This is a genomic window from Umezawaea endophytica, from assembly GCF_025061645.1.
GTDB lineage: Bacteria > Actinomycetota > Actinomycetes > Mycobacteriales > Pseudonocardiaceae > Umezawaea > Umezawaea endophytica.
Map to the genome: position 1 here is coordinate 1 of NZ_JANYMP010000025.1, position 56,983 is coordinate 56,983.

The 56,983-nt window shown below is 70.6% G+C and carries 58 protein-coding genes (1 of these 58 cut by a window edge); 41 read left to right on the forward strand and 17 right to left on the reverse strand.

Annotation, left to right across the window (positions count from 1 at the left end):
- The first annotated feature begins 413 nt into the window (after window positions 1-413).
- Complete coding sequence (locus tag NZH93_RS37395) at window positions 414-560, forward strand: hypothetical protein (RefSeq protein ID WP_259628022.1); 147 nt, start codon at window positions 414-416, stop codon at window positions 558-560.
- Between the two features lie 149 nt (window positions 561-709).
- Here NZH93_RS37395 and NZH93_RS37400 read toward each other — a convergent pair whose 3' ends face one another.
- Entirely contained in the window at window positions 710-1,309 is a 600-nt protein-coding gene (locus tag NZH93_RS37400; protein ID WP_259628023.1) for a hypothetical protein, read from the reverse strand.
- 263 nt (window positions 1,310-1,572) lie between these two features.
- On the opposite strand from NZH93_RS37400, the gene NZH93_RS37405 reads away from it, so the two are divergent.
- From NZH93_RS37405 to smc, 4 genes are all read left to right on the forward strand, one after another.
- Window positions 1,573-1,869: an acylphosphatase gene (locus NZH93_RS37405; protein ID WP_259628024.1), complete on the forward strand. Its 297-nt coding sequence runs from the start codon at window positions 1,573-1,575 to the stop codon at window positions 1,867-1,869.
- A gap of 51 nt (window positions 1,870-1,920) precedes the next feature.
- Complete coding sequence (locus NZH93_RS37410) at window positions 1,921-2,409, forward strand: sigma-70 family RNA polymerase sigma factor (RefSeq protein WP_259628025.1); 489 nt, start codon at window positions 1,921-1,923, stop codon at window positions 2,407-2,409.
- Window positions 2,406-3,101 carry an anti-sigma factor family protein gene (locus tag NZH93_RS37415; protein WP_259628026.1) on the forward strand — a complete coding sequence of 232 codons (696 nt, stop codon included), beginning with the start codon at window positions 2,406-2,408 and terminating at the stop codon, window positions 3,099-3,101. The genes NZH93_RS37410 and NZH93_RS37415 overlap by 4 nt, the downstream gene beginning before the upstream one ends.
- Window positions 3,102-3,207: 106 nt before the next feature.
- The gene (smc, locus tag NZH93_RS37420; protein WP_259628027.1) at window positions 3,208-7,011 is read left to right on the forward strand and encodes a chromosome segregation protein SMC; all 3,804 of its coding nucleotides are present in this window, start codon (window positions 3,208-3,210) and stop codon (window positions 7,009-7,011) included.
- A gap of 30 nt (window positions 7,012-7,041) precedes the next feature.
- Here smc and NZH93_RS37425 read toward each other — a convergent pair whose 3' ends face one another.
- From NZH93_RS37425 to NZH93_RS37460, 8 genes are all read right to left on the reverse strand, one after another.
- Complete coding sequence (locus NZH93_RS37425) at window positions 7,042-7,326, reverse strand: hypothetical protein (protein ID WP_259628028.1); 285 nt, start codon at window positions 7,324-7,326, stop codon at window positions 7,042-7,044.
- Between the two features lie 188 nt (window positions 7,327-7,514).
- Window positions 7,515-8,252 (reverse strand): lysophospholipid acyltransferase family protein, encoded by a 738-nt coding sequence (locus NZH93_RS37430; RefSeq protein WP_259628029.1) that lies wholly within the window; start codon window positions 8,250-8,252, stop codon window positions 7,515-7,517.
- A 23-nt stretch (window positions 8,253-8,275) separates the two neighbouring features.
- Window positions 8,276-8,614 carry a hypothetical protein gene (locus NZH93_RS37435; protein WP_106188068.1) on the reverse strand — a complete coding sequence of 113 codons (339 nt, stop codon included), beginning with the start codon at window positions 8,612-8,614 and terminating at the stop codon, window positions 8,276-8,278.
- A gap of 48 nt (window positions 8,615-8,662) precedes the next feature.
- The gene (locus tag NZH93_RS37440; RefSeq protein WP_259628030.1) at window positions 8,663-9,466 is read right to left on the reverse strand and encodes an ESX secretion-associated protein EspG; all 804 of its coding nucleotides are present in this window, start codon (window positions 9,464-9,466) and stop codon (window positions 8,663-8,665) included.
- Window positions 9,467-9,492: 26 nt separating this feature from the next.
- A complete protein-coding gene (locus tag NZH93_RS37445) occupies window positions 9,493-10,809 on the reverse strand; it encodes a hypothetical protein (RefSeq protein ID WP_259628031.1) in 1,317 nt (438 codons plus the stop codon).
- A gap of 3 nt (window positions 10,810-10,812) precedes the next feature.
- Complete coding sequence (locus tag NZH93_RS37450) at window positions 10,813-11,415, reverse strand: DUF3558 domain-containing protein (protein WP_259628032.1); 603 nt, start codon at window positions 11,413-11,415, stop codon at window positions 10,813-10,815.
- A 5-nt stretch (window positions 11,416-11,420) separates the two neighbouring features.
- Complete coding sequence (locus tag NZH93_RS37455; protein ID WP_259628033.1) at window positions 11,421-11,837, reverse strand: hypothetical protein; 417 nt, start codon at window positions 11,835-11,837, stop codon at window positions 11,421-11,423.
- Window positions 11,838-11,919: 82 nt separating this feature from the next.
- The gene (locus tag NZH93_RS37460; RefSeq protein ID WP_259628034.1) at window positions 11,920-12,495 is read right to left on the reverse strand and encodes a maleylpyruvate isomerase N-terminal domain-containing protein; all 576 of its coding nucleotides are present in this window, start codon (window positions 12,493-12,495) and stop codon (window positions 11,920-11,922) included.
- 50 nt (window positions 12,496-12,545) lie between these two features.
- Here NZH93_RS37460 and NZH93_RS37465 point away from each other — a divergent pair, with 50 nt between their 5' ends.
- Entirely contained in the window at window positions 12,546-13,478 is a 933-nt protein-coding gene (locus tag NZH93_RS37465; protein WP_259628035.1) for a GNAT family N-acetyltransferase, read from the forward strand.
- On the opposite strand, the gene NZH93_RS37470 is transcribed toward NZH93_RS37465, so the two are convergent.
- On the reverse strand, window positions 13,464-15,005 hold the full coding sequence (locus tag NZH93_RS37470; RefSeq protein WP_259628036.1) for a sodium:solute symporter: 1,542 nt from the start codon (window positions 15,003-15,005) through the stop codon (window positions 13,464-13,466). The two genes, NZH93_RS37465 and NZH93_RS37470, sit on opposite strands and share 15 nt — an antisense overlap.
- A complete protein-coding gene (locus NZH93_RS37475) occupies window positions 14,992-16,140 on the reverse strand; it encodes an anhydro-N-acetylmuramic acid kinase (RefSeq protein ID WP_259628037.1) in 1,149 nt (382 codons plus the stop codon). Before NZH93_RS37475 ends, NZH93_RS37470 begins: the two co-directional genes overlap by 14 nt.
- Window positions 16,141-16,247: 107 nt before the next feature.
- Between NZH93_RS37475 and ftsY the strand changes: the two genes are divergently transcribed.
- Entirely contained in the window at window positions 16,248-17,534 is a 1,287-nt protein-coding gene (gene ftsY, locus NZH93_RS37480) for a signal recognition particle-docking protein FtsY (RefSeq protein WP_259628038.1), read from the forward strand.
- 42 nt (window positions 17,535-17,576) lie between these two features.
- Window positions 17,577-18,077, forward strand: a complete 501-nt coding sequence (locus NZH93_RS37485) for an FBP domain-containing protein (protein ID WP_259628039.1) — start codon at window positions 17,577-17,579, stop codon at window positions 18,075-18,077.
- A 16-nt stretch (window positions 18,078-18,093) separates the two neighbouring features.
- Here NZH93_RS37485 and rfbH read toward each other — a convergent pair whose 3' ends face one another.
- A complete protein-coding gene (rfbH, locus tag NZH93_RS37490; RefSeq protein ID WP_259628040.1) occupies window positions 18,094-19,413 on the reverse strand; it encodes a lipopolysaccharide biosynthesis protein RfbH in 1,320 nt (439 codons plus the stop codon).
- Window positions 19,410-20,519, reverse strand: coding sequence for a nucleotide disphospho-sugar-binding domain-containing protein (locus tag NZH93_RS37495; protein ID WP_259628041.1), 1,110 nt, complete (start codon window positions 20,517-20,519; stop codon window positions 19,410-19,412). Before NZH93_RS37495 ends, rfbH begins: the two co-directional genes overlap by 4 nt.
- A gap of 287 nt (window positions 20,520-20,806) precedes the next feature.
- Here NZH93_RS37495 and NZH93_RS37500 point away from each other — a divergent pair, with 287 nt between their 5' ends.
- Together NZH93_RS37500 and NZH93_RS37505 are read left to right on the forward strand one after the other, a co-directional pair.
- Window positions 20,807-20,938, forward strand: coding sequence for a hypothetical protein (locus tag NZH93_RS37500; protein ID WP_259628042.1), 132 nt, complete (start codon window positions 20,807-20,809; stop codon window positions 20,936-20,938).
- A complete protein-coding gene (locus tag NZH93_RS37505; protein WP_259628043.1) occupies window positions 20,931-21,566 on the forward strand; it encodes a CHAT domain-containing protein in 636 nt (211 codons plus the stop codon). Before NZH93_RS37500 ends, NZH93_RS37505 begins: the two co-directional genes overlap by 8 nt.
- Here the strand turns inward: NZH93_RS37505 and NZH93_RS37510 are convergent.
- Window positions 21,556-22,311, reverse strand: a complete 756-nt coding sequence (locus NZH93_RS37510; protein ID WP_259628044.1) for an IclR family transcriptional regulator — start codon at window positions 22,309-22,311, stop codon at window positions 21,556-21,558. The two genes, NZH93_RS37505 and NZH93_RS37510, sit on opposite strands and share 11 nt — an antisense overlap.
- Window positions 22,312-22,422: 111 nt before the next feature.
- On the opposite strand from NZH93_RS37510, the gene aceB reads away from it, so the two are divergent.
- The gene (gene aceB / locus NZH93_RS37515) at window positions 22,423-23,970 is read left to right on the forward strand and encodes a malate synthase A (protein WP_259628045.1); all 1,548 of its coding nucleotides are present in this window, start codon (window positions 22,423-22,425) and stop codon (window positions 23,968-23,970) included.
- A gap of 1 nt (window position 23,971) precedes the next feature.
- A complete protein-coding gene (locus tag NZH93_RS37520) occupies window positions 23,972-25,201 on the forward strand; it encodes a DUF6986 family protein (RefSeq protein WP_259628046.1) in 1,230 nt (409 codons plus the stop codon).
- Here the strand turns inward: NZH93_RS37520 and NZH93_RS37525 are convergent.
- The 3 genes from NZH93_RS37525 to uraD form a co-directional block, all read right to left on the reverse strand.
- A complete protein-coding gene (locus NZH93_RS37525; protein WP_259628047.1) occupies window positions 25,198-25,503 on the reverse strand; it encodes an STAS domain-containing protein in 306 nt (101 codons plus the stop codon). The two genes, NZH93_RS37520 and NZH93_RS37525, sit on opposite strands and share 4 nt — an antisense overlap.
- Before the next feature lie 151 nt (window positions 25,504-25,654).
- Window positions 25,655-26,533 carry a factor-independent urate hydroxylase gene (gene pucL / locus NZH93_RS37530; protein WP_259628048.1) on the reverse strand — a complete coding sequence of 293 codons (879 nt, stop codon included), beginning with the start codon at window positions 26,531-26,533 and terminating at the stop codon, window positions 25,655-25,657.
- A gap of 29 nt (window positions 26,534-26,562) precedes the next feature.
- Entirely contained in the window at window positions 26,563-27,042 is a 480-nt protein-coding gene (gene uraD, locus NZH93_RS37535) for a 2-oxo-4-hydroxy-4-carboxy-5-ureidoimidazoline decarboxylase (RefSeq protein WP_259628049.1), read from the reverse strand.
- Window positions 27,043-27,191: 149 nt separating this feature from the next.
- Here uraD and NZH93_RS37540 point away from each other — a divergent pair, with 149 nt between their 5' ends.
- The 29 genes from NZH93_RS37540 to dprA form a co-directional block, all read left to right on the forward strand.
- Window positions 27,192-27,989 carry a hydroxypyruvate isomerase family protein gene (locus NZH93_RS37540; RefSeq protein ID WP_259628166.1) on the forward strand — a complete coding sequence of 266 codons (798 nt, stop codon included), beginning with the start codon at window positions 27,192-27,194 and terminating at the stop codon, window positions 27,987-27,989.
- The gene (locus NZH93_RS37545; RefSeq protein WP_259628050.1) at window positions 27,986-28,864 is read left to right on the forward strand and encodes a 2-hydroxy-3-oxopropionate reductase; all 879 of its coding nucleotides are present in this window, start codon (window positions 27,986-27,988) and stop codon (window positions 28,862-28,864) included. Before NZH93_RS37540 ends, NZH93_RS37545 begins: the two co-directional genes overlap by 4 nt.
- Window positions 28,864-30,579 carry a glyoxylate carboligase gene (gene gcl, locus NZH93_RS37550; protein WP_259628051.1) on the forward strand — a complete coding sequence of 572 codons (1,716 nt, stop codon included), beginning with the start codon at window positions 28,864-28,866 and terminating at the stop codon, window positions 30,577-30,579. Before NZH93_RS37545 ends, gcl begins: the two co-directional genes overlap by 1 nt.
- The gene (locus NZH93_RS37555) at window positions 30,576-31,583 is read left to right on the forward strand and encodes a glycerate kinase (RefSeq protein ID WP_259628052.1); all 1,008 of its coding nucleotides are present in this window, start codon (window positions 30,576-30,578) and stop codon (window positions 31,581-31,583) included. Before gcl ends, NZH93_RS37555 begins: the two co-directional genes overlap by 4 nt.
- Before the next feature lie 5 nt (window positions 31,584-31,588).
- A complete protein-coding gene (allB, locus tag NZH93_RS37560; RefSeq protein ID WP_259628053.1) occupies window positions 31,589-32,893 on the forward strand; it encodes an allantoinase AllB in 1,305 nt (434 codons plus the stop codon).
- A complete protein-coding gene (alc, locus tag NZH93_RS37565) occupies window positions 32,890-33,930 on the forward strand; it encodes an allantoicase (RefSeq protein ID WP_259628054.1) in 1,041 nt (346 codons plus the stop codon). Before allB ends, alc begins: the two co-directional genes overlap by 4 nt.
- 167 nt (window positions 33,931-34,097) lie before the next feature.
- A complete protein-coding gene (locus tag NZH93_RS37570) occupies window positions 34,098-35,663 on the forward strand; it encodes an alpha/beta fold hydrolase (RefSeq protein WP_259628055.1) in 1,566 nt (521 codons plus the stop codon).
- Between the two features lie 99 nt (window positions 35,664-35,762).
- Window positions 35,763-36,290, forward strand: a complete 528-nt coding sequence (locus NZH93_RS37575) for a sugar O-acetyltransferase (protein ID WP_276024816.1) — start codon at window positions 35,763-35,765, stop codon at window positions 36,288-36,290.
- Between the two features lie 256 nt (window positions 36,291-36,546).
- A complete protein-coding gene (locus NZH93_RS37580; protein ID WP_259628057.1) occupies window positions 36,547-37,887 on the forward strand; it encodes an ammonium transporter in 1,341 nt (446 codons plus the stop codon).
- Window positions 37,884-38,222 carry a P-II family nitrogen regulator gene (locus tag NZH93_RS37585; RefSeq protein WP_259628058.1) on the forward strand — a complete coding sequence of 113 codons (339 nt, stop codon included), beginning with the start codon at window positions 37,884-37,886 and terminating at the stop codon, window positions 38,220-38,222. Before NZH93_RS37580 ends, NZH93_RS37585 begins: the two co-directional genes overlap by 4 nt.
- Window positions 38,223-38,303: 81 nt before the next feature.
- Window positions 38,304-40,673 carry a [protein-PII] uridylyltransferase gene (locus NZH93_RS37590; protein WP_259628059.1) on the forward strand — a complete coding sequence of 790 codons (2,370 nt, stop codon included), beginning with the start codon at window positions 38,304-38,306 and terminating at the stop codon, window positions 40,671-40,673.
- Between the two features lie 196 nt (window positions 40,674-40,869).
- Window positions 40,870-41,412: an AAA family ATPase gene (locus NZH93_RS37595; protein WP_259628060.1), complete on the forward strand. Its 543-nt coding sequence runs from the start codon at window positions 40,870-40,872 to the stop codon at window positions 41,410-41,412.
- A 59-nt stretch (window positions 41,413-41,471) separates the two neighbouring features.
- Complete coding sequence (ffh, locus tag NZH93_RS37600) at window positions 41,472-43,016, forward strand: signal recognition particle protein (protein ID WP_259628061.1); 1,545 nt, start codon at window positions 41,472-41,474, stop codon at window positions 43,014-43,016.
- 13 nt (window positions 43,017-43,029) lie between these two features.
- Window positions 43,030-44,100, forward strand: coding sequence for an amidohydrolase family protein (locus tag NZH93_RS37605; protein WP_259628062.1), 1,071 nt, complete (start codon window positions 43,030-43,032; stop codon window positions 44,098-44,100).
- Between the two features lie 353 nt (window positions 44,101-44,453).
- Entirely contained in the window at window positions 44,454-45,170 is a 717-nt protein-coding gene (locus tag NZH93_RS37610) for a CPBP family intramembrane glutamic endopeptidase (RefSeq protein ID WP_259628063.1), read from the forward strand.
- A gap of 15 nt (window positions 45,171-45,185) precedes the next feature.
- Window positions 45,186-45,965, forward strand: a complete 780-nt coding sequence (locus NZH93_RS37615) for a CPBP family intramembrane glutamic endopeptidase (protein ID WP_372506974.1) — start codon at window positions 45,186-45,188, stop codon at window positions 45,963-45,965.
- Window positions 45,962-46,726 (forward strand): LamB/YcsF family protein, encoded by a 765-nt coding sequence (locus NZH93_RS37620; protein ID WP_259628064.1) that lies wholly within the window; start codon window positions 45,962-45,964, stop codon window positions 46,724-46,726. The genes NZH93_RS37615 and NZH93_RS37620 overlap by 4 nt, the downstream gene beginning before the upstream one ends.
- A gap of 155 nt (window positions 46,727-46,881) precedes the next feature.
- Window positions 46,882-47,319 (forward strand): 30S ribosomal protein S16, encoded by a 438-nt coding sequence (rpsP, locus tag NZH93_RS37625; protein WP_259628065.1) that lies wholly within the window; start codon window positions 46,882-46,884, stop codon window positions 47,317-47,319.
- Window positions 47,316-47,555 (forward strand): RNA-binding protein, encoded by a 240-nt coding sequence (locus NZH93_RS37630; RefSeq protein ID WP_025360511.1) that lies wholly within the window; start codon window positions 47,316-47,318, stop codon window positions 47,553-47,555. Before rpsP ends, NZH93_RS37630 begins: the two co-directional genes overlap by 4 nt.
- Before the next feature lie 26 nt (window positions 47,556-47,581).
- On the forward strand, window positions 47,582-48,100 hold the full coding sequence (gene rimM, locus NZH93_RS37635; protein WP_259628066.1) for a ribosome maturation factor RimM: 519 nt from the start codon (window positions 47,582-47,584) through the stop codon (window positions 48,098-48,100).
- On the forward strand, window positions 48,090-48,842 hold the full coding sequence (gene trmD, locus NZH93_RS37640) for a tRNA (guanosine(37)-N1)-methyltransferase TrmD (protein WP_259628067.1): 753 nt from the start codon (window positions 48,090-48,092) through the stop codon (window positions 48,840-48,842). The genes rimM and trmD overlap by 11 nt, the downstream gene beginning before the upstream one ends.
- Window positions 48,843-49,010: 168 nt before the next feature.
- Window positions 49,011-49,370, forward strand: a complete 360-nt coding sequence (gene rplS / locus NZH93_RS37645) for a 50S ribosomal protein L19 (protein WP_259628068.1) — start codon at window positions 49,011-49,013, stop codon at window positions 49,368-49,370.
- Between the two features lie 34 nt (window positions 49,371-49,404).
- On the forward strand, window positions 49,405-50,343 hold the full coding sequence (gene lepB, locus NZH93_RS37650) for a signal peptidase I (protein ID WP_259628069.1): 939 nt from the start codon (window positions 49,405-49,407) through the stop codon (window positions 50,341-50,343).
- A 37-nt stretch (window positions 50,344-50,380) separates the two neighbouring features.
- Window positions 50,381-51,295, forward strand: coding sequence for a signal peptidase I (gene lepB, locus NZH93_RS37655; protein ID WP_259628070.1), 915 nt, complete (start codon window positions 50,381-50,383; stop codon window positions 51,293-51,295).
- 9 nt (window positions 51,296-51,304) lie between these two features.
- Window positions 51,305-52,099: a ribonuclease HII gene (locus NZH93_RS37660; protein WP_259628071.1), complete on the forward strand. Its 795-nt coding sequence runs from the start codon at window positions 51,305-51,307 to the stop codon at window positions 52,097-52,099.
- Window positions 52,099-52,422: a DUF2469 domain-containing protein gene (locus NZH93_RS37665; RefSeq protein ID WP_259628072.1), complete on the forward strand. Its 324-nt coding sequence runs from the start codon at window positions 52,099-52,101 to the stop codon at window positions 52,420-52,422. The genes NZH93_RS37660 and NZH93_RS37665 overlap by 1 nt, the downstream gene beginning before the upstream one ends.
- 229 nt (window positions 52,423-52,651) lie before the next feature.
- Window positions 52,652-53,011, forward strand: a complete 360-nt coding sequence (locus tag NZH93_RS37670; protein ID WP_259628073.1) for a YraN family protein — start codon at window positions 52,652-52,654, stop codon at window positions 53,009-53,011.
- Complete coding sequence (locus tag NZH93_RS37675) at window positions 53,011-54,534, forward strand: YifB family Mg chelatase-like AAA ATPase (RefSeq protein ID WP_259628074.1); 1,524 nt, start codon at window positions 53,011-53,013, stop codon at window positions 54,532-54,534. Before NZH93_RS37670 ends, NZH93_RS37675 begins: the two co-directional genes overlap by 1 nt.
- Before the next feature lie 1,405 nt (window positions 54,535-55,939).
- Window positions 55,940-56,983, forward strand: the 5' portion of a protein-coding gene (dprA, locus tag NZH93_RS37680; RefSeq protein WP_259628075.1) for a DNA-processing protein DprA. The gene runs 111 nt beyond the window's last position; 1,044 of the gene's 1,155 nt are visible here — the first part of the coding sequence; it begins with the start codon at window positions 55,940-55,942; the stop codon falls past the right edge of the window.

Genomic DNA, 56,983 nt, shown 5'->3' on the forward strand with positions numbered 1-56,983 from the left:
AACCCGCGCACCCCCAGCACCACCCTCAGGGCTTCCCAGGCTCCCCAGAACCAGACGGCACACTCACAGACGTAACCGGAGGCACCACCGAACTGGACCCAGGCGCACTGCTAACCGGCTCAGACGGCGGCACACTGGGCGGCACCTTCGTCGTCTGCTGCTCACTCGACGGCACAACCGTCTGCGTCACCACAACATCCGCACTGGGCTCCCCATCCGCAGGCCCAGCCACATTCCGAGCCTGATCAGACCGAGCCTTGCCCGGCACGGTGACCACCACCGTAGCCGTACTCCCATCAGGCGCGATGCTCAACGACGTACTGGTGGTGGCGGGCTGATCCGCCTCCACCTCAGCCTTGGCCTTGGGCGGCCCAGCCTCAGGCTCACCACCAGCGGCCAACATCGACGCGAACGTGGCACAAACGGTGGCCACCAACACCCCACCCGCAGCCAACAACACCACCGAAGAGATCTTCTTCTCCGACGCCGCCTCCGCCGCCTCCGCCTGCTCCGCGCGCTCCGACGCCAACTCCGCAGGCTCCGGCGACAACCCCGACTGATCTTGCTCGAACACGCCATCTCCCTGTGGGAAACCCGGACGGATGGTTCCGTGTTCGATTCATCGGCGGAAAGCGCTGGTAACCGCACCTTCCGGGCAACTTCTCACACCTTCGTGTGTCACCCCACTACAGAACCGTCACCAAACCCCTCAACCCTCGTTCGACGAGGCCGGAGGAGACGTAGTGGTCGTGGTGGTCACCTCAGTGGTCGTCGTAACCGGCGGCGGCGGAGTAGTGGTCACCACCGGCGGCGCAGTAGTCGTAGTCGTATAAACCGGCGGCACCACAGGCGACTCAGGCGTCGTGTCATCAACCGTCGTAGTAGTGGTAGTCCCATCCGGCTTGGTAACCGTAGTAACCCTCGTCTTCCGAGGCGTAGTAGTCGTCGTAGGCGGCACCTCCGCAGACGACAACCCCTCCACCTCAGCCTTCCCAGACCCCGACGTGGTCGTGTTCGTAAGCACAGGCGCACTACGCAGAGTGCTCTTCGAGACCACATCCTCCAACGGATTCCCACCCGCAGGCGCAGCCTCATCCTGCGCCCCCGACGTAAGCGCAGCCACCGTCGCGAAGAGCGTCGCCACCACAACACCAGCAGACGCCATCACCACCCGCGGCGCGACACGCGGCTTCACACCGTCCTCAACCGGCCTGTCACCAACCGACCTGTCGCCACCAGACCTGTCGCCAAGCAACCCGTCCTCGAACGACCTGTCGTCAACCGGCGCCTCGTACTGCCCGTCGTTCACACCGTCTCCTGTTTCATCGCTCTCGGCGGTCGGGGGGCGGACCCGCGCTCAGCGCGGACCCTTTGGGGTGAACGAGCGGGCGGTTGACTCGTCACGATCCGGGGTGGGGTTGGTCCACTAGGTGGACCGGGGTCTCGACCCGGTGAGGGGGAGACGGTGTGGCGGGGCCGCGTCAGGGGATTGATCACTCCAACGGGCGCTCACGGTCGCGCACCGTACCACCATCGGGTGAACTTAGGGGTGTCGTATCTCCGGCCGGCAGGATGGTCGCCGTGTCTTCAGCAGAACCGGACGTCCGGTTGACGGCGTGGGTGCGGGGTCAGGTCCAAGGCGTGGGATTCCGGTGGTGGACCCGCGCCCGTGCCCTCGAACTCGGTCTGGTGGGTTCGGCGTCCAACCTGAGGGACGGCCGCGTCGAGGTGAACGCCGAGGGCCCGGAGGCCACGTGCAGGCAGCTCCTGGTCGCGCTGCGTTCAGGAGATTCACCCGGACGGGTGGACGCTGTGGTAGAACGTTGGTCCGATCCGAGGGGAAACCTGGTGGGTTTCGTAGAGCGTTGAACGAGTTCTGCTCCAACGGCGTAGTAAGTCGATGTGGAGCCCGGTGAAGATGTGGTCAGGCAGTTGTACGGTCGCTGGCGCGGACCGTTGCACGGCTATGTCCTCCGAATGGTCGGCGGCGACTACCAGCACGCCGAGGACATCGTCCAGGAGACGCTGTTCCGCGCCTGGCGCCACTCCGACGAGCTGAGCCCCGAGCAGGCCGGTCCCTGGCTGTACACGGTGGCGCGCAACCTCGTGGTGTCCGGCTACCGCCGCCGGGTCGCCCGTGCCACGGAGATCCCGATCGAACCCGCCGACCTCCCGCCGGTGGCCGACGAGGTGGACCACGTGTTGCAGAGCTGGCAGGTCGCCGAAGCCCTCCGCGCGCTCAGCGCCGACCACCGCAGCGTCGTCATCGAGCTGTACTACCGCCGCCGCACCGTGACCGAGGCCGCCAAGGCGCTCGGCATCCCGCCCGGCACGGTGAAGTCCCGCAGCTTCTACGCCCTCCGCGCCCTGCGCGACGCGCTCGCCGAAAGAGGGGTGACCGAGTCGTGAGCTGCTTCCAGATCACGTCGCTGGGCGCCTACCTGCTCGGTGCGCTGGACCCGGCTGAGCGCTCGGTGTTCGAACGGCACCTCAACACCTGCCAGGTGTGCCGCGAGGAGCTGATCCGGCTCGCCCCGCTGCCCGGCCTGCTCGGCCAGGTGAACCTCGCCGACCTGGAGCAACCGTTCGACGACCCGGACCCCTACGACAACCAGCCGCTGCCGCCGCTCGCCGTGGTGCGCCCGGTGCCCGATCCGGGGCCGAAGAGGTCCCGCAGGCCGTTGGTGCTGGTCGGCGCCGGTCTGGTGCTCGTGCTGCTGGTGCTCGGCGGGATGTTCCTGCCCCGCGTGGTCGGGGGTGACGCGGTGCGCGCGGAGTCGACGCCGACCTCCACCGCGCCCCCGCCGCCGACGTGGTCGGCGATGGACGGCAAGACCGGCGTCGGCGCGTCCGCGGCGATGGTGAGCCACGGCTGGGGCACCGAGCTGCGGCTGAAGCTGACCGACGTGAAGCCGGGACTGCGCTGCATGGTCGTGCTCTACGCCAAGACCGGCACCAAGGAGATCGGCGGCTGGTGGGGCACCGGCGGCACGGAGGGCGAGGTCATCCCCGGCTCGTCGTCGTTCGACGTGGACGGCATCGACCACCTGGAGGTCGTGGCCGACCAGCAGGTGCTCGTGACCCTTCGACCACCCGGCTGATCATCGATCCGCTGGTCAGGGGCCACGCCTCCCACGTCCGCCGCGCGCCCACCGGTAGTCTCCACCGGATAAGTTCCGAACCAGGACGCGGGAAGGCCGAGCGCACGTGCACCTGAAGAGCCTGACGCTGAAGGGTTTCAAGTCCTTCGCTTCGGCCACGACGCTGCGCTTCGAACCCGGTATCACCTGCGTCGTCGGTCCGAACGGGTCCGGCAAGTCGAACGTGCTGGACGCCCTCAAGTGGGTCATGGGCACCCAGGGCGCGAAGGACCTGCGCGGCGGCAAGATGGAGGACGTCATCTTCGCCGGCACGTCCGGCCGCGCCCCGCTGGGCCGCGCCGAGGTGACGCTGACGATCGACAACGCCGACGGCGCGCTGCCCATCGACTACTCCGAGGTGTCGATCACCCGGCGGATGTTCCGCGAGGGCGCGACCGAGTACGAGATCAACGGCAGCTCGTGCAGGCTCATGGACGTCCAGGAGCTGCTGTCGGACTCCGGCATCGGCCGCGAGATGCACGTCATCGTCGGCCAGGGCCAGCTCGCCGCGATCCTGGAGTCCAAGCCGGAGGAGCGCCGCGCCTTCATCGAGGAGGCCGCGGGCGTCCTCAAGCACCGCAAGCGCAAGGAGAAGGCGCTGCGGAAGCTGGAGGCGATGCAGGCCAACCTGACGCGCCTCACCGACCTCACCGCCGAACTCCGCCGCCAGCTCAAGCCGCTGGGCAAGCAGGCCGAGATCGCCCGTCGCGCCCAGACCGTCCAGTCGGAGCTGCGCGACGCCAGGATGCGCCTGCTCGCCGACGACCTCGTGACCCAGCGGTCCCAGCTCGCCCGCGAGGAGCAGGACGAGGCCACGGCCCGCGCCCGCCGCGCCGAGGTCGAGGCCGCGTTGCAGGTCGCGACCGTCCAGCAGAACGAGCTGGAGGAACTGGTCGCCGCGGACGCGCCGAAGCTGTCCCGCGCCCAGGACACCTGGTACCGGCTGTCCGCGCTGGAGGAACGGCTCCGCGGCACCGTGCGCCTCGCGTCGGAACGCGCCCGGCACCTGTCGGCGTCGGTCGAGGCCCCCCGCGGCGGTCGTGACCCCGACGAGCTGGAAGCCGAGGCGGAGCAGACCGCCGAGATGGAGGCGGAACTCCAGGAAGGCGTCACGGAGGCCCGGATCGGGCTGGCCGAGGCGCTCGAGATCCGCGGCGAGCTGGAACGCATGGTGTCCGCCGCCGAGAAGGCGCACCTCGCCGCCGTGCGCGCCATCGCCGACCGCCGTGAAGGCCTGGCCCGGCTGTCCGGCCAGGTGGAGGCGCTGCGCAGCAAGACGAACGCCACGTCCGAGGAGATCGAGCGCATGTCGGTCGCGCTCGGCGAGGCCGTGCAGCGGGCCGAGGTCGTGCAGCTCGAACAGGCCGAGCAGGAGGCCACCACCGGCACCGAGGACGAGGGCGACCTCGGGCTCGACGACCGCCACCGGCACGCCGTGGAGGCGAACGAGGCGGCCAAGAACCGGGTCGAGGAGCTGGTCAAGGCCGAGCGGACCGCCGAGCGTGACATCGCGTCGTGGCGGGCCCGCGTGGACGCCCTGTCGCTCGGGCTGACCCGCAAGGACGGCGCGGGCGCGCTGCTCGCCGCCGGATCGCGGCTGCCGGGCCTGCTGGGGTCCGTGGCCGCGCTGCTGACCGTGTCGCCGGGCGCCGAGGTGGCGCTGGCCGCCGCGCTCGGGCCGATCGCGGACGCGGTCGCCGTCGCCGGTGGGCACGACGCGCTGGAAGCGCTGAAGCTGTTGAAGGAGCACGACTCCGGCCGTGCGGGCGTGCTGGTCGGCGGGGCCAGGTCCACCGTGGACACCCACTCGTGGCCCGTGCTGCCGCCCGGCGCGCGGTGGGCCGTGGAACTGGTGCGCGCGCCGGACGGGCTGCTGCCCGCGCTGCACCGAGCGCTGGACCGCGTGGCCGTCGTGGACGGCCTGGACGCGGCCCGCGACCTCGTGAGCGCCGCGCCGGACGTGCGCGCGGTGACCCGTGAAGGCGACCTGTTCGGCGAGGACTGGGCGATCGGCGGCTCCGGCCGCAGCCAGAGCGTCATCGAGGTGCAGGCCGCGGTCGACGAGGCCGAGGAGAAGCTGGCGGTCGCCGAGCACTCGCTGGAGGGGTCCGCCGCCGCGCTGGACGGCGCGCGCGCCGAGCAGCAGGCCCGCCGCGCCGAAGTCGCCGCGATCAAGGAGGAGCTGAACGAGGCCAAGGTCCGGCGCGCCAGGTCGTCCGAGCGGCTGAACCGGCTCGCGCAGGCCGTGCGCTCCGCCGAGGCCGAGGTCGAGCGGGTCCGCAGCCAGCGCGCCAAGGTCGAACTGGCCCGCGAGGAAGCCCTCGGGCAGCTCGAAGAGCTGGAAGAACGCCTGCTCATCGCCCAGGAGGAGCAGACGCTCGACGACGAGCCGGACACCGCGCAGCGGGACGAGGCCGCCGCCGAGCTGGCGAGCGCCCGGCAGACCGAGATGGACGCGCGGCTCGCGCTGCGCACCGCCGAGGAGCGCGCCCGCGCCGTGCAGGGCAAGGCCGACGCCCTGCGCCGGGCCGCCCGAGCCGAACGCGAAGCCCGTGAACGAGCCCAGCGCGCCCACGCCGCCCGAGCCCACGGCGCGGTCGTCGCGAACGCCGTCGTGCGCGGCGGTGAGATCGCCCTGGACCGCATCGAGGAGTCGCTGCGGCGGGCCGTGCACGAGCGCGACGTCGCCCAGGAGCGGCGCACCAAGCACGAGGCGCTGTTCACCCAGGTGCGCGGCGTCGTGCGGGAGATGTCCGGCGAACTGGAGAAGCTGACCGACGCCGTGCACCGCGACGAGGTGCTGCGCGCGGAGCAGCGGATGCGCATCGAACAGCTCGAGACGAAGATCGCCGACGACTTCGGCATCGGCCTGGAAGACCTGGTCAACGAGTACGGCCCGGACATGATGATCCCGCCGACCGCGCCGGAGATCGCCGAGTACGAGGCGGCGAAGGAACGCGGCGAGCAGGTCACCGCGCCGCAGCCGATGCCGTACGACCGCGACACGCAGGCCCGCCGCGCCAAGCGCGCCGAACGGGACCTGTCGCTGTTGGGCAAGGTCAACCCGCTGGCGCTGGAGGAGTTCGCCGCGCTGGAGGAGCGCTACAAGTTCCTGTCCAACCAGTTGGAGGACATCAAGGCCACCCGCCGCGACCTCCTGACCGTGGTCAAGGACGTCGACGACAAGATCCTCGAGGTGTTCACCGCGGCCTACGAGGACGTGGCCCGCGAGTTCCTCGTGGTGTTCGCGACGCTGTTCCCCGGCGGCGACGGCAGGCTCGTGCTGACCGACCCCGACGACATGCTCACGACGGGCATCGAGATCGAGGCCCGGCCGCCGGGCAAGAAGGTCAAGCGGCTGTCGCTGCTGTCCGGTGGCGAGAAGTCCCTCGCGGCCGTCGCCATGCTCGTCGCCATCTTCCGCGCCCGGCCCTCGCCGTTCTACGTGATGGACGAGGTCGAGGCGGCGCTGGACGACACCAACCTGCACCGGCTGATCGGGCTGTTCGAGCAGCTCCGCGAGAAGTCGCAGCTCCTGATCATCACCCACCAGAAGCCGACGATGGAGATCGCCGACGCGCTCTACGGCGTCTCGATGCGCGGTGACGGCATCAGCCAGGTGATCTCGCAGCGCCTGCGCGGCCGGGGAGCGAAGCCCGCGGTGATCGAGTCGACCGGCGAGGTGCCCGACCGGGACGCCGAAGCCGCTGTGGCCGTCGCCGAGGGCGCCACCTCGGCGGCTGAGGCCGTGGTGGCGAAGCTGGAGGCCGACGCGGCCGCCGCTGACGCTGTCGACGCTGGTGAGGCCGTCGTCGAGCCCGCTGAGGCCGTTCCGGCGGCTGGAACCGCCGACGAATCCCCGGTCGACTGACCGTCGACCGGTGTGAGCCCTGCCGGAGGGCTAGTTGTACCGACGCCTGGACGACGAGCGCTGACGAGGCGCTTCGGACGAGTCGGGCTGCTTCTCGTTCTCGTCGACCACGAAGTTCGACGACGAGTCGGACTCGGGGACGATCGGCGGCTGCTGGAACAAGCCCTCGTACTGGGTGTTCCCGAGTGCGCGGCCCGACGTCGTGCTCTTGTGCGTGCTCGCGGCCTGCTCCTTGGGGAACAGGTCCGGCGCCGTCTCGGAGAACAGGGCGTCGTGGGTGTGCTCGATGATGGGATGACCTTCCTTGCCGGTCACGCGCGAACAGGTCGACTGCGCGTTTCCGACGGATCGGCCCCGCCGGGACATCGGCTAGGGGCTGGCGGGCGCCCGGTCACGTGACCTGGGGTCGCCTCGACAGCCAGTATCGCACGTTTGTGCGAAGCACGTCGTGGAATACCGCGCGCCACGCGGGTGCGCCGCGACACCCGCGTGGCGGGGGAGAGCTAGTCGTCGCGGCCGTTGGCGTCCAGCGCCGCGGCCTCCTCCGGCGTGGGCGCGGTGCCGCCGAGGTGAGCGGGCTGCCACCACAGCTCGTCGTCCTTCGGCTTCTCCGGGTACTCCTGCTGCGCCTGGTCCAGCAGCTCCTGCAACCGCTTGTGCAGCTCGGTGTTGATCGCGTCGTGCTTGTCGCGCGGCTGCGGGTGCAGGGGCTCGCCGATGAGGATCGTGACCGGCACGTGCCGCTTCGTGAGGGTGCGCGGCCTGCCCTTGGTCCACAGCCGCTGCGTGCCCCACAGCGCGACCGGGATCAGCGGGACGCCCGCCGACGCGGCGAGGCGGTTCGCGCCGGACTTCAGCTCCTTGACCGTGAAGGAGCGGCTGATCGTGGCCTCGGGGAAGATCCCGACGACTTCCCCGGACCGGAGCGCGGCCAGCGCCTCCCGGTAGGAGGCGAGGCCCGCGCTCCGGTCGACCGGGATGTGGTGCATCCCCCGCATGAGCGGACCCGCGTAGCGGTTCGCGAAGACCTCCTGCTTCGCCATGAACCGCACCAAGCGCTTGGCGGGCTGCGCGCCGAACCCGGCGAAGATGAAGTCGAGGTAGCTGACGTGGTTGCTCGCCAGCACCGCGCCACCTTCGCGGGGTATGTGGTGCGCACCCACCACGTTGATCCGACAGTCGAGCACTCGGAACATGAGCTTGGCCGCGGCGATCACCGGGGGGTACACGCGATCTGACATGACCTGAACGGTAGCTGGCCCGACTACCCGTCGGTGGCGGTGTCCTCCTTGCCGCGCATGGCGCGTGGCACGCCTGCCAGGTCCTCTTCGTTGCAGAGGAGCTTGAGGTCGTAGTACGGCGAGCCCTTGCGGTCGTCGTAGTCCAGGTGGACGGCGATCACGTCGACCGGCTCACCGAGCCAGTCCTGCGTCTGCCTGAGCCAGGACGCCGCCCGTTCCAACGCGGTGGGCAGATCGTCGTCGCGGAACTCGACCGGGCGGTAGGGGACACCCTGTACCGCGTCCCGCTGATTTGCGGGCAGGGGCAGGTCTACCGCCACCCCGGATTCGTTGAGTTCGAGTTGGATCGTTTTCTCACTCACCTTGGAAGGGTCTCCCAACCGCTCAACGGCTGCAAGCCCGTGCAGGTCTCAGCCGGTCGGAATCGTGGAGGTGAGCTGGCCCAATCGAGACGTCATGGCCCCGAAATCGGCGGGCTGCACGGTGTTCCACGGTTGCCCGTTGCTGGACACCTGGTACTGAAGATAACGCCCGCCCGCCGTGTCGAAGAAGGTCAGCGGTTTGGGGCAGCGCGCCTTCTTGCCGAACCGGTCCCGGCGCGCCGCGTACAACTGGCCACCGCCGATGCGCGGTTCGGCCAGCAGTTTCTTCAACGCCTCCACCTGCTGCTCCTGCGGCGTCGTCGCGTACCGGTTCTGCTGCATGAACCCGTCCGACTCCTGCCGCTGGTGCCGCGGCTGCTTCAGGGCGTCCGCGGGCAACGAGATCAACGACCCCTTGCCCGGCCCGGCCTGCGGCAGCACGGACACCAGCGCCTGCGGCGCCTCCTCCGGCCGCACCGGCTCGAGGACGAAGTGCTTGTCCGGCGTCAGCACGACCCGGACCGCGTCCTGCCCGGACACGGCCACCAGCGCAGTCCGCGCCTCTTCGTCGCCGTTGTTGAAGTACGCGTAGAACTCCGTGCCCGCCTCGGCGATCAACCGCAGCGACCGCCCCAGGTCCGGGTGCACAGCCCGGCCGCGGGCGAGCCCGAGCCGTTCCAGCGTCGCCCAGCCGCTCTCGAACAACGCCAGCGCGCCGCCGAGGTCACCCTCGGCGAGCGCGTCGGAGTCGAAGTCGATCCGCGTGTACAGCGCCCGGTGCAGCTCCGGCAACCCCTCGGCCTGCCAGGCGTTGTAGAGCGCCACCACGGGCAGCACAACTCGGCTGCGCAACACGTTCGTCCCCCGCCAGTCGTTCTCTAGCCGCCGATGACGGGCGGCGCGACCATCGTGCCGTCACCGAAGTACTCGTCGCTGGGTTGCAGGTACTTCGACGAGTGCTCCAGGTCGTCACCGCCCTCACCCCTGGCGCCGTGACCCCCGCCACCCATCGCACCAGCTCCACCGGCCGCACCACGCCCACCGGCGGCCGCGCCACCGGGCCCGAACCCACCGGCCCCGCCCCGCCCGCCTTCACCGGCGGCCGTACCGGCAGCGCCACCGAACTGCCCGGCAGCCGCAGCGGCCCCAGGCCCGAACCCACCCTTGCCCGCACCGATCCCACCGGCACCAGCGCCCGCACCACCACCGAGGCCACCACCCCGACCACCACCGGCCCCACCGCCGCCACCGCCACGGCCGCCACCGGGGTTACCGGGACCGTTCAGCTTGTTGGCGGGGTTGCGCGGATCGTTGGGCCCGAACGGCACGAACCCGGACGGGTTGTCCAGCCCACCGGGCGTGCCGACGGGCGGCCGAACCGGCGTCCCGACCGGCGGCCGGTTGGGGTCGTTCACGTCGGACGGCCGGGTGGTCCCGTCATCGACGTCACTGGGCCGCGTCGTGTCGTCGTTCCCACCGGTGTCGTTACCACCCGTGTCGTTCCCACCGGGCGGCGTGAACGTGCTGACCTGCCCCGTGGTGCTGTTGGGGTTGTTGTTGGTGCTGCTGGTGCTGGTCTGGTTGTTGGTGAAGCTCTCGTTGTTGTTGAACTTGTCGATGCTGCCGTTGGGGTTGTTCACCGTGCCGTCGTCGACCTCGGCCGTGGAGTCCGGCGGAGCCTCGAACGTGGGCATGGTGGACACCGCGTAGTTCGTCCGGTCGGCGTACGCGTTGATCACGCGCATGTTCGCCTCGTCGACGCCCTGGCTCTCCTCGACCGCGTCGTCGTAGTCCGTGTCCCACGGCGTGTAGTCGTTGTACCAGGGCTTGTCCGGCACCTCGACGGGCTGCTGCACCGAGTTCTGGGCCGTGCGGAAGGCTGAGCCGATCTCCGCGACGGCCGACGAGCCGCTGTCCGCGTTGCTGCTGGTCATGTCGGCCCAGGTCGACAGCGGAGAGGTCGAGGACCGCATCGAGTCGCCCGCGGTCCCGCTCCAGGTCGCACCCGAGTCCGTGACGGCCTTGTTGATCAAGGTACCGATGTCCGCCTGCATCGTGGACACCTTCGCCCACGCTTCGTTCCCCGCGTCGATCGCCTGGGGGTTGCCGTTCTTGAACCACCCGTAGACGGCCTTCGCGCTCACGCACATGCCGACCGGACCGGAGAAGAAGTTGCCCACATCGGACGACGCCATCAGTTACCCCTTCAGGTTCTGGATGACCAGGGCGGCCACCTTCTCGGTCTGGCCACAGGGATCGTTGTACTCGGGAAGAGCCTTGTTCTCGGTGATCAGTTGAACGGAGATCGCGTCCTTGCTGGACGTTCCGACAGCCGTCGCGCAAGCGCCCTTGGCGTTCGTCTGGTCCGAGTTGACGGCCGCGTACCCGGCGACCTTTGTCTCCTCGACGACCGGCGTCTTGCTGCTCCTCAGGCCCTCGATGATCGACTCCAGCGTGTTCCCGCTGCTGGCGATGACGACCTCGTAGGTGACGCCCTCGATCACCTTCTGGGCGCGGAAGTCGCAGCTCGGTCCCAGCGCGCTCTTTCCGGGCTCAGGGGTCTTGAAGGTGCCCAGCGTGGAGAGCTGAGCCGAGGTCAGCGCTTCGCAGGGCTTGCCGGAGAACTTGCTCGTGTCGAGTTCGACGCCTTCGAACGAACTGCTCGGACTGGTGGCCGTGCCGGAACTCCCGGACTGGCCACCCGTCTCCGGGGTGGGACGTCCGGTGTTGGAGTCGGAGCAGCCCGAAACGAGGCCGATCGACGCGACCGTCGCCAGCAGTACCAGGGTGGTGCGCCTCAACAGATTCATCCCTCTGGTTTAAAAGAGTCGTGTGCAGCGCCGTCGGTCTGGCTGTAGTTCTGCATCGAGGTCTTGATGTTCGCGATGGTCTCGGTCAGGGCTTCGCGGGCCTTCTTGTTCGCCCAGCCGTAGCCGCCTTGCTCCCCGCCCGCGGACTGGCGGATCGCCTCGGTGGCCACGCCGCTGTAGGGGTCCTGGCCGGGGGACTTGGCCGAAGCGATCGTGTACGACTCCTGGTAGGCGTCGGTGAGCTTCTCGATGGCCGCCTCCAGCCCCGCGATCAGCTTGGGCGCCTCGTCGAGGTCGACTTGCATGGCCGTCTTGGCCGAGCCCCCGCCGGTGCCGAGACCGGCGCCGATGGCAGCGCCGGCCGCCGCGCCTGCGCCGACCGCGGTGATCGCGTCAAATCCGATGAGTGCCATGACTCCGTGCTCCCCTCACACCCAGTCCTGTAGACGATGATGACATGGCCGCGGTTCCGCGTCCGGTGATTCGACCACTCCTTCAGCCGTCCAGGGGTGCGCAGTGCCACGTCCACTTCTCCCTGCGCGGCGTCCCACCCAGTGGCACCCGGCCGTTCGCCCACAGCAGAGTCGGCCACGGTTCGTGCCCCTCCGGCGCCTCCGGGAACAGCCGTCGCACGGTCCGCTCGACCAGCGCGTCCGACGGGGTGAAGGCCACCCCGAGGCCCGCTGCCGCGTCGCCCGTGTGCACCAGCAGCTCGTCGCACGCCATCGCCACGACCCCGGACGCGTCCGGCGATCCGAAGTCGTGCCACCCGCGGTCGCCCGGAGCGCTGCCGCCCAACGTCCTGGCGAGCACCTCCGCGGCCATCCGCAACGTCCTGACCAGCTCCGACGGCGAGGACGACGGGCGTACGGCCAGGTCCATCGTGGTCAATTCGGCGGTGCCCGCGACGAAGTCGGCGGCGTACCAGAGGAGGCAGTCGGAGATGTGCGCGACGGCCTTCGCGGCGGTCCACTCCATGCCGGGGATCGGGGTCGTCCAGTCCGCTGCGGTCGTCGTGTCCAGGAACGCCGCGCACTCCGCCGCGGCGGCTCGGAGATCGGTCGTGTCCACGCGTGAAAACTCCCTCGCTTCGGTCGGCTCCGAGGGTGACCATTCCAGACATGTACGACACCCGTTTCGCCGATCCCGGCGACCTCAGCGCTGTTCTCGCGCTGCTCGTCCGCCTCCAGGCCGACAGCGCGCACCACATCGGCTACCTCGGTGAAACCCTCGGTGAGCTGACCGAGGAGCTGGCCGAGTTCGAACCCGACTGGCCGTCCTGCACGGTGGTCGCCACCGACGACTCGGGCCGCGTGTGCGGTGTGCTGAGCGTCGAGGTCGACCCCGAGCTGAACCGGGCCTGGTTGCACGGGCCGTTCGTGGACGTGCCGGTCAACCACCCGGCGGGCAGCCGGATCTGGGACCAGACCGCCGACGCGATGTACAAGACCGCGGGTCAGTTGCTCCACGCGGTGCCCGATCGGGAGCTCTTCGGGCACACCGACCACCGGCGGCTGGAGGCGTTCGCGACCAGGCACGGGTTCTCCAAGGGCAAGCCGTCCAGCGTGTTCGTGCTGGACGGCGACGGTTTGAGGGCCCTCCTCCTGCGTGAAGCGGGGTGTCCGCGCACCGGCCCGGCGCGGGAGATGCGGGTGCTGCCGACCGACGCCGCGGTGCACGAGGCGGTGGCCGTGCTGCACGAGCGGTGCTTCCCGCGGACGTACCTGTCCGGCGCGAAGCTGGTGGACGGGTCGACCGACCGGACCGTCGTGGTCGCGATGGACGGCGAGCGGGTGCTCGGGTACGCGACCGGCAAGGCGCAGGCCGAGGAGTACTACGTCGACTTCGTGGCCGTCGAACCGGACCTGCGGGGGCACGGCGTCGGCGCCGCGCTCGTCACCGAACTGGTGTGGAAGCTCGCGGCCGTGCACGGGGCACGACCGCAGGCCGCGGCGTCGATCCTGGCGGGCAACGAGTCGTCGGAGCGGATGTTCGGGCGCCTCGGCTTCCGGCTGCACGTCGAGCTGGTGGCGTACCGGTCAAAGGTCGCGTGACCCGACCGGTGCCCGGTGCCGGAGGGACAGCAGCCCGCCCACCACCAGCGTGGTCAGCACCCCGAGCGGTGTGTACCAGGGGTAGGCCAGCGCCTTCGACGTGCTGCTCGCGGCGCTGAAGTCGATCGTCAGCGCCAGGTCGGGGCCGACGAACTTGACCCCGAGGATGACGAAGGCCATGACGACCACGGTCGAGCCGAAGGCGACGACCGCGTCCGACTGGGTGGCGGCCTTGAAGACCAGGCCGAGGAGGAACGCGCCGAGCAGGGCCCCGTAGGTGAAGCCCGCGATGGACAGGCCCTGCTCGACGATCGGGTTGCCGCGCTTGGTGACCGTGGCGAACAGGCCGGCGCACACGATGAGCAGCCCAGCCCACACGACGGTCCAGATCCGGCCGTGCTTGAACACCTCGGCGTCGGTCAGCTTCCGCCGCACCACGTTCTGGTAGACGTCCGTCACGGTCGAGGACGCGAGCGCGCCGAGCGACGAGCTGAGCGCGGCGGCGAGGATGCCCGCGATGACGAACCCGGACAGGCCCGAGGGCATGTCGTTGACGATGAAGTTGGCGAACAGCTCGTCGTTGTTGTTCAGGCCGAGGTCCTGCACCGGCTTCGCCGCGTTGTAGAACGCCCACAGCATCACGCCGATGAACAGGAACAGCGCGAACTGCACGAACACCACGACGCCGCTGGCGATGAGCGCCTTCTGGCTCGCCCGCACGTCCTTCGTGGCCATCAGCCGCTGCACGATCAACTGGTCGGCCCCGTGCGAGGCCATCGACAGCACCGCGCCGCCGACCAGCGCGGTGAGGATCGCGTACGGGCTGGTCAACGGGCTGGAGCTGACGTCGAGTACCTGGAACTTGTCGGCGTCGACGGCCTTGCCGAACCAGCCGTCGGGCAGCTTGCCGGACAGCACGACGATCACCGCGATCGCGCCGAGGACGTACCAGAGCATCTGGATCGCGTCGACCCACACGACCGCGCGCACGCCGCCGAGGAAGCTGTAGACCACCATCGCGATGCCCAGTACCAGCACGATCGTCCAGTACGACGCCGTCACGCCGTAGCTGGCGAGCACGACCTTGACCGGGATGGCGGTGGCGAACAGCCGCAGCCCGTCCGCGAGCAGCCTGGTCAGCAGGAACGTTACGGAAGCCGTGCTCTGCAGGCCCTTGCCGAACCGCTTCCCGAGGAACCCGTACGCCGTGACGAGGTCGCCCGCGATGTACCGGGGCAGCAGCACGAACGACACCACGATCCGGCCGAGCAGGTAGCCGATGGAGAGCGACAGGAACGTCATCCCGCCCGCTTCCGGCGTCGCCAGGTACGCGATCGTCGGCACGCTCAGCACCGTCAGCGTCGACGTCTCCGCCGACACGACGGACACGCACACGACCCACCACGAGATGCGCTTCTCGCTGACGAAGTAGTCGGTCGACGACTGCTGCCTGCCGCCGATCCACACCCCCAGCAGGGGCATGCCGACCAGGAAGATCGCGATGATGGCGAGGTCAAGGGCGCGCACTGGGGCCTCCTGGAGGGGTGCTGATCCTCAGTCGGGTGACGGGGGTGACCGCCGGGTCCGGCAGGCGGAGCGGATCACGGCCGGGTGTGATGGAGCCGAGCAGGCGCGGGCCGGACGCGCCGGTGGCGCTCGGCGCGTTGGCCGGGACGCCGTGCCAGGTGAGGAAGCCGAGCAGGGCGCTGAGGTAGGCCTCCTTGGCGTCCGACGGCAGGCCGAGCGAGTCGCTCGTGACGAGGTCGACGCCGTCGAGCGCGCGGGTCAGCGCCGACACGACTGCGGGGTTCCGCATGCCGCCGCCGGAGCCGACGACGACCCCCGCGCCCCGGCAGGCGTCGGCGATCGTCCGCGCGGTCAGCTCGACGAGCGTCGCCAGCAGGTCCTCGCCGCCGACCGTGCCGGACACCGCCCGGTGCAGGTGGGCGAGGTCGAACAGCTCCTTGCCGGTCGACTTCGGCGCGGGCAGCGCGTAGTACGGCTCGGCCAGCAGCGCGGCGAGCAGGTCCGAGAGGACCGAGCCCCGCAGCGCCAGTTCGCCGTCCACGTCGTGCGTGCGCCTGCCGTGCGACAGCTCCAGCACGGCGGCGTCGAGCAGGGCGTTCCCCGGTCCGGTGTCGTAGGCGACAGGTGCCGCGCCGGGCGCGACGACGGTGACGTTGGCGATGCCGCCGATGTTGAGCGCGATGGCGGGACGGCCGGTGGACGCGGCCAGGTCGGCCAGCCACAGCGCGTCCAGCGTGCTCGCGAGCGGAGCGCCGTGGCCGCCCGCCGCGACGTCGCGGACCCGCAGGTCGGCCACCACCGGGAGCCCGGTCGCCTCGGCGATCCACGCGGGCTGGCCGAGCTGGAGCGTGCCGAGGCAGCGGCCGTCCTCGACCCAGTGGTGCGCGGTCTGGCCGAGCGAGGCGACCAGGTCTGCGTCGCCCATCGCGAGCGCGGCGGCGGCGAACGCCTGCCCGAGCCGGGTGTCCGCCCGGCACAGCTCCGCGGCCGAACCGGTGCGCAGGTCGTCCGGGAACGGGTGCTCGGCGTGCCCCAGCGGGGTCAGCACCACGGTGTCGCCGTCGAGGCGCAGGTCGGCGAGAGCCACGTCGATGGCGTCCATCGACGTCCCCGAGATCACCCCGATGACCTTCACGTTGTGTGGTCTATTGCACACGGGCCGGGACCGCAAGGTCTGTTCGTGGGTGATTCGCCGACTGCGCCGGTGGTTTGTCGGCGGGTCACACGGGGCACCGTGCGAGGATGGCGCCCGTGTCGACCGAGACCGTGATCTGGATCGTTGTAGCCGTGGTGGCCGTGCTCGCGGTCGCCCTCATCGTCGGTGTGGTGCTGGCCCGCCGCAGGCGGATCAGCCTGACCGACCAGCAGGAGGCCCCGAAGGCGGCCGGGTACCAGGCCGGAGGCGCGATCGCCTTCGCCCCGGCGGAGCACCCCGTGGCCGAACGCACGGAGGTCGACGGCCAACCCGGTGTGGGCGACGACGCCGCGGTGCCGCGCGACTCGGTGAAGCGGCCGCTGGTCGACGTGGTCATCCCCGACGAGGTGGTGATCACCCCGGAACCGGGGTCCGAGCGCGTCGAGGACGAACCCGCGCTGGACGACATCGAGCCCACCTCGGGCAGGCTGGAACGGCTGCGCGGCAGGCTCTCCCGGTCCCGCTCCACGTTCGGCACCGGACTGCTGGGCCTGCTCGGCGCTGGCGACCTGGACGAGGACTCCTGGACCGAGGTCGAGGACACGCTGCTGCTCGCCGACCTCGGCGCGGCCACCACGATGGAGATCGTCGAGAAGCTCCGCGCGGACATCGTCTCGCGCGGCGTGCGCAGCTCCGAGGACGCCCGCGCGCTGCTGCGCGAGGTGCTGGTCGAGAAGCTCCGCCCCGAGTTGGACCGCTCCGTGCGCGCCCTGCCCCACGCGGGCGGCAAGCCCGCCGTCGCGCTGGTCGTCGGCGTCAACGGCGTCGGCAAGACCACCACCACCGGCAAGCTCGCCCGCGTGCTCGTGGCCGACGGCCGCACCGTGCTGCTGGGCGCGGCGGACACGTTCCGCGCCGCCGCCGCCGACCAGCTCCAGACCTGGGGTTCACGGGTCGGCGCGGACACCGTGCGCGGCCCGGAGAACGGCGACCCGGCCTCCGTGGCGTTCGAGGCGGTCAAGCGCGGCATCGAACTCGGCGTGGACACGGTCCTGATCGACACCGCGGGCCGCCTGCACACCAAGACCGGCCTCATGGACGAGCTGGGCAAGGTCAAGCGGGTGGTGGAGAAGCAGTCCGAGGTGGACGAGGTGCTGCTGGTCCTGGACGCCACCACCGGTCAGAACGGCCTCACCCAGGCCCGCGTCTTCGCCGAGGTCGTCGCCATCACCGGCATCGTGCTCACCAAGCTGGACGGCACCGCCAAGGGCGGCATCGTCTTCCAGGTGCAGCGCGAGCTGGGCGTCCCGGTCAAGCTCGTGGGCCTCGGCGAGGGCGCCGACGACCTGGCCCCGTTCGAGCCCGGCGCGTTCGTGGACGCCCTGCTCGGCTAAATCCGGTTGCCCTCAGACCGAACCGGAACGGATGATCGGATCGTGGACGCGCTAGCCGAGAGTGCCATCAGGAGCTCCTTCGTCAACTGCTCGAAGGGCGAGGCGAAACGCCTGACGCTGCCGGGGAGACTGGCCGACGTCGGGTGGTCGGACCTGGACTTCCTCGGCTGGCGCGACCCCAAGGCGGTCAACAACGCCTACGTGGTGCTGCCGAGGGAGGGTGGCCTCGTGGGGCTCGCGCTGTCGTCGGCGGCCCAGCCCAAGGGGCGGGTCAAGCAGTCGATGTGCTCGTTCTGCTGCACGGTGCACGGCCAGGCCGACGTGTCGCTGTTCTCGGCCCGCCGGGTCGGGGCGGCGGGCAAGCTCGGCAACACCGTCGGCACGTACATCTGCGCCGACCTGGCCTGCTGCCAGTACACCCGCGGCAGGCGCAGCGCGTCCGGCCCGAAGCCGACCGAGGCGCTGAGCGTCGACGAGCGGATCCAGCGCACGGTGACGAACCTGAACCGGTTCGTGGACGAGGTCCTCACCGACAACGCGTGAGGACCTCGTCCGCGCCCTACACGGTGGCGAGCGAGCCGACCTTCGAGCGGACGAACTCGCGGATGGACGAGGTCACGTAGTCGACCATCTCGTCGGTCAGCCTCGGGTGCACGCCGAGCCAGAACGTGCGCTCGGTGATGATGTCGCTGTTGGTCAGGTCGCCCACGACGCGGTACTCCGCGCCCTGGTAGGCGGGCTGGCGGGTGAGGTTGCCGCCGAACAGCAGGCGGGTCGCGATCTTGCGGCCTTCGAGGAACGAGATCAGCTCCGCCCGGCGGAACGGCAGTTCGCGGCCGAGCGTCAGCAGGAACCCGAACCAGCTCGGGTCGCTGTCGTGCGTGGCCTCGGGGAGGATCAGGCCCGGCACGTCGGCCAGGCCGTCGCGCAGCCGCCGCCAGTTGTGCCTGCGGGCGGCGGAGAACCGGTCGAGCTTCGCGAGCTGGGTCACGCCGAGCGCGGCCTGCTGGTCGGTCGACTTCAGGTTGTAGCCGATGTGCGTGTACGTGTACTTGTGGTCGTAGCCCTGCGGCAGCGTCCCGAGCTGCCAGCCGAAGCGCTTGTGGCACGTGTTGTCGTGCGCCGGTTCGCACCAGCAGTCGCGGCCCCAGTCGCGGACGGACTCCACGATCTTGCCCAGCTTCAGGTTGCCGGTGGCGACGCAGCCGCCCTCGCCGGTGGTGATGTGGTGCGCCGGGTAGAAGCTGACGGTGGCGAGGTCGCCGAACGTGCCGGTCAGCTTGCCGCGGTAGGTGGAGCCGAGCGCGTCGCAGTTGTCCTCGACGAGCCACAGGCCGTTGTCGCGGGCGATCTGCGCGATCTCCTCGACCTCGTAGGGGTTGCCGAGCGTGTGTGCGAGGACGATCGCCTTGGTCTTGGGGCCGACGGCGGACGCGATGGCCTCGGCGGTGGCGTTGTAGGTGCCCAACCGGACGTCCACGAAGACCGGCACGAGGCCGTTCTGGATGATCGGGTTCACCGTGGTGGGGAACCCGGCGGCGACCGTGACGACCTCGTCGCCGCGCTGGAGCCTGCGCTCGCCGAGGCTGCGGGACGTCAGCGCGGTCACCGCGACCAGGTTCGCCGACGAGCCGGAGTTCACCATGTACGCCTTGCGCAGGTCAAAAACGCGGGCCATCGCGGTCTCGAATTCACGGGTCGACTTCCCCGAAACGATACGCATGTTGAGCGCGGCTTCGACTACCGCGACCCGGTCGTCCTCGTCGAATACCGCGCCACCCGTGAGGACCGGTGTCTCGCCTGGAATAAATTCGGCGGTTTCGGATTTCTCTCGATGGTATTTCCGGACTGTTTCTAAGATTTCCTGCTCGAGGCTCATACGACCGCCCACTCGGTGCGCGGTGCCACCACGGTCTCCAGGTGCTTCACCACGGAGGCGGGGGACAACTGGTCGTCGTTCTCCTGTTGCAGGCGGGCCGCGACGAGCCGCGCGCCGGAGTGCGAGAGCAGCCCGCAGACGGCTTCGCGGATGTTCTCCACGGTCTGCTCGGCCGGGTGCAGCGACACGCCGCCGCCGATGGCCGCGAGCCGGTCGCCGTGCTGGAAGTGCACGCACATCTGGGGCAGCACCACCTGCGGCAGGCCGTGGGCCACACCTGCCAGCAGGCTGCCCGCGCCGCCGTGGGTGATCGACAGGTCGCACGTCGGCAGCAGGTCGTGCAGCGGGACCCCGCGCACCACCCGGACGTTCTCCGGCAGGTCGGCGTCGTGCTCCAGACCCCACCCCGCGGCCACCACGACCTCGGTGTCGATCTCCCGCAACGCCTCGAGCGTCGTGTGCAGCACCTGCGAGTGCCTGCCCCGGATCGGCACGTTGCCCAGGGTCACGGCAACCCGTTTGCCCTGCGGTTTCCTCAGCAGCCAGTCGGGCAGCACGGCCGAGCCGTTGAACGGGATCCAGCTCATCGGCAGCGACTCGGCGGGCGGTTTGCCGACCTGCATGCTGCGCGGGCACACGTCGATCCAGCGGACCGGGGGCGGCGGCGCGCCGTGCAGGCCCCAGTCGCGGTACAGGTAGGCCAGGCGCTGGTGCACCAGCTCGTCCACCTCGGGCGGCAGCGTCAGGCCCCAGCCGTGCCTGATCGTCGGGAGGCCCAGCCGCGCGGCCACGATCGGGCCCGCGTACTCCCAGGAGGTGTGCATCACCACGTCCGGCTGCCAGCGCTCGGCGATCTCGAACAGCCGTCCGACGTTGCGCTCCGCGAGCGGGCCGTAGTAGTCGGCGACGTGCTCGGCCAGCGACTGCACGCCCGCGTCCTGCGGGGGCCGGTGGGCGTGGTCCGCCACGAGTCCTGCCAGCGGGATGTCGTCCCCGAGCGAGACCGCGGAAACACCCGCCGCCGCGGACACGTCCGCCATGGTCTTCGGCATCGCCACGACCACGTGGTGCCCCGCGCTCCTAAGAGCCCACAACAACGGGATCATCGGGTAGAAGTGCCCCTGATTAGGGCAGCTCGTCACTAATACTTTCATCTCAATTGGCCGCCTTCTTCACGTTGCTGACCGCTATATGGCGGAATGGCAAGACCCGTGCCAAAGAATACTTAGCCGATGTGTGGCCGGATACCCCTGACTGGCCCCTAATGACCGAACGAATTGATACGGGTTGCCTTTGTCGAGTGGCGTGATCTCGGGGTGGGGAGAAGGTGGTGAAGATCGGTTTCCACGATCGGGTGAGGCTCGACTTGCCAGGTGCGCGGCCGGGGAGAAGGGTGGAGTCTCGACCGCTCCTGGTCGTGCCGGGGCGGGGTGGTGTGCCGGTGTGGTTCGAGCGACGGGAGTCCGAGGTGGGCGTGGAGGTCATCGCCTCGTACGGGTCCGTCGTCGAACTGGGGCGTGGCTGACGTGCGATTACCCGGCGGTGTCCGGTCCCGTGCCGTGCTCATGGGCACGAGCCTCGCGGCTGATCCGGACCTGGCGGAGTTACCCGAGGTGCGGGGCGACCTGGCGGACCTGGCCACGGCGTTGACCGATGGCGGTCTGCGCTGCTCGGTGCCCGCCGACCGGACCGCGAGGGCGTTGGGCGAGGAGTTGGAGAAGGCCGCGTCGCAGGCCGAGGAGCTGCTGTTCGTGCACTACGCGGGCCACGGCCTGCTGGACGCGCGGGGCAGGCTCTTCCTGGCGGTGCCGGACACCCGGCTCGCGCTGGTGCGCTGGACCGCCCTGCCGTTCCGCGACGTGCGGGACGTCCTGCTGGACGCGCCCGCCCACCGCCGCCTGCTGGTGCTCGACTGCCGCTTCAACGAGCGGGCCGTGGCCGCGCTGGACGACCCGCGGTCGGCGCTCGCCGAGCAACTTGCCATCCGCGGTGTGCCCACGCTCGTCACCACGGGCGCGCCACCACCCGTCAGCCTCACCCGGCACCTGGTCGACGTGCTGCGTGCCGACCGGCGGGAGGACCGGCTGGACGCGCTGCTCCGGGCGCTGCTGCGCTGCGCGGACTCGCCGGACGCGTGGACCGTCAGGAATTAGCGCTCTGGTCGGTCAGCCGCTTCGCGATGGCCAGCACCTCGGGCAGGATCCGGGCGACGGCGTCCTTGGTCAGCCGCCCCTCCGGACCGGACACCGAGACGGCGGACAGGGTCGGGGCGCCGACCAGCGGCACGGCGATGCAGCGCACGCCGAGTTCCTGCTCGCTTTCGTCCAGCGCGTAGCCCTGCTCGGCGATCTGGCCGAGCGAGTCCAGCAGCTCCTGCGTGTCGGTGATCGTGTTCGGCGTGTACGCGGGCAGGCCCGTCCGCTCCAGCAGCGCGAGCACCTCGGCGCGCGGCAACTGCGACAGCATCGCCTTGCCGACGCCGGTGCCGTGCGGCAGCAGCCGTCGGCCGACCTCGGTGAACATCCGCATCGAGTGCCTCGACGGCACCTGCGCCACGTACACGACCTCGTCGCCGTCGAGCACGGCCAGGTTCGCCGTCTCCTCGACCTCGTCCACCAGTTCGGTCAGGTACGGCCTCGCCCACGTGCCGAACTGGCGGCCCGCGCTCTCGCCGAGGCGGATCAGCCGCGAACCCAGGGTGTAGCGGCGGTTGCGGTTCTGCCTCACGTACCCCAGCGTGACAAGGGTGCGGATGAGGCGGTGGATGGTCGGCAGCGGCAGCCCGGTGGTGGCCGCCAGCTCCGACAGGCTCGCCTCACCGCCCGCGTCGGCCAGCCGTTCGAGCAGGTCGAAGGCGCGTTGGAGGGACTGCACCCCGCCTGAGGACTCGCGCGCCATGATCACTCCCGTAGTAGTCCGGGTGGAGTCTAATCGTCATTGCAGTTCCGCTATGCAAAAACTATAGTCCGCGAAGTAGAAAAGTCAGCCCTAGGAACGAGGTGGACCTCCATGCCCGACATCGGTGTCACGGTCATCGGTGACAAGGTCGATCGGGACGAGGAGGTGCTCACCCCGGAGGCGCTCGACTTCGTGGCGGGTCTGCACCGGGCGTTCGCCGCCACGCGCGACGACCTGCTCCGGCGCCGCGCCGAGCGCCGGGCGAGCGGGAAGCTGGACTTCCTGCCGGAGACGGCGAAGGTCCGCGAGTCCGACTGGCGCGTCGCCGACGCCCCGCCCGCGCTGACGGACCGGCGGGTCGAGATCACCGGGCCGACCGAGCGGAAGATGGCGATCAACGCCCTCAACTCCGGCGCCAAGGTGTGGCTCGCCGACCTGGAGGACGCCAACACCCCGCACTGGGAGAACGTGGTCTCCGGTCAGGTCAACCTGTACGACGCCGCGCGCGGCACCATCGAGTTCACCTCGCCCGAGGGCAAGCACTACGCGCTGAAGGACGACGTCGAGCGTCCGGCGATCGTGGTCCGCCCGCGCGGCTGGCACCTCGACGAGCGGCACCTGGAGATCGACGGCCGTCCCGCCGTCGGCGCGCTGGTCGACTTCGGCCTGCACTTCTTCCACAACGCCTCGCTCGGCAAGCCGTACTACTACCTGCCGAAGATGGAGAGCCACCTCGAGGCGCGGCTGTGGAACGACGTGTTCACCGCCGCCGAGGAGCAGCTCGGCGTCCGGCACGGCACCGTCCGCGCGACCGTGCTGATCGAGACCATCCCGGCCGCGTTCGAGATGGAGGAGATCCTCTACGAGCTGCGCGAGCACGCGTCCGGCCTCAACGCGGGCCGCTGGGACTACCTGTTCAGCATCATCAAGTACTTCCGCGACGCGGGCGCCGACTTCGTGCTGCCCGACCGCAACAGCATCACCATGACCGCGCCGTTCATGCGCGCCTACACCGAGCTGCTGGTGCGCACGTGCCACAAGCGCGGGGCGTTCGCGATGGGCGGGATGGCCGCGTTCATCCCGAACCGGCGCGACCCGGAGGTCACCGAGCGGGCGCTGGCGAAGGTCCGCGACGACAAGACCCGCGAGGCGACCGACGGCTTCGACGGCTCGTGGGTCGCGCACCCGGACCTCGTCCCCGTGTGCCGGGAGATCTTCGACGTCCAGTTCGGCAGCAAGTCCAACCAGCTCGACCGGCAGCGCGACGACGTGTCCGTGACGGCCGCGCAGCTCCTCGACTTCAAGGCCACCGGCGGCGAGGCGACCAGGGCGGGCGTCGAGTCCGCCGTGGACGTCGGGTTGCGCTACCTCGTGTCGTGGTTGAGCGGCAACGGCGCGGCCGCCATCCACAACCTGATGGAGGACGCGGCGACCGCCGAGATCTCCCGCTCCCAGTTGTGGCAGTGGGTGCACAACGAGGTCGTGCTCAGCGACGGAACCCCGGTGACCGCGGGCCTGGTGCGGGAGGTGCTGGCGCGCACCAAGGCCTCGTTGTCCGGTGAGCACGTCGACCTGGCGGCCGAGCTGTTCGAGCAGGTCGCGCTGTCCGAGGAGTTCGCCGACTTCCTGACCGTCCCCGCCTACGCCAAGATCCCCTGACGTGGCGCGGACTTCGCTCGACGCGGTGGCGGTCGCGGCCGCCACCGCGCGGCTGTCCGATGTGGACCGGGTGCTGCCGGACGGCCGCCAGCCCGTGCACACCTGCTACGTCCCCGCGTCGAAGGTGACCGGGGACGTCCTCCGCGACTGGGGCGCGCAAGCGCTTGCCGCGCTGGACGAGCACCCCGACGCGCTGGCCGCCGTGCTGCCGGAGGACCTCGCCCCGAGGATCCGGGAGCGGGTGCGGGCCAAGCTCGTCGCCGAGCCCGTCGAGGACCTGCGGATCGACTTCGAGGACGGCTACGGGGCTCCGGCCGACGAGGTGGAGGACGCCGACGCCGAGCGCACCGCGGGGATCGTGGCGGGCTGGCGGGACGACGGCGTGCTGCCGCCGTACGTCGGACTGCGGATGAAGTCGTTCGACACCAGGGTTTTGCGCGAGCGCGGCATCCGGACGCTGGACATCTTCCTGACCGCGCTGGGCGATCCGCCGCCCGGCTTCGTCATCACGTTCCCCAAGGTGACGTCGGTCGACCAGGTCGAGGTGTTCGGCGATGTCCTCGACCTGTTCGGGATCCCGCTGCGGTTCGAGATCCAGGTCGAGACCACCCAGTCGATCGTGGACCCCGAGGGCAGGCTGGCGATCCCGCGGTTCCTCGCGGCCGGTCGCGGTCGGGTGTCCGGGCTGCACTTTGGCACCTACGACTACACGGCGGGCTGCGGGCTCGGCGCCGCGCACCAGCACCTGGCGCACGGCGCGTGCGACTTCGCGCGCAACGTGATGCAGGTGTCGGCGGCCAACGCGGGGGTTCGGGTGTCCGACGGCTCGACCAACGTCCTGCCGGTCGGCGACGCCGTCGCGGAGGGCTGGCGGACGCACTACGGGCTCGTGCGGCGGTCGTTGGCGCACGGCTTCTACCAGGGCTGGGACCTGCACCCGGCGCAGCTCGTCACCCGGTACGCGGCCGTGCACGCGTTCTACCTGGAGGGCGTCGAGGCCGACGCGCGCCGGTTGAAGGCGTACGTGGAACGGGCGGGCGGCACGGCATTTGATGGCGCCTCCGCTGGGAAGATCACGTCGGCGCTCCTCGACGAACCGGCGACCGCTCAAGCGCTGTCGTCCTCGTTCCTGCGCGCGGTGGACTGCGGGGCGCTGGACGAGGCCGAGGTGCTGGGCGTGACGGGGCTCCGGGTCGAGGACCTGGAGGCGTTGGCGAGCCGGAAGGCCTAGTGGCGGGTGAGCGCCCGGCTCACCGGGGCGCTGGGCACGACGCGCAGGGCCATCTCGCGGTCGGCGCAGACGGCCTGGGCGTAGCGGACGAGGTCGCGCGCGGCCTGGTCGCAGGCGAACACGGAGGAGAGGTCCAGCGTCAGCAGCTCGACGACCGGGCGGTCCGGCAGGTCGAAGAAGTCGGTGACCAAGCGCTTGAAGTCCGGAGCCGTCGTGGCGTCCAGCGCGCCCGAAACGGTGATCACGGCTTCGTCGTCCAGGAACATCGTGACCGGCGAAAGCCCCCGTTTGACATCACTCATGTTTGCGAGAGTACGGCCTTTTCGTCATCTTGCTGTCACTGTCGGGTGCTCTGTGAGGCACGAGATTCCGCCAAAAGAGTGATCTGCACCACTAATGGCTGAACGGTGCAGGTCAGGGGTGGTGGAGGCCCGTCCACCACCCCCGAACCGGCTAGAACGCGGGCAGCGTGTCCCAGGCGTGTCCGGCGTCCAGCGCGTCGTCCCGCAGCACCGAGCCCTCGATGAGCCCGTACGGCCGGTCGGCCGCGTAGAACACCTCGTTGTCGTTCTCCAGCCCGAACGCGCTGAGGTCCACCAGGAAGTGGTGCTTGTTCGGCATAGACATCCGCACCTCGGCCACCTCGGGACGGGCCTCCAGCACGGCCTCGCCCATGGCGTACAGCGTCTGCTGCAACGAGAGGCTGTGCTTGGTCGCGAACGTCGCCAGCAGCAGTTCGCGGATCTCGGTGAAGCTCTTGGCCCAGTCGACGTCGGTGCCCAGGTAGCGCCACCGGGCCGTCACGGACGTGGCCAGGATGCGGTCGTCCGTCTCCTTCAGCGTCGTGTACGGGTCCTTCGGGAACCCGTGGAACTCCGACCCGGTCGACTTCAGCACCACGAGGTCCTTCAGCCCCGACACGACCCACGCGTCCGACCCGTCGACCGTCACGGCGGTGGTGCGCTTCTCGTTGGAGCCCTGGACGAACGAGTGGTCGTTCGCGTCGATCCGGTTCCACCCGTGCTCGTCGACGAGGACCCGCGCGCCGGTGATGGCCTCCTGGGTGGACACGAAGTGCCGCCCGAGCCGCAGGGCGAAGTCCTCGACCTCGCCGACCGGCGCCTGCTTGGCGAACGCGTAGACGGTGTTCTTCTGCGTGTCCGTCGCGAGCACCTTCGAGTTGTCGCCCGTGTGGTGCGTGTCCGCGAGGTCGCCGCGCAGCGAGGTGCTGACCGTCAGGTCCCTGATGGTGTGCACGGACCCCTCCCGCGACACCGCGACGAGGCGGTTCTCCGCCTTCCCGTACTGGTTCGGCCCCAGGATGATGGCCATCGGTCAGCTCCTTCTGGTGTTCGGCGGGGTCACGCGACGGCCTTGCGCAGCCGCAGGGCGGCGATCTTGGCCAGTTCGCGGTTCACCACGCGGAGTTCGGTGTCGGGGTCGTTGTCCATCCTGGCCGCCAGGTCCGCCAGCACCTGCTCGCCGCTGAGCCCGGTCGCGCACACCAGGTAGATGTGGCCGAACCGCTCCTCGTAGGCGACGTTGGCCGCCACGAGCCGGTCCGCGAGCGACGCGTCGACGCCGGACTGCTCGGCCGAGGACCACTTCGCCGAGACGCCGCCGTGCCGGGCGCGCTCGCCGATGCGCGGGTGGCCCGCGATGGCTCCGAGGATCTCCTGGGTGTCGAGGTCGACCTCGGCCCGCGCGACGAGCGCGTCGACGTCCGGGTACGGGCGGGCGGCCACGACGGCGTCGACCCAGCGGGGCACCGCGAGGCATTCGGCGAGCAGCGGTCGGAGGTCGTCCGCCGGTGCGGAGTTGAAGCCTGGCAGTCCCGGCAAGGGCCCTTTCCTTTCTGCATAGCGGAATTACTTTTCCGCAGTGAGGGACGGTACGAGCGGTGTCGAGTGCTGTCAACAGTCTTGCGCTCTTCCGCGCCACCCGCCTACGCTCTCGTTAGACGGAAACTAACTTCCGCATTGTGGAAGGAATGGTCATGCGGTACGACGTCAACCTCTCGATCCTGTTCACCGAGCTGCCGCTGCTCGAACGTCCCGCCGCCGCCCGCGCCGCCGGGTTCGACGCGGTCGAGTTCTGGTGGCCCTTCGCGGTCGCCCAGCCGGACGACCGCGAGGTCGCGGAGTTCGTCGGCGCGATCACGGCCGCGGGCGTGCGGCTCGTCGGCCTCAACTTCTTCGCGGGCGACCTGCCGAGCGGCGACCGCGGCCTGGTGTCGTGGCCGGGCCGCGAGGGCGAGTTCAAGGCGAGCGTCGACCTCGCGATCGGCATCGCCCGCGAGACGGGCTGCCGCGCGTTCAACGCCCTGTACGGCAACCGGATCGAGGGCGTCGACCCCGCCGAGCAGGACGCGCTGGCGCTGCGGAACCTCGCGTTCGCCGCCGACGCGGCCGCCGCGATCGACGCGACCGTGCTGCTCGAACCGGTCAGCGCGATCCCCGCCTACCCGCTGCTCACGGCGGCCGACGCGCTCGCCGTCGCCGACCGGCTCGGCAGGCCGAACGTGGCGCTGCTGGCCGACCTCTACCACCTCGCCGTCAACGGCGACGACCTCGACGCCGTGGTCACCGAGCACGCGGCGCGGATCGGCCACGTGCAGATCGCCGACGCACCCGGCCGCGGCGAACCGGGTTCCGGAGACCTGGAGCTGGAGCGGTACCTCGCCCAGCTCGAAGCCAACGGCTACCAGGGGTTCGTCGGCGCCGAGTACAAGCCCACCGGCCCCAGCGCCGACAGCTTCGGCTGGCTGACCAGGGAGGAAGACCAGTGACCACCATCGGTTTCATCGGCCTCGGCATCATGGGGTCGCCCATGTCCGGGCACCTCGTCGCGGCGGGCCACGCCGTGCGGGGCTTCGACCTCAACGCCGACTCGGTCGCGAAGCTCGTCGCGGCGGGCGGCACGGCGGCGGGCGGTGTCGCGGACGCCGTGGCGGGCGCGGACGTCGTGATCACCATGCTGCCGGACCACCCGCAGGTCGAGGACGTCGTCCTCGGCGACGGCGGCGTGCTGGAACTCGCGGCGCCCGGAACCCTGCTGGTCGACATGAGCACGATCCGGCCGGAAACCTCGGTGGCCGTGGCGGAAGCCGCCGCCAGCAAGGGGATCCGCGTGCTGGACGCGCCCGTGTCCGGTGGTGAGGCCGGGGCCAGGCAGGCCTCGCTGTCCATCATGGTCGGTGGCGAGGAGGCCGACTTCGCCGCGGCCCGGCCGCTGCTCGACGTGGTCGGCAAGACCGTCGTCCACGTCGGACCGCACGGCGCGGGCCAGGTCGTGAAAGCGGCCAACCAGCTCATGGTCGGCGGCATCTACGCGCTCGTCGCGGAGGCCATCGTGCTGCTGGAGGCGTCCGGTGTGGACGCCAAGGCGGGCCTCGACGTGCTCGCGGGCGGCCTGGCCGCCAACCGGATCCTGGACCTCAAGCGGGAGACCATGATCGCCCGCGAGTTCGCGCCGGGTTTCCGGATCGACCTGCACCACAAGGACATGGGCATCGCGCTGGCCGCGGCCCGGCAGGCCGACGTCGCACTTCCGGTGACGGGGCTGATCGCCCAGCTCATCGCGGCGGGACGGGCGCGGGGGTACGGCTCCCTCGACCACTCCGCCCTGCTCAAGGTCATCGAGAACCTATCCGGGAGGGCGTAATGCCGAAGATCCCCGTCATGCAGGCCGTCATCGAGGTCCTCAAGTCCGAGGGCATCGACACCGTGTTCGGCTGCCCCGGCGCCGCGATCCTGCCGTTCTACAAGGCGATGGAGACCGACGGTTCGATCGAGCACCTGATCGTGCGGCACGAGGAGGGCGCGACGCACATGGCCGACGGCTGGTCGCGCACGACCGGCAACGTCGGCGTCGCGATCGGCACGTCCGGGCCCGCGGGCACGAACATGATCACCGGCCTGTACACCGCGCAGGCCGACTCGGTGCCGATCCTGTGCATCACCGGCCAGGCCGTGTCCACGAAGCTGCACCAGGAGGCGTTCCAGGCCGTCGACATCGTCGAGATCGCCAAGCCCGTCACGAAGTGGGCGGTGCAGGTGAAGGAGGCGGCGCAGGCTCCGTGGATCTTCCGCGAGGCGTTCCGGATCGCCCGGTCCGGCAGGCCGGGCCCGGTGCTGATCGACCTGCCGCTGGACGTGCAGAAGCAGGAGATCGAGTGGGACCCCGCGATCGACGCGCCCCTGCCCGTGACGCGGGCGGTGCCGCACGGCCCGCGCGTCGAACGGGCGCTGGAGTTGTTGCTGGCGGCGGAGAAGCCGCTGCTGCTCGCGGGCGGCGGCGTGATCCTCGGTGAGGCGCACGAGGAACTGCTGGAGCTGGCCGAGTACCTCCAGATGCCGATCCAGGCGACCCTGATGGGCAAGGGCGCGGTCGACGAGGACCACCCGCTGTACGCGGGCATGACCGGCATCCAGACCTCGCAGCGCTACGGCAACGCGTCGTTCCTGGAGTCCGACCTGGTGCTCGCGCTCGGCGCCCGCTTCGGCGACCGGCACACCGGCGACCTCGCGACGTACCGGGGCACCAGGACGTTCATCCACGTGGACTCCGAGCCCACCCAGATCGGCCGCGTCTTCGGGCCGGACCTCGGGATCGTGGCCGACACCAAGCTGTTCCTGCAGGCGGTCATCGACCTCGCGCGCTCCCGTGACGCCGGACGGGCGGCGGGGAAGTGGGTGGCACGGGTGCAGGAGCTGAAGGCGACCCTGACCCGCCGCGAGGACTTCCCGAACGTCCCGGTCAAGGCGCCAAGGGTGTTCAAGGAGATCAACGAGTACTACGGCCCCGACACGTACTTCGTGACCGCGATCGGGCTGTACCAGATCTGGTCCGGGCAGCACCAGAAGGCGCACAAGCCGCGCCACTACCAGGTGTGCGGCCAGGCCGGTCCGCTCGGCTGGGAGATCCCGGCGGCCATCGGCGTGAAGAAGGCGTTGAAGCGCACCGATCCCGGCGCGGAGGTGGTCGGGATCGTCGGCGACTACTCGTTCCAGTTCCTGGTGGAGGAACTCGCCGTCGGCGCGCAGTACGACGTGCCGTTCGTGCTGATCATGCTGAACAACGAGTACCTGGGCCTGATCCGGATGGCCGAGGACCACGGCGGCTACGACATGAAGTACGAGGTCGACATCCACTACGACGTGAACGGGTCGGACAACGTCAAGATCATGGAGGCCTACGGCTGCTCCGGCGTCCGGGTCACCGAGCCCGAGCGGATCCGCGAGTCGCTGGAGTGGGCGCGCAAGGAGGCCGACCGCACCAGCCGCCCGGTCCTCGTGGAGATCATGATCGAACGGGAGGGCAACACGGCCAACGGCGTCTCCATCGCGGCGGTGCGCGAGTTCGAGCCGGTGCCGTGACCGGTCACGTCCTGGTGGCGCCGGACAAGTTCAAGGGATCGCTGACCGCCCCGCGGGTCGCCGCCGCCGTGGCGCGCGGCCTGCGGGAGGCGGTCCCCGGCCTGGACGTGCGCTGTCTGCCGGTGGCCGACGGCGGTGACGGCACGGTCGACGCCGCCGTCGCCGCCGGGTTCACCCGCGTCGGCCGGTGGGTGACCGGCCCGGTCGGCAAACCCGTCGCCGCCTCGTTCGCCCTCCGCGGCCGCACGGCCGTCGTGGAGGTCGCGGCGGCGTCCGGACTGGCCGGGCTGCACCCGTTGGCACCGCTGACCGCCACCAGCCGCGGCACCGGCGAACTGGTGCGCGGCGCGCTGGACATGGGCTGCACCCGGATCGTGCTCGGCGTCGGCGGCAGCGCGTGCACCGACGGCGGGCGCGGGATGGTGGAAGCGTTGGCGGGCAAGGACTTCGGCGACATCGACGTGGTGCTGGCCAGCGACGTGGACAACCCGCTGCTCGGCCCGAACGGCGCCGCGGCGGTGTACGGGCCCCAGAAGGGCGCGACACCCGCCGACGTCCAGGTGCTGGAGGAACGGCTGCGCGCGTGGGCCGACGAGGTCGGCCACGAGCACGCCGACACCCCCGGCGCGGGCGCGGCGGGCGGCATCGGCTTCGCCGCCCTCGCCCTGCTGGGCGCCCGCCGACGGCCGGGCATCGAGGTGGTGCTCGACCTGGTCGGCTTCACCGACGCGCTGCCCGGCGCCCGGCTGGTGATCACCGGCGAGGGGTCGCTGGACGCGCAGACCCGGCACGGCAAGGCGCCCGCGGGCGTGGCGGCGGCGTCCGGGGGAGTGCCGGTGGTCGCCGTGGCGGGCCGCTGCTCGGTCGACCCCGCCGAGATCGGCCTGCGGTCCGCTTACGCGCTGCTGGACGTCGAACCGGACGTGACCCGCTGCCTCGCCGACGCCGAACGGCTGCTGGTCGGACTTGCCGGTCGCATCGCGGCGGACTGGCTGGAAGAGTGAGCCGCATGACCTTCGACCTGGTGTTCCGCGCTCGAAGAGTGGTCACGCCGGACGGCGAGATCGCGGGCGCCGTCGGTGTGCGGGACGGTCGCGTGGCGGCGATCGAGCCCTCGCTCGACGGCGCCCGCGTGATCACCCTCGCCGACGACGAGGTGCTGCTGCCGGGGCTCGTGGACACGCACGTGCACGTCAACGACCCCGGCCGCAGCGAGTGGGAGGGGTTCGAGACGGCGACGCTGGCCGCCGCGGCGGGCGGTGTGACGACGATCGTCGACATGCCGCTCAACAGCCTGCCGCCGACGGTCGACGTGGCCGCGCTGGAGGTCAAGCGCAAGACCGCGCGCGGCCGGGTCCACACCGACGTGGGCTTCTGGGGCGGCATCATCCCCGGCAACCTGCCCGACCTGCGCGGCCTGCACGACGCGGGCGTCTTCGGCTTCAAGTGCTTCCTGCTGCACTCGGGCGTGGACGAGTTCCCGCAGGTCCAGCCCGCCGAGTTCAGCGCCGCGCTCGAAGAGTTGGGGTCGTTCGACGCGTTGACGATCGTGCACGCGGAGGACGCGCACACGGTCACCGACTCGCTGCCGGACTACGCCGGGTTCCTCGCGTCCCGGCCGCCGTCGGCCGAGACGATCGCGATCGAGCAGGTGATCGAGACCGCGCGGCGGACCGGGGCGCGGGCGCACGTCCTGCACCTGTCCAACGCGGGCGCGCTGCCCGTCATCGCCGCCGCCAAGCGCGACGGCGTCCGGATCACCGTCGAGACCTGCCCGCACTACCTGACCTTCACCGCCGAGGAGATCGGCGACCGCGCCACGCAGTTCAAGTGCTGCCCGCCGATCCGCGAGGCCGCCAACCGCGAAGGCCTGTGGCGCGGGCTGGCGGACGGCACGATCGACCTGGTCGCCAGCGACCACTCGCCGTGCACGCCGGAGCTGAAGGCGGGTGACTTCGCCACCGCGTGGGGCGGGATCGCGAGCCTCCAACTCGGCCTGCCCGCCGTGTGGACCCAGGCCAGGCAACGGGGTCACGCGCTGACCGACGTGGTGCGGTGGATGGCGTCGAGCCCCGCCGACCAGGTCGGCCTGGCGCGCAAGGGACGCGTCGCGGTCGGCGGGGACGCCGACTTCTGCGTGTTCGCGCCCGACGACGCGTTCGTCGTCGACCGCGCGAAACTGCGCCACCGCAACCCCGTCACGCCGTACCACGGTCGCCCGCTCGCGGGCGTCGTGCGGCAGACGTGGCTGCGCGGCCAGGAGATCACCGGAACCGACCCGCTCGGGCGGTTGCTGACCAGAGGAGATTCATGAGCGAAGTGCCCGGCTGGACGAGGCTCCCCGACCTGGCTTCCCGCGCCGTCGGCGGGAGCGTGGTGTGGGCCAACGACGAGTTCTTCGCCGAGCGCGAGAACCTGATCCGGGCAGCGGAGCCCGCTTACCAGACGTACACGTTCGGCCACAAGGGCCAGGTCTACGACGGTTGGGAGACGCGGCGGCGCCGGTCGCCCGGCGACGACCAGGCGGTCGTCCGGCTCGGCCTGCCGGGGATCGTGCGCGGTGTCGTGGTCGACACGGCGTTCTTCACCGGCAACTACCCGCCGCACGGGTCGGTGGAGGCAACGTCGGTCGAGGGCTACCCGTCCCCGGACGAGCTGGCGGCGGCCGAGTGGGAGGTGCTCGTGCCGAAGTCCCCGTTGGGGGGCAACCAGAAGCACTACTTCGAGGTCTTCGTCGAACGCCGGTACACGCACGTGCGGCTGACCATGCACCCGGACGGCGGCGTGGCCCGGCTGCGGGTGTTCGGCGAACCGGTCGCCGACCCGCGGTTCCTGGTCGCGGGGGCGCTGGACCTGGCCGCGCTGGAGAACGGCGCGAGCGTCACCGGGTGCAGCAACATGTTCTACAGCTCCCCCAGCAACCTGATCGCCCCCGGCCAGGCGAACCTGATGGGCGAGGGCTGGGAGACCGCGCGCCGCCGTGACGACGGCAACGACTGGGTCGCGCTGAAGCTCGCCGAGGCGGGCACGGTGACGTTGGCGGAACTGGACACCAGCCACTTCAGCGGCAACGCGCCCGCGTGGGCGTCCGTGCTCGGCTGCGACGCCCGCAAGGACCCCGACGCGTGGTTCGACCTGCTGCCGCGCACGAGGCTGCAACCCGATACGCGGCACCGCTTCCGGCTGGCGGGCGACGTCGAGGTCACGCACGCGCGGCTGGACATCTTCCCGGACGGCGGCATGGCCAGGCTGCGGCTGTTCGGCGCGCTCACCGCGAGCGGCCACGAGGCGCTGACCCGCCGGTGGCTGGACCTCCTGCCCCCGGCGCACGCGAGGCTCGTCGCGGGCTGATCCCGGCGCACCGGAACACCCCCGACCGGGCCAGTTGATACGTCGTCATCAGCCCGGAGGCTGATGATCGCGTGCGACCACAGTCGGTTGTGCGGTCGTCCTCCCGCTGCGAGCCTCGGTCCGTCCGCCGGTCCTCCGGCGGACGGACAGGATCTAGGGAGGAACCTGTGCGATCGATCATCAGGGCGTTCGGCGCCGTCGTAGCCGCCGGAACGATGCTCGTCGGGGCGGGGGTGGCGGGCGCGGCCCCGCCGGAGCAGGACGACGCCGAGCTCCAGGGGGTCGTGGGGGCGATCACGTGGGCCGCGTGCACCGACCCCTGGGCACCCGAGGGCGTGGAGTGCGGCAAGCTCAACCTGCCCATCGACTGGAAGAACCCGCGCGGCGAGAAGTTCGACCTCGCCGTCGCCCGGCGCAAGGCGACCGACCCGGCCAAGCGGGTCGGCATCATGCTGATCAACCCCGGCGGTCCCGGCGGTTCGGGGGTGGACTTCGCCTACGGGGCCAACAACTACTTCAGCCCCGAGGTCCAGGCGAGCTTCGACATCATCGGGTTCGACCCGCGCGGTGTGGCGCGCAGCCAGCCCGTCACCTGCTCGCTCGACCTGCTGAACGCGCAGCCGACGCTGTTCCCCAAGGACCAGGCCGAGTTCGACCGGCTCAAGGCGTACAACCAGGAGTTGGCGAAGGACTGCCGCGCCAGGAGCGGCCCGATCTTCGACCACGCCGACACCATCGCCGTCACCAACGACATGGACGCCATCCGGCGGTCGCTCGGTGAGCGCAAGATGAACTACTACGGCATCTCCTACGGCACGATCATGGGCCAGCAGTACGCCGAGCGCTTCGGCAGCCGGATCCGCGCCATGGTGGTCGACAGCAACATGGACCACAGCCTCGACGTGAAGGCCTTCCACGGCACCGAGGCCTCCGCCGCCGAGGACTCGTTCCAGGAGTTCGTGAAGTGGTGCGACCGCACCGGGTCGTGCGCGCTGCACGGCCGCGACGTCGCCGCCTACTGGGATGACCTGCTCGCCAAGGCCGACCGCGGCGAGCTGAAGGACCCCGACGACCCGACCAGGTCGATCGCCGCCGACGAGATCACCGGTCGCGCGTTCAGCTCCTTCTACGGTCCCGGCTGGAGCTTCCTGGCGACCTGGCTCGACCGACTCGGCACGGGCGCTCCCGCTCCCGCCACGGCGTCGGCCGCCGCGGACGAGGTCGCCGAGAACCCGTTCCCGGCCGTCTTCTGCCAGGACTTCCAGTACCGGGTGAGGAACCACCGCGAGCTGGCGACGCTGGTCGCCGAGGCCAGGCGCCTGGCCCCGCACATGCGCGGTTCCAGCCTCGGCCACTACGCCGTGGCGTCGTGCGTCGGGTACCCGCCCAAGGCGAACAACCCGCAGCACGACCTGCGCATCACTGCCGGGCCGAAGATCCTCATGATGAACGCCCTGCACGACCCCGCGACCGCGTACGCGTGGGCGGCGAACGCCCACCGGCAGAGCCGCGCCAAGACCGTGCTGCTGACGTACGAGGGCTGGGGGCACGGCGCCTACCGGCGTTCGGACTGCGCCCGCGCCGCGTCGGACGGCTACCTGGTCGGTCTGACCGTTCCCCGCGAGGGGACGCGGTGCCCGGCCGTGGAGCCGGCGCCGGAGCCCGAGGTGACCACGCTGGGCACCACCTCGCCCGTGGGCCCGAAGCCGGGCCTGCCCGGCTGGGGGCGCTGAGCTGACGCGGGTGGGGCACCGACCATGTCCGGTGCCCCACCCGCGTGGCCGAGGTCGACGACCGGCAGCATCGACCCGGTGACCACGCACAAGGAACGCATGCTCGCGGGCGACCTGTACCGGGACGACGACCCCGAGCTGGTCGCCGAGCGCAAGCACTGCCAGACCCTCCTGGACCGCTTCCACGCCGTGGACGCCGAGGGCCGCCACGCCGTCCTCACCCGGCTCCTCGGTGGCATCGGCGAAGGCTCCTGGATCATGCCGAGGTTCCAGTGCGACTACGGCTACCTCATCCGCATCGGCTCGAACAGCTTCCTCAACTACGACGCCATCCTGATGGACTGCGCCCCGATCTCGATCGGCGACGACGTCTCCATCGGCCCGCGCGCCCAGCTCCTCACCGCGCTCCACCCGATCGAGGACCACGAGAAGCGGAGGCAGCGCTGGGAGTCGGCCGCCCCGATCTCGATCGGCGACAACGCGTGGCTGGGCGGCGGTGTGATCGTCTGCCCCGGCGTGACCATCGGGATCAACTCGGTCGTCGGCGCGGGCAGCGTCGTCACCCGGAGCGTCCCGGACCACGTGCTCGCGGCGGGCAACCCGTGCAAGCCGATCCGCGACCTGTAACACCGTTACCCTCGGTGTTCGCCGAGGTCTGACGCCCCGATCGAGACACACCCGGAACACCTGAACAGATCAACCCCGCCGGCGCACAGTCACGGCCGGAAATCCAGGTTCGTGACCGTAACTTGTCCGATAAACCGCCGGAAACCTATCCGTAACACCAGGCCCTTCACAGTTCACCTCCGCGAAACGTGGCGCGCAACCAGGCGAAACAGGACACTTCGATGCTCCCTGCAACCGACATGCAGTGGAGGTCGACGTGGATACAGGGGACACCGCCTGGGTGCTGACCAGTGCCGCACTGGTGCTGTTGATGACACCGGGACTTGCCTTCTTCTACGGGGGCATGGTCCGTTCGAAGAGTGTGCTCAACATGATGATGATGAGCCTGGGCGCCATGGGCGTCGTGGGTGTCCTCTGGGTGCTGTTCGGGTACTCCACGGCATTCGGCTCCGACGTCGGCGGTGGCCTCGTGGGCAAGCCCTTCGAGTTCTTCGGCCTCGACGGTCTCCTGGGCAAGGAATCGCTGTTCGGCACCATCCCGAGCACCGTGTTCGTCGCCTTCCAGGCGATGTTCGCGATCATCACCGTGGCGCTGATCTCCGGTGCCATCGCCGACCGCGCCCGCTTCGGCCCGTGGCTGCTGTTCGCCGGTCTGTGGGCCACGATCGTGTACTTCCCGGTCGCCCACTGGGTGTTCGACTTCGACGTCAAGGACGCCGACGGCAACGTGACGAGCGCGGGCGGCTGGATCGCCAACAAGCTCCTCGCGATCGACTTCGCCGGTGGTACGGCGGTCCACATCAACGCCGGTGCCGCGGGCCTCGCGCTGGCCATCGTGCTGGGCAAGCGCGTCGGCTGGCCGAAGGACCGGATGAAGCCGCACAGCCTCCCGCTGGTCGTGCTCGGCGCCGGTCTCCTGTGGTTCGGCTGGTTCGGCTTCAATGCGGGCTCCGCGCTGGGCGCCAACGCCACCGCCGGTGTCACCTTCATCAACACCACCGTCGCCACCTGCGCCGCCATGCTCGCCTGGCTGCTGGTGGAGCGGATCCGCGACGGCCACGCCACGACCCTCGGCGCCGCGTCCGGCGTCGTCGCGGGCCTGGTCGCCATCACCCCGGCCTGTTCCTCGGTCACGCCGCTCGGCGCCATCGCGGTCGGCCTGATCACCGGTGCGCTCTGCGCGCTGGCCGTCAGCCTCAAGTTCCGCTTCGGCTTCGACGACTCGCTCGACGTCGTCGGCGTGCACCTCGTCGGCGGTCTGTCCGGCACCATCCTGATCGGCTTCTTCGCCAGCTCGGCGGCCCCCGCGGGCATCGACGGCCTGTTCTACGGCGGCGGCGTCGACCAGCTCTGGCGCCAGGCCGTCGGCGCGTTCGCCGTGATGTTCTACTCCTTCGTCCTGAGCCTGGCGCTGGGTTACCTGGTCAAGTTCACCGTCGGCTTCCGGGCCGACGAGGAGGCCGAGGTCGGCGGCGTCGACGAGGCCGAGCACGCGGAGACGGCGTACGAGTTCGGCGGCTTCACCGGTTCCCGTGGAGCCGGCAAGGTCAGTGCGGCCGCGGGCGCCTCCGCGGTTCTTGAGGGGAGCAAGTCGTGAAGCTCGTCACCGCAATCATCAAGCCGTTCACCCTCGACGACGTCAAGGCGTCGCTGGAGCAGCTCGGCGTGCTCGGCATGACGGTCAGCGAAGTCCAGGGCTACGGCAGGCAGAAGGGCCACACCGAGGTCTACCGCGGCGCCGAGTACGCCGTCGACTTCGTGCCCAAGCTCCGCATCGAGGTCCTGATCGACGACACCGCCGTGGAGAAGGTCCTGGACGCGGTCGTCGAGGCCGCCCGCACCGGCAAGATCGGTGACGGCAAGGTCTGGGTCACGCCGGTCGAGACGGTGATCCGGGTCCGCACGGGGGAGCGCGGGTCGGACGCTCTGTAAAACGATGAAGTCCGGGACGGGGCACGTGGGAGAGGTACTCCCGCGTGCCCCGTCTTTGCCGATCACGGGGAAAGAGGCCTGATGGACAGCGTCTCGGCCGAGGCGAACTCTGGTTCGGAGATCGTGACCGCTGACGACCTGGTGAAGGCCCGCGACAGACTGCTGGTGCCCGGTCGCAAGCGGCTCACCGGGGAACTCCTCCGCGAAGCTCTGGTCGACCTGCACGAGTTCTGGCTGACCGCGCACGCCGCGAGCGCCGGGGTCACCGGGCCCGGCATGGCGCTGGTCGCCGTCGGCGGCCTGGGGCGGAGGGAGCTGGTGCCCTACTCCGACCTGGACCTGGTGCTCGTCCACAACGGCCACAAGGGGATCGACGCGATCGCCGACAAGCTCTGGTACCCGCTGTGGAACTCCGGCGTCGGCCTGGACCACTCCGTGCGCACGGTCGGCGAGGGCCTCCGGGTCGCGGCGGGCGACCTGCGGACCGCGCTGGGCCTGCTCGACGTCCGGCACCTCGCGGGTGATCCCGAGGTTTCCCAACGACTCGCGGACAGCGCGCGCCAGGCGTGGCGCTCGAACGTCCGCACCCGGCTCGACGAGATGAGCGAGTCCGCGCAGCGCCGGTGGGCGCGCAGCGGCGAGATCGCGCACCGCGTCGAACCCGACCTCAAGCACGGCCGCGGCGGGCTGCGCGACATCACGCTCCTCGACGCCCTGTCCGTCGCCCAGCTCACCGACCGCGCCTCCGTCGAGGTCAACGACGCGCGCAGGCTGCTGCTGGACGTGCGGACCGAGCTGCGCCGCGTCGCCCGCAAGCCGCGGGACGTCCTCCGCGCCCAGGACGGCGACGAGGTCGCCGCCGCGCTCGGGCTCGCGGACCGGTTCGCGCTGGCCCGCGCCCTCTCGTCGGCGGCCCGCACGGTGGTCTACGCGGTGGACGTCGCCATGCGCACCGCCCGCGCCGCCGCCCCGAAGCGCGGGCTCGGCGCGTTCGCCAGGTCGCCGCTGCGCCGCTCGCCCACCCGCCGTCCGCTGGACGAGGGCGTGGTGCTGCACGGCACCGAGGTCGCGCTGGCCCGCGACGCCATGCCGAACCGCGACCCGGCGCTGCTGCTGCGGGTCGCGACGGCCGCCGCGCGCAGCAAGCACCCGATCGCCGCGGGCACGTTGTCGCGGCTCGCAGACTCCGCGCCGGAGCTGCGCCAGCCGTGGCCGCGCGAGGCCCGCGAGGAGCTGCTGGCGTTGCTGGGCAGCGGTTCCGGGCTCATCGACGTGGTGGAGGCGCTGGACCGCACCGGCCTGTGGGGGCGGCTCTTCCCCGAGTGGGGCGCGGTGCGCGACCTGCCGCCGCGCGACGCCGCGCACATGTGGACGGTCGACCGGCACCTCGTGCAGGCCACGGCCCACGCCGCGCGGCTGGCGACCACGGTGTCGCGGCCGGACCTGCTGCTGCTCGGCGCGCTCGTGCACGACATCGGCAAGGGGCGGCAGGCGGACCACTCCGAGGTCGGGGCCGCGCTCGCGACGCAGATCGGCGAACGCCTCGGCCTGTGGCCGCACGACGTGGAGACGCTGGCCGCGCTGGTCCGCCACCACCTGCTGCTGCCGCACACCGCGACCCGCCGCGACGTCGAGGACGACGCGACCGTGCACCGCGTGGTCGACACCCTCGGTGGCGATCCCGTGCTGCTGGAACTGCTGCACGCGTTGGCGGAGGCCGATTCGCTGGCCACCGGTCCCGGCGTGTGGACGGACTGGAAGGCGTCGCTCATCGCGGACCTGGTGCGGCGCTGCCGCACCGCGATGGCGGGCGACCCGCTGCCCGCCCCGGAGCCGCTCGACCAGGAGCAGCTCGAACTGGCGGCCGGGGTCGCCAAGTCGGACAAGCCGGACGTGCTGATCACGCCGGTCGACGGGGCCGCGCTCGTCACGATGGTCGCGCCGGACCGGCCGGGTGTCCTGTCGCGGGCGGCGGGCGTGCTCGCGCTGAACTCCCTGGAGGTGCACGCGGCGACGCTGCGGGCGCACGAGGGGTCCGCGGTCGACGTGTTCACCGTGTCGCCGCGGTTCGGTTCGCTGCCGGACGTCACCCTCCTGCGCGAGCAGTTCTCCAGGGCCGTCGACGGGTCGCTGGCCCTGGCGGACAAGCTCGCCGCCAAGGAACGCGACTACGGCGGCCCGCCGCAGGACCCGCCACCCGCCAAGGTGCTGTGGTTCGACGACGAGGCCACCGGCGCCGTCGTGCTGGAACTGCGCGCGGCGGACCGGATCGGGCTGCTGCACCACGTCGCCGCCTCGCTGGAGCAGTGCGGCGTCGACATCCTGTGGGCCCGCGTCGCGACGCTCGGCGGCACGGTCGTGGACTCGTTCAGCCTGACCACCGCCGACGGCGACCTGGACGCGCCGCTGCGCAAGAAGATCGAACGGCTGGTGCTCGCGGCGTCCCGGTGAAGTTTGCGTAGTTCTGCGCACAACCGATCGGGGTGCTCACGCTCCCGGCCGCTCCCGCGACCGGGCAGGCTTTGACCTGCGACCCGAGGGGGGTGCGGGGCGCACCGGTGAGGGGGCGGCCCATCGAGGGGTTGGGCCGCCCCCAACTTCGGATGAACCGGACTAGTAGGACGAACGTCCTCCTACTATGGAGCTGATGACTGCCGTCGCGGTTCGGCCACGTTCTCTCGTTGTCCTGGCCGGTTTGCCGGGGGCGGGCAAGAGCACCTTGTTGGCGCGCCTCGAATCGGGGGGAGCGCCCGTCGTGGTGCTCGACTCCGACCAGGTGCGGGCCCGCCTGCGCGCTTCGTTCCCGGCGAACCTGCCCTACCGCTACTACCGCCCCCTGGTGCACCTCGTGCACCGGATGAGGGTCCTGCTCCTCGCGATCAGCGGTACCGGACTGCTGGTCGTGCACGAACCGTCGACCAGGCCCACGACCAGGGCGTGGCTCGTCCTGATCGGCGTGCTCACCGGCCGCCACCGGCAGTTCCTCTGGCTCGACGCCACCCCCGAGCAGGCCATGGCGGGCCAGGTCGAACGCGGCAGGCTCGTGCGGGGCGGCTCGTTCGCCAGGCACGTCCGCCGCGCCGCCTGGCTGCGCGACCGGTTCGCCGAGGGCTGGGTGCCGCGCGGGTGGCACTCGATGACCGTCCTGACCCGCCGGGACCGGGTGCGGCTGTCCGTGACACCCGACTGATCCCGTGCGGCTACGCTGGTCGGTGCTCCATCCGACGACGTGCGAGGTCTGGCGGCACCGTGTTCAACACCCTTTCCGACCGGCTCACCTCGGTCCTGCAAAATCTGCGGGGCAAGGGGCGGCTGTCCGACGCAGACATCGACGCCACCTGTCGTGAGATCAGGGTGGCGCTGCTGGAGGCGGACGTCGCGCTGCCCGTGGTGCGGACGTTCATCGCGAAGATCAAGGAGCGCGCCAAGGGCGCGGAGGTCTCCGGCGCGCTGAACCCGGCCCAGCAGGTCATCAAGATCGTCAACGAAGAGCTGGTCGGCATCCTGGGCGGTGAGACCCGCAGGCTGAACCTGGCGAAGAACCCGCCGACCGTGATCATGCTCGCCGGCCTCCAGGGCGCGGGCAAGACGACCCTCGCGGGCAAGCTCGCGAAGTGGCTGCGCGGCCAGGGCCACACGCCGATGCTCGTCGCGTGCGACCTCCAGCGCCCGAACGCGGTCAACCAGCTCCAGGTCGTCGGTGAGCGCGCGGGCGTGCCCGTGTTCGCCCCCGAGCCCGGCAACGGCGTGGGCAACCCGGTCGACGTGGCCCGCCGCGGCATCGAAGAGGCCCGGCGCGCGCAGCACGACGTCGTGGTCGTCGACACCGCGGGCCGCCTCGGCGTCGACGCGGAGCTGATGAAGCAGGCCAAGGACATCCGCGACGCGGTGGAGCCCGAGGAAGTCCTGTTCGTCGTCGACGCGATGATCGGCCAGGACGCGGTCAACACCGCGCAGGCGTTCGCCGACGGCGTCGGGTTCACCGGTGTCGTGCTGACGAAGCTCGACGGCGACGCCCGCGGTGGTGCCGCGCTGAGCGTCCGCGAGGTCACCGGCCAGCCGATCCTCTTCGCGTCGAACGGCGAGAAGCTGGAGGACTTCGACGTCTTCCACCCCGACCGGATGGCGAGCCGCATCCTCGGGATGGGCGACGTGCTGACCCTGATCGAGCAGGCCGAGCAGGCCTTCGACCAGGAGAAGGCCGAGGTCGCCGCGCAGAAGATGGGGTCCGGCCAGCTCACGCTGGAGGACTTCCTGGAGCAGATGCTCGCCATCCGCAAGATGGGTCCCATCGCGAACCTGCTGGGCATGCTCCCCGGCGCGGGCCAGATGAAGGACCAGCTCGCGATGCTGGACGAGAAGCACCTCGACCGCGTGCAGGCCATCATCCGCGGCATGACGCCCGCCGAGCGCGACGACCCGAAGATCATCAACGCGTCCCGCAGGCTGCGCATCGCGAACGGCTCCGGCGTGAAGGTCAGCGACGTCAACGACCTCGTCAACCGCTTCTTCGACGCCCGCAAGATGATGTCGCAGATGGCCGGCCGCTTCGGCATGCCGGGCGGCGGTGGCGGCAAGACCAACCGCAAGGGCAAGAAGGGGAAGAAGGGCAAGGGCAGCGGACGCGGCCCGACCCAGCCGAAGATCAAGGGCGGCTTCCCCGGCATGTTCCCCGGCGGCATGCCGGGCATGCCCCCCGGCGCGGGCGGCGCCCCCGAACTGCCTCCGGGCCTCGGCGGCTTGAACGACCTGCCACCCGGCTTCGACCCGTCGAAGTTCAAGTTCGACAAGTGACGGCGGTCGTCGCATGAGCGGGATGCACCTGCGCGGCGTCGTCCTCCCGGACGGCGACCAGCGCGACCTGTGGGTGGTCAACGGCCGCATCAGGACCCGCGAGGTTCCCGGCGCGCGCACCGTCGTGGACGGCGGCTACCTCCTGCCGGGCCTGGTGGACGCGCACTGCCACGTGGGCATCGGCCCGAAGGGCCCGGTCGACCTGGCCGAGGCCGCGACGCAGGCTGAGGTGGACCGCGACGCGGGCACCCTCCTGCTCCGCGACTGCGGCGCCCCGCTGGACACCCGCCCGCTCCAGGAGCGCTTGGACCTCCCGAGGATCATCCGAGCGGGCAGGCACCTGTCCCGCCCGAAGCGCTACGTCCCGTACCTGGGCACGGACGTCGAGGACCCGGCCGACCTCCCGGCGGCCGTGGCCGAGCAGGTCGCCTACGGCGACGGCTGGGTCAAGCTGGTCGGCGACTGGATCGACCGAGCCCAGGGCGACCTGGCCCCCCTCTGGGAGGACGACGTCCTCACCGAGGCGATCAAGGTCGCCCACGAGGGCGGCGCCAGGGTCACCGCGCACGTCTTCGGCGAGGACGCCCTACCGGGCCTGCTCAAGGCGGGCATCGACTGCATCGAACACGGCACCGGCCTCACCGACGACACCATCAGCCTCATGGCGAGCACCGGCGCGGCCCTGGTACCCACCCTGGTCAACATCGAGACGTTCCCCGGCATCGCCAACAGCGCCGCCAAGTACCCGACCTACGCCACCCACATGCGCTCCTTGCACGCAGGCGTGAGCACCACGGTCGCCAAGGCGATCGAAGCGGGCATCCCCGTCTACGCAGGCACGGACGCGGGCGGCGGCATAGCCCACGGCCTGATCGTCGACGAGATCGAAGCCCTGCACCGCGTAGGCATGACCACCGACCAGGCCATCGCAGCAGCCTCGTGGTCAGCAAGAACGTGGCTCGGCTACCCCAGCCTCACCGAGGGCTCAGCAGCAGACGTAGTCGTCTACGACACCGACCCCCGCACAGACCTAAACGCCCTGAGGCACCCCAAGCTGATCATGCTCAGGGGTCGCATCCACTAGCCAACAGTCCCACCCCCTATCTCTTGCCCCACCGGACTACCGCCACCAGCCCCACCGCCCCACCCACGAACTCGCGGCCCTAATTCCCAACCCCCACCCACCGCACCACACGGGTAGCGCCCACACCCCTCCCGTGCCCCCGATCCACAGCGCCCTTCGTGCCCGTCAGGCCTTGTCAAGGCATCTTTCCCGCCTTGACAAGGCCTGACGGGCATCGAAATAATTGCGCGACCGGGGCGCCACCCCCTCACCCAACCCGCCCCCCACCCAGACGCGACCCACCAAGCACCCCCCGCCTCCATCCGGGTTGACCTGTTCGGTCCCCAAGGTCAACCCCCAGTACGTTCGTGCAGGTGGAGGAACCAACCCCCGAACGCGCCCACTGGGCGTTCGCAGCCTTCTTCACCGGCTTGGCCGGCTACTACCTGTCCACCTTCGCCGTGACCGCCCTGACAGCCGACCGCTTCGAGCAGTTCGACGTCAGCAGCCCCCCGGTCCTGGGCCCCCTCCTGCTCCTCCTCTTCCTCCCCAACGTCCTCCTCGGCGCGGGCCCGGCCGTGATCTCCCGCCTCAGAGGCGCGGGACCCACCCAGGACTTCGGCCTCAAACCCACCTGGCGCGACGTCAAGGTGGGCTTGGCCTGCGGCGGCCTGTCCCTCCTGGTGGCCTGGGTGGTCGGCGTCCTCCTCCTCAGCGTCCGCAGGGACACCGCCGACACCAGGTCGGCCCTGGAGGACATCGGCCTCCTCTCGGGCGGCAAGTCCGTCTGGCTGGCCGTGGCCGCCCTCTTCGTCTTCGCGGGCGCCCCGATCACCGAGGAACTCCTCACCAGGGGAGCCCTCTGGAAGGCGCTGGAGCACTACCGCGTGCCCCGCACCACGATCCTCGTCCTGACGGCGCTGATCTTCGCGTTCCTGCACGAGGAGTCGTGGCGCACGCTCGGGCTCTTCGCCCAGGGCGTGGCGATCGGCGCGGCGAGGATGATCACCGGACGCACGTCGTCCAGCATGGTGGCGCACGCCACGAACAACCTGCTCCCAGCGGTTTACCTGTACGCGGGCGCCTCCTGATTAGGGTGATGACTCGTGAACCCACCGCTCGAACCCCCACCGCAGGGGCTGTTGGCCAGTGTCCGCGCGGTGAGCCGGGAGCCCGAACCCGAACGGGAGGGGCAGCGCTGGGGTTTCGGCGCTTTCCTGCTCGTCGAGGCCGTCTTCATCCTCAGCGCGGTGTTCATCACCGCCATCGCCAGCACATCGGGAGCCGACCTCTCCAGTTCGATGGCGTTCCTGCTGATCGGCTCGATCGTGCCGACGGTGCTCGCGGCGGCCGTGGCCGTCGTGATCACCCTCGTGCGCGGCAACGGGCCGTTGATCGACCTCCGCCTGGAGTGGAACTGGGCGGACGTGAAGGTCGGCCTCAAGCTGGGCGCGCTCGGCATGGTGCTGACCTACGTCGCCGCGATGGTGTGGGCGCGGTTCGTCGGCAACCAGAACGCGACGTCCACGATCGGTGAGCTGGTGGACGGCACCACGATGCCGGTGTCGGTGGCCGTGGTGATGTTCCTCTACGTGTGCTTCGTCGGCCCGGTCTGCGAGGAGCTGATCTACCGCGGCCTGCTGTGGGGCGCGATCGAGCGCCAGGGCTGGAGCAGGTGGGCGGCGTTCCTGCTCACCACGCTGATCTTCGCGGCCAGCCACCTCGAACCGCTCCGCACGTCGCTGCTGATCGTCATCGCGCTGCCCATCGGCATCGCCAGGCTGATCACCCGCAGGCTGACCGCCAGCGTGGTCGCGCACGTCGTGAACAACTTCCTGCCCGGCCTGACGATCCTGCTCATCGCCGTCGGGGTGATGCCCGCGTGATCGACCTCAACAGCGACCTCGGCGAGGGGTTCGGCGTCTGGCGCCTCGGCGACGACGACGCGCTGCTCGACGTGGTGACCAGCGCGAACGTGGCCTGCGGTTTCCACGCGGGGGACCCGTCGACCATGCGCAGGGTGTGCGCCGCCGCCGCGGAGCGCGGGGTGTCGGTCGGCGCCCAGGTGTCCTACCGGGACCTCGCCGGGTTCGGCCGCCGCTTCATCGACGTCGACCCGGCGGAGCTGGCCGACGAGGTGCTCTACCAGGTCGGTGCGCTCGACGCGTGCGCCAGGGCGGCGGGCACGGCGGTCGCGTACGTGAAGCCGCACGGAGCCCTCTACAACGCGGCCGTGCACCACGAGGCGCAGGCGCGGGCCGTGGTCGACGGCGTCCGCGCGTTCGGCGCCCTGCCCGTGCTCGGCCTGCCGGGTTCGCGCCTGCTGGCCGAGGCCGAGGCCGCCGGGCTGCCCGCCGTGACCGAGGCGTTCGCGGACCGCGGGTACACGCCCGAGGGGGCGCTGGTGTCCCGCCGGGAGTCGAACGCGCTGCTCACGGACACCCCGGCCATCGTCGACCGGGCCCTCCGGCTGGCCGAACGGGGGGAGATCGTCGCCGTCGACGGCACGGTCCTGAACACCGGCGCGGCGTCGCTCTGCCTGCACGGCGACACCCCCGGAGCCGTCGCGCACGCCCGTGCGGTGCGGGACGCGCTGACCTCCGCGGGGGTCCATCTGGTGGCTTTCGCCCGACCGATTCGGCCGTAGCGGAGGCCGTCTGGCAGAATGGACTGTTGTTCGCCGAGGCCGGACCCTCTCACCGTGCTGTGGCGCCATGTTCTTTGGGCTTTCCCACCCGTGCCCCACTCGGGTGACGAGCGCCCGCACCTTGGTAAACGAGAGCTTGAGGAGTACCAGTACCCGTGGCCGTCAAGATCAAGCTTCAGCGGCTTGGCAAGATCCGTCAGCCTTACTACCGGATCATCGTTTCGGACGCTCGCACCCGCCGCAACGGCAAGGCCATCGAGACGATCGGCAAGTACCACCCCAAGGAGGAGCCGTCGTTCATCGACGTCGACTCCGACCGGGCGCAGTACTGGCTGGGCGTCGGCGCGCAGCCGACCGAGTCCGTCCAGCGCCTGCTGGAGATCACCGGTGACTGGCAGAAGTTCAAGAAGCTGCCGGGCGAAGAGGGCACGCTGAAGGTGAAGGAGGCCAAGACGTCGAAGGCCGACCTCTTCGCCGCCGCCCTCGCCGCCGCTTCGTCGGAGCCGATGGCCGAGGCCACCACCCCGAAGAAGAAGTCCGCGAAGAAGGCTGACGCGGAACCTGCCGCCGAGGCGCCCAAGGACGAGGCGTGAGTTTGTTGGCTGACGCCCTCGAACACCTCGTTCGTGGCATCGTCGACCACCCGGACGACGTCCGGGTGACCTTGGTCACCACTCGTCGCGGTCGCACCCTCGAGGTGCACGTCCACCCGGACGACCTCGGCAAGGTGATCGGGCGCGGCGGTCGCACCGCCACCGCCCTGCGCACCGTCATGGCCGGTATCGGTGGCCGTGGCGTTCGCGTCGACGTGGTCGACACCGACCGCTAGCCACAACAAGCACACAGAAGTAGGGCATGGACGTCGTCGTCGGCCGCGTGGCCAAGGCGCACGGGATCACCGGCGAACTCGCCGTTGACGTGCGCACCGATTCACCCGAGACGCGGTTCGCGCTCGGTTCGGCACTGGTCGCGAAGCTGCGCGATGGGACGACGCGCACCCTCACCGTCGCAGCCGCCCGGAACCACTCCGGGCGGCTGCTGGTGCGTTTCGAGCAGGTGCTGACCAGGGACGTCGCGGAGTCGCTGCGCGGCACGCTGCTGCTGGGCAGCACGGACGACCTGCCGCCGACCGACGACCCGGACGAGTTCTACGACCACGAGCTCGAAGGCCTGGTCGTGGAGATGCTCGACGGGACGAAGGTAGGCACCGTCAAGGAGATCGCCCACACCGCGGGTGCCGAGCTGCTCGTCGTCAACCGCGAGGGCGGCGGCGAACTGCTGGTGCCGTTCGTGCGGCAGATCGTGCCGACCGTGGACGTCAAGGGCGGCAAGGTCGTCATCGACCCGCCGGAGGGCCTGCTCGATGCGGATTGACGTTCTGACGATCTTCCCCGAGTACCTCGACCCGATCAGGGCCGCGCTGCTCGGCAAGGCGATCGACAAGGGCTTGATCAGCGTCGACGTGCACGACCTCCGCGACTGGACGCACGACGTGCACAAGGCCGTGGACAACAGCCCGTACGGCGGCGGTCCCGGCATGGTGATGCGGCCGCAGGTCTGGGGCGACGCGCTCGACCAGGTGTGCGCCGGTGACCCGGCGCCGCGGCTGGTCGTGCCGACCCCGGCGGGGCGGCCGTTCACCCAGGCGCTGGCGCACGAGTACGCGGCCGAGCCGCGGCTGGTGTTCGCCTGCGGGCGCTACGAGGGCATCGACCAGCGCGTGATCGACGACGCGTCCACCCGCATGCGCGTGGACGAGGTCTCCATCGGCGACTACGTGCTCGTCGGCGGCGAGGTGGCGGTGCTGGTGATGGTCGAGGCCGTCGTCCGCCTGCTGCCCGGCGTGCTCGGCAACCCGCGCTCGGCGGCGGAGGACTCGTTCTCCGACGGCCTGCTCGAAGGGCCGAGCTACACCCGTCCGGAGGTGTGGCGCGACCTGTCGGTGCCGGACGTGCTGCTGTCGGGCAACCACCGGCTGATCGACCGCTGGCGCCGTGACCAATCGCTCGAACGGACCCTGCACAGGCGTCCTGAGCTGCTCGAAGCCCTTCCTGAGGAATCCTTCGACAAGCACGACCGGGCCCTGCTCGACCGACTGCGGTCGGTGGAGGAGTAGGGTCGATTTCATTCCGGAGGTGCCCATCTGGCACACTGGACAGGTTGCTGCAGCCGGTTATTCGTTCCGGCGCGCGCCGCAAGCCCGCCCCCAAGGTGTCGCACTCTGAAGCTGCATTGCGCTCTGGGGGAGTACGCGAGACATATTGAGGACGAGGACGGACCACCGATGAACACCCTGGACGCTCTTGACGCCCAGTCGCTGCGCTCCGACATCCCCAGCTTCCGGCCGGGCGACACGCTGAAGGTTCACGTCCGGGTCATCGAGGGCACGCGCGAGCGGGTCCAGGTGTTCCAGGGCATCGTGATTCGCCGCCAGGGTGGCGGGATTCGCGAGACCTTCACGGTTCGCAAGGTCTCCTTCGGTGTCGGCGTCGAGCGCACCTTCCCGGTGCACTCCCCGAACATCGCGGAGATCGAGGTCGCGACCCGTGGCGCCGTGCGCCGCGCGAAGCTGTACTACCTCCGGGATCTGCGCGGCAAGGCCGCCAAGATCAAGGAGAAGCGCACCGCCAAGCCGGGTGCCTGACAGCGTCTCGCATCCCTACGCGTAGCCTGCCTACGTGGCAGACCCCGTGCGTTCGTCCGCTGACGGCAACGATTCAGATCCCCAGGGTGAAGATCGTGTCAGCGACCCAGCCGTAACCCCCGAGGCCGAGTTCGAGTCCATTCCGGACTCGGCCGGGGGTGGCAGGTCCAAGGCGAAGAAGAAGACCCCGCTGTGGCGTGAACTGCTGATCCTCGCGGGGACCGCACTGGTGCTCACCTTCGTGATCCAGACGTTCCTGGCGCGGGTCTACGTGATCCCGTCGGCGTCGATGGAGCAAACGCTGCACGGGTGCCCCGGCTGCGTGAACGACAAGGTGCTGGTCGACAAGCTCACCTACGACTTCGCCGACATCTCGCCCGGTGAAGTGGTCGTGTTCCGCGGCCCCGACTCGTGGGGCCAGAACGACATCCAGTCCAACCGTTCGGACAACCCGGTCGTCGCCGCGCTCCAGAGCGCCGCGTCCGTGGTGGGCCTCGCGCCGCCGGACGAGCGCGACTTCGTCAAGCGCGTCATCGCCACGGGCGGCCAGACCGTCCAGTGCTGCGACGACAAGCACCGGCTGATCGTCGACGGCAAGCCCCTCGACGAGCCGTACATCTACTGGCAGCCGGGCACCGGTCCCGAGGACCACGAGCCGTTCGAACCCGTGAAGGTCCCCGAAGGACACCTTTGGGTGATGGGTGACAACCGCACGAACTCCACCGACTCCCGCAAGCAGGGTGGCGGCGGCGTGGCGGGCACCGTCCCCGAGGCGAACGTCATCGGCAAGGCCCGCGTCATCGTCATCCCGCCCTCACGCTGGGGCGGGATCAGCGACCACAACCCCCAGTCGATCGCCATCGGCGCCCCGGAGTGGCAGCGCGGTTTGCCCGCCGGTGTCGCAATCGCGTCGGCGTGGCCGGTTCTGTTCCTGGGTCGGCGACTGCGCGATCGGCTGTTCACCCGTCGCTGAACCGGGTTCACACACAACGTCTGGGTACTCTGAGCGGGTGGTAGACGTAGTGCCCTCCCGAGGCCCATCCGATGAAGACCCCTATCGCTCCAGCGATGAGGAGGCCGTCGAGGCCTGGCGGGAGCGTGCGCGGAAAGCCCAGAAGGGCAAGCGCAAGGGTTCGTTCTGGAAAGAGCTGCCGATCCTGGTGGTCGTGGCCTTCGGGCTCGCCTTCCTGATCCAGACCTTCCTGGCGCGGGTGTACATGATCCCGTCGGAGTCGATGGAGCAGACGCTGCACGGCTGCAACGGCTGCTACGGCGACCGCGTGCTGGTCGACAAGATCACGTACGACTTCAGCGAACCCGCTCCCGGCGACGTGATCGTCTTCCACGGGCCGCAGAGCTGGCAGAACGACTTCGTGACGGCGGAGCCGACGAACGCGTTCCAGAAGGGCCTCCAGGGGCTCGGCGCGCTCATCGGCCTGCCCTCCGCCAGCCAGGAGGACTTCGTCAAGCGCGTCATCGCCGTGGGCGGCCAGACGGTGAAGTGCTGCGACGACAAGAACCGGGTCACCGTCGACGGCAAGCCCCTCGACGAGTCGTACCTGTACTGGGAACCGGGCCGGAGCACCGTCCAGGAGTCGTTCGCCGACCTGACGATCCCGAAGGGCTTCCTGTTCGTGCTGGGCGACAACCGCAACGACTCGTGCGACTCGCGGTGCCAGGGCGACGGCCGGGAAGGCGGGCTCGTGCCGATCGACAACGTCGTGGGCAAGGCGCGCGCCGTCGTGCTGCCACCCTCGCGCTGGCAGGGCGTCACGGACCACAACCCGCAGTCCCAGGTCGTCGCCATGGGCGCCCCGTCCTGGCAGTCCGCGCTCCCCGCGGGCGTCGGCATCGCCTTCGCGTGGCCGGTGCTGTTCCTCGGCAAGCGTGCGCGGGCCAGGTTCCGCCGCAAGACCCTGGGATAGGGTCGTCGGGTGATCCGCAACCCACCCCGCGTGGTCGTCCGGCGGGACGCCGGGATCTGGGCCCTGCAAGCCGCGCTGGACCGCCGTGGACTCGGCCCCGTCGCCGGGGTCGACGAAGCGGGCCGCGGCGCGTGCGCGGGCCCGCTGGTGGTCGCGTCGTGCGTGCTGAAGCCCAAGGACGCGGCGCGCTTCGAGGGGCTGACGGACTCCAAGCTGCTCACCGCCGCCGCCAGGGACCGCATGTACGACGTGGTGCTGGCCCGCGCGGTGGACTACACGGTCATCGTGATCCCGGCCGCCGAGGTCGACGGGATCGGCGTGCACGTGGCGAACATCGAGGGCATGCGGCGGGCCGTGGCCCAGTTGTCCGGCCACCCCGGTTACGTGCTGACGGACGGGTTCCGGGTGCCGGGCCTGACCGCGCCGAGCATGCCGGTGGTGAAGGGCGACCGGGTGGCCGCGTGCGTCGCCGCCGCGTCGGTGCTCGCGAAGGTCACCAGGGACCGGATCATGTCCGGCCTGCACGGCGAGCTGCCGGTCTACGGCTTCGACGTCCACAAGGGGTACTGCACCGCCGTGCACACCTCCGCGCTGGTGGAACACGGCCCGAGCGCGGAGCACCGGTGGTCGTATGCGAACGTGGCGTCAGCCGCGATCCGGCACGGACTTGAGCCGCCACACCGTGTGGCGCGCAGTGTGGCCGCGATCGGCGTGGTCCAGAATGGGGCACCCCCGGTTGCGGGGGCGGCAGGGCTCGCGACGAGGAGGGGCGCGGATTCGATGATTACCCGCGCGGAGGCGTAATGAGTGCAGAGGATCTCGAAAAGTACGAGACCGAGATGGAGCTGTCGCTGTACAAGGAGTACCGCGACATCGTCAGCCAGTTCTCGTTCGTCGTGGAGACCGAACGGCGGTTCTACCTCGCCAATTCGGTGGACGTGCAGGTTCGCAACGCGGACGGCGAGGTCTACTTCGAGGTGCGCATGTCCGATGCCTGGGTGTGGGACATGTACCGCCCGGCCAGGTTCGTGAAGAACGTCCGCGTCATCACGTTCAAGGACGTGAACGTCGAGGAGCTGGACAAGCCCGACCTGCGGCTTCCCGAGGGCGGCCCGTTCGACACGTGATCCACCGGCGCACGCCGACCTCGGTCTTCAGGGGACCCCTCCGCTGGTGGAGGGGTCCCCTGAAGGCTGTCCGCACTAGCACACCCGTCCGACAGTTCGCGCTGATCAGGCCGTTGAAGATCGCGACCTGTCCACAGCCCCGGTAGTTGTCCACAGTTCCGGGATTCCCCCTGGCCGCTCCTCGCCCCCCTGGGCAGAGTCGAACCAGACGACCGAGGGGGAACGACAGATGGTGGACGTGGCCGAACGCACCCTGGGCAGGCAGGGCGAGGACCTGGCGTGCGAGTACCTGGAGCGCCTGGGCCTGGTGGTCCTGAGCCGCAACTGGGCCTGCCGCGACGGCGAGCTCGACGCGGTGTGCACCGACGGCGACCAGTTGATCGTGGTGGAGGTCAAGAGCAGATCCGGTGTCGCGTTCGGCGGCCCGCTGGAGGCCGTGACACCGGAGAAGCTGGCCCGCGTCCGCAAGGCGACCCAGCGCTGGCTGATGGCGTACCGCGTCGGCTGGGTGTCCATCAGGTACGACGCGATCTCCGTCCTCTGGACACCGGAGGGTGAAGTTCGGCTGCACCACCTGAAAGGCTTGTGATGGGCCTCGCGAGGGCGTGGTCTGTCGCCCTGTTCGGGGTCGACGGCGTCGTGGTCGAGATCGAGGCCGACGTCGGCGCGGGCACCGTGAAGACCCAGCTCCTCGGCCTCCCGGACGCGGCGCTGCACGAGTCGAAGGACCGGGTCCGGGCGGCCATCCGCAACAGCGACCACACCTGGCCGACCCAGCGCGTGACGCTGGGCCTCTCGCCCGCGGCGCTCCCTAAGGGCGGCGCGGGTTACGACCTGGCGCTGGCGTCAGTGGTACTGGCCGCCGCGAACTCCGTTCCGGCCGACCGCTTGGCCGACACCGTCCTGCTGGGTGAGCTGGCGCTGGACGGCAGGCTGCGCGGCGTTCGCGGTGTGCTGCCCGCCCTGCTGGCCGCGAGGCGGGAGGGTTTGCGGCACGCCGTCGTCCCGGTCGAGTCCCTGCCGGAGGCGTCGCTGGTGGAGGGCTTGACCGTCCGCGGAGCCGCCAGCCTGACCGAGGTGGTCGCGTGGCTGAGGGGCGACGACACCGCACTCCACCCGGCCCCGCCCCCGGACGCGCCGCCACCACCCGGTTCGGCCGACCTGGCCGACGTCCTCGGCCAACCCGAGGCGCGCTGGGCACTGGAGGTGGCCGCGGCGGGCGGGCACCACCTGCTCCTCAGCGGCCCGCCGGGCACCGGCAAGACGATGCTCGCCCAACGCCTTGGCGGCCTGCTGCCACCCCTCACCACCTCGGAAGCCCTGGAGGTCACCGCCATCCACTCGGTGGCGGGCCTGCTTTCCACCGAGGCACCGCTGGTGGCGGCCCCGCCGTTCATCGCCCTGCACCACTCCGCCTCCGTGGCCGCCCTGGTGGGCGGCGGCACCGGCCTGGCCAAACCCGGCTCGGCCAGCAAGGCCCACCGCGGCGTCCTCTTCCTGGACGAGGCCTGCGAGTTCAGCAGAACCGGTCTCGACGCCCTCCGCACCGCCTTGGAGGAGGGCGAGGTCCGCCTGGCCAGGCAGGCGGGCACGGTCCGCTACCCGGCCCGCTTCCAGTTGGTGCTGGCCACCAACACCTGCCCCTGCGCCCCACCGAAGGAGGTCGACTGCACCTGCACCCCCAGAGACCGCCGCAGATACCAGGCAAAACTCTCCGGCCCTCTCCTGGACCGAGTCGACCTACGCGTGAAGATGCGCCCCCTGATAGCCATGAACGGCGCCGAACTCACCACCCCGGAACCCACAGCCGTAGTGCGCGCCCGCGTCCTCAAGGCCCGCACCAGAGCAGCAGAACGCTGGTCCGCCCACGGCGAACCGTGGCGCACCAACGCAGAAGTCCCAGGCCCGTCCCTACGCAGAGAATTCGCCCTACCCCGCCCCACCACAGCCCTACTCGACAGAGCCCTCTCCACAGGTTCCCTAACAGGCCGCGGCGCAGACCGCTGCATCCGAGTCGCCTGGACCCTCGCAGACCTAGCAGAAGCCCCCAACCCAACCGCAAACCACGTAGCAGCAGCCCTCGAATTCCGCGAACGCCGCTCCCTGTACTAACCACTCCACCAACCAACAGCCCACCGACCGGCCACTCCACCAACCAACAGCCCGCCTACCGGCACTCCACTTACTGGCCACTCCGCCTTCTGGCCACTCCGCCTTCTGCGGTCCCAGCTACTGGCTGCTCCGACTACGGGCCGCGCTAGCTACTAGCGCCGCTCCGGCTACCGGCCACTCCACCTACGGGCTGCTCCACCTACGGGCTGCCCAACTACCGCTGCCCACCTACCGACTGCTCCGACTACAGGCCGCGCTAGCTACTGCTGCTCCGGCCACCCGCCGCTTCACCTACCAGTCGCTCCGATGGCGGGCTGCTCCACTACGAACCGCCCCACCGACTAACTGCTCTGGCTACCGACCGCTCCAGCTGCAAGCCATTCCACCTATTGGCCGTTCCCGTTTTCTGGCCATCCCCACCCACTGGCCATCCCCACCTAACTGGCTACTCCCGCCTACTGGCTGCCCCCACCGACCAGCCATTCCCTCTGACCACCATCGCTGGCTACTGGCTGCCCCCACCGACCGACCATCCCGCTTTCCAGCCAGCACCACTTTCAGTCGCCCACCGACCGATCCCACCGACCAACTCAAGCCAACCCACCGCGTTCTACCCACCACGCCCCAACCACTCCACCTCTGACAACTTCACCGCCGCACTTCGAGGCATCCGAATCGCTGCATTGCCTAGGTTCGAACGTCTGAGCTGCTCGGCTGTCTGAGCGCACCGCCGTCGAGCTTCGCGATGTCCAACCCGCTCCACCTTCAGCTCGCCGCACTGCCTGGCCTCACCCTGGCTGGCCTTGCGACGTCCGCACCGCTCGTCCGCCCTAATTGCGCTCTACCAGCCCCAGCCGAGCCCACCCACCCCTAGCCTTCTCGGCCCGTACCTCGCCAGCCTGCGACGCGGCCCCCCACATCCGCGTCGCCCGGCTTCCTACCGATCCGGCAGCAGTCCCCCGGCGCCCCCGGCGCCTAACCACTGCCCTCAATCGTCGCGAAAGCCACCCGCCAGATGACCCTCCCAACCACCACCCACTCAACCCACCCACGATCCCCAGCACTACGCCAAACCACGGTTTCCGCACATCTGCGTCAACCACGCCAAGCCGCCCAATCCCCAACCCCATTTGCCCTTCACCCCTGCCCCATTCGCAGCTCCACCAGACCACCCACGATCCGCCAACGCCTTCCTTCCCCACCTCGCTGCCCTGTCTCTCCTCGCCCCGCCGCCCCGCTCGCCTCCCCACCTCGCCTTCCCGCCCCCTCACCTTTCCCTGCCGCCCCCTCGCCTTCCCGCCCCGCCGCCCCACCTCACCAACACCTCGCCCCCAACCGTTCCCACCCATCCACCCACCGCCAAACAACCAGCACTGGCAACAAGAACCCACCACCGGAGATCGTCATGAGCCTTGATCGCGTTCGGCTGGCCCGCGCCTACCTCTCGCGCGTCGCGGAGCCTCCCGCGCCCGCGCTGGCCGCGTTCGTCGCCGAAGAAGGTCCGGTCCGGGCGGCTGAACTGGTCAAAGCGGGCAAGGTTCCGTCGAGCGTGGAAGGGCAGACGTCGGCGAGACGGGCGGAGGATCGGGCGGCTGATGATCTGCGGCGGGTCGCGGAGGTGGGTGGGCGGTTGGTCGTTCCGGAGGACGACGAGTGGCCTGAGTGGCCGTTCAACGCGCTTGTGCTCGCTGCCGCGCAAGGGTTGCGGTGCGGGTTGGCGCCGTTGGCGTTGTGGGTGCGCGGCAAGGCGAACGTGGCCGAGTTGGCCGAACGGGCGGTCGCGGTGGTCGGGTCTCGTGCGGCCAGCGGGTACGGGCAGCACGTCGCCGCGGAGTTCGGGCACGGGCTCGCGGAGGCGGGCATCGTGGTGGTGTCCGGTGCGGCGTACGGGATCGACGGGTGCGCTCATCGCGGCGCGCTGTCCGCTGGTGGCGTAACCATCGCGGTGCTGGCCTGCGGGGTGGACGTCGCTTACCCCGCCGGGCACGCCGGGTTGATCGCGCGCATCCCCGAGCGCGGCCTGGTGGTCAGCGAGTACCCGCCGACGCACACGCCAGCGCGGCACCGGTTCCTGACGCGCAACCGGCTCATCGCGGCGCTCGGTGACGGCACGGTGGTCGTCGAGGCGGGTCGGCGCAGCGGGGCGAAGAACACGGCGGCTTCCACGTCCGCGCTGGGGCGGGTGTTGATGGCGGTGCCGGGGCCGGTCACGTCCGTCAGTTCCACCGGCTGCCACGACCTGTTGCGGTCGGGGGAGGCCATCGCCGTCAGCACCGTCGCGGAGGTGATCGAGTCGACGGGACGGCTGGGCGTCGACCTGGTCGAGTCGACGCGACGGTCGGAGACCACGGTCGGTCCGCCGCAAGGTGACGCGGTTCGGGTGCACGAAGCCTTGGGGCTGGTGGGCGGGAACAGCGCCGACGTGATCGCGGTCGAGTCCGGAGTCGCT

Excerpts from the sequence above, each read along its gene's own strand:
- NZH93_RS37405 (WP_259628024.1), top strand. The coding sequence starts at position 1,573 with ATGGTCGCCGTGTCTTCAGCAGAACCGGACGTCCGGTTGACGGCGTGG.
- NZH93_RS37430 (WP_259628029.1), bottom strand. The coding sequence starts at position 8,252 with ATGTCAGATCGCGTGTACCCCCCGGTGATCGCCGCGGCCAAGCTCATG.
- NZH93_RS37445 (WP_259628031.1), bottom strand. The coding sequence starts at position 10,809 with ATGGCGTCGTCCGATGTGGGCAACTTCTTCTCCGGTCCGGTCGGCATG.
- NZH93_RS37455 (WP_259628033.1), bottom strand. The coding sequence starts at position 11,837 with ATGGCACTCATCGGATTTGACGCGATCACCGCGGTCGGCGCAGGCGCG.
- NZH93_RS37465 (WP_259628035.1), top strand. The coding sequence starts at position 12,546 with ATGTACGACACCCGTTTCGCCGATCCCGGCGACCTCAGCGCTGTTCTC.
- ftsY (WP_259628038.1), top strand. The coding sequence starts at position 16,248 with ATGGCGCCCGTGTCGACCGAGACCGTGATCTGGATCGTTGTAGCCGTG.
- rfbH (WP_259628040.1), bottom strand. The coding sequence starts at position 19,413 with ATGAGCCTCGAGCAGGAAATCTTAGAAACAGTCCGGAAATACCATCGA.
- NZH93_RS37495 (WP_259628041.1), bottom strand. The coding sequence starts at position 20,519 with ATGATCCCGTTGTTGTGGGCTCTTAGGAGCGCGGGGCACCACGTGGTC.
- NZH93_RS37510 (WP_259628044.1), bottom strand. The coding sequence starts at position 22,311 with ATGGCGCGCGAGTCCTCAGGCGGGGTGCAGTCCCTCCAACGCGCCTTC.
- aceB (WP_259628045.1), top strand. The coding sequence starts at position 22,423 with ATGCCCGACATCGGTGTCACGGTCATCGGTGACAAGGTCGATCGGGAC.
- NZH93_RS37525 (WP_259628047.1), bottom strand. The coding sequence starts at position 25,503 with ATGAGTGATGTCAAACGGGGGCTTTCGCCGGTCACGATGTTCCTGGAC.
- pucL (WP_259628048.1), bottom strand. The coding sequence starts at position 26,533 with ATGGCCATCATCCTGGGGCCGAACCAGTACGGGAAGGCGGAGAACCGC.
- NZH93_RS37540 (WP_259628166.1), top strand. The coding sequence starts at position 27,192 with ATGGTCATGCGGTACGACGTCAACCTCTCGATCCTGTTCACCGAGCTG.
- gcl (WP_259628051.1), top strand. The coding sequence starts at position 28,864 with ATGCCGAAGATCCCCGTCATGCAGGCCGTCATCGAGGTCCTCAAGTCC.
- allB (WP_259628053.1), top strand. The coding sequence starts at position 31,589 with ATGACCTTCGACCTGGTGTTCCGCGCTCGAAGAGTGGTCACGCCGGAC.
- alc (WP_259628054.1), top strand. The coding sequence starts at position 32,890 with ATGAGCGAAGTGCCCGGCTGGACGAGGCTCCCCGACCTGGCTTCCCGC.
- NZH93_RS37575 (WP_276024816.1), top strand. The coding sequence starts at position 35,763 with ATGCTCGCGGGCGACCTGTACCGGGACGACGACCCCGAGCTGGTCGCC.
- NZH93_RS37590 (WP_259628059.1), top strand. The coding sequence starts at position 38,304 with ATGGACAGCGTCTCGGCCGAGGCGAACTCTGGTTCGGAGATCGTGACC.
- NZH93_RS37595 (WP_259628060.1), top strand. The coding sequence starts at position 40,870 with ATGACTGCCGTCGCGGTTCGGCCACGTTCTCTCGTTGTCCTGGCCGGT.
- NZH93_RS37605 (WP_259628062.1), top strand. The coding sequence starts at position 43,030 with ATGAGCGGGATGCACCTGCGCGGCGTCGTCCTCCCGGACGGCGACCAG.
- rimM (WP_259628066.1), top strand. The coding sequence starts at position 47,582 with ATGGACGTCGTCGTCGGCCGCGTGGCCAAGGCGCACGGGATCACCGGC.
- trmD (WP_259628067.1), top strand. The coding sequence starts at position 48,090 with ATGCGGATTGACGTTCTGACGATCTTCCCCGAGTACCTCGACCCGATC.
- rplS (WP_259628068.1), top strand. The coding sequence starts at position 49,011 with ATGAACACCCTGGACGCTCTTGACGCCCAGTCGCTGCGCTCCGACATC.
- NZH93_RS37665 (WP_259628072.1), top strand. The coding sequence starts at position 52,099 with ATGAGTGCAGAGGATCTCGAAAAGTACGAGACCGAGATGGAGCTGTCG.
- NZH93_RS37670 (WP_259628073.1), top strand. The coding sequence starts at position 52,652 with ATGGTGGACGTGGCCGAACGCACCCTGGGCAGGCAGGGCGAGGACCTG.
- NZH93_RS37675 (WP_259628074.1), top strand. The coding sequence starts at position 53,011 with ATGGGCCTCGCGAGGGCGTGGTCTGTCGCCCTGTTCGGGGTCGACGGC.